This is a genomic window from Mesorhizobium monacense, assembly GCF_056781675.1.
Window position 1 is genome coordinate 5,469,571 of the sequence record NZ_CM165567.1, and the last position, 56,547, is coordinate 5,526,117.

At 64.2% G+C, this 56,547-nt stretch carries 53 protein-coding genes (1 of these 53 only partly in view); 29 read left to right on the forward strand and 24 right to left on the reverse strand.

The features are described from left to right. Window positions 1-45 precede the first annotated feature (45 nt). Both AC1RUK_RS26105 and AC1RUK_RS26110 read left to right on the forward strand, forming a co-directional pair. On the forward strand, window positions 46-549 hold the full coding sequence (locus AC1RUK_RS26105; RefSeq protein WP_481838341.1) for a heme-degrading domain-containing protein: 504 nt from the start codon (window positions 46-48) through the stop codon (window positions 547-549). Then, a complete protein-coding gene (locus AC1RUK_RS26110; RefSeq protein WP_481838340.1) occupies window positions 546-1,811 on the forward strand; it encodes a glycerate kinase type-2 family protein in 1,266 nt (421 codons plus the stop codon). Before AC1RUK_RS26105 ends, AC1RUK_RS26110 begins: the two co-directional genes overlap by 4 nt. Window positions 1,812-1,838: 27 nt before the next feature. On the opposite strand, the gene AC1RUK_RS26115 is transcribed toward AC1RUK_RS26110, so the two are convergent. Then, complete coding sequence (locus tag AC1RUK_RS26115) at window positions 1,839-3,260, reverse strand: glutamine synthetase family protein (protein WP_481838339.1); 1,422 nt, start codon at window positions 3,258-3,260, stop codon at window positions 1,839-1,841. Beyond that, window positions 3,257-4,639 carry an aspartate aminotransferase family protein gene (locus AC1RUK_RS26120; protein WP_481838338.1) on the reverse strand — a complete coding sequence of 461 codons (1,383 nt, stop codon included), beginning with the start codon at window positions 4,637-4,639 and terminating at the stop codon, window positions 3,257-3,259. The genes AC1RUK_RS26115 and AC1RUK_RS26120 overlap by 4 nt, the downstream gene beginning before the upstream one ends. A 158-nt stretch (window positions 4,640-4,797) precedes the next feature. On the opposite strand from AC1RUK_RS26120, the gene AC1RUK_RS26125 reads away from it, so the two are divergent. Then, a complete protein-coding gene (locus AC1RUK_RS26125) occupies window positions 4,798-5,250 on the forward strand; it encodes a hypothetical protein (RefSeq protein ID WP_481838337.1) in 453 nt (150 codons plus the stop codon). Between the two features lie 6 nt (window positions 5,251-5,256). Here AC1RUK_RS26125 and AC1RUK_RS26130 read toward each other — a convergent pair whose 3' ends face one another. Next, window positions 5,257-6,231, reverse strand: coding sequence for a WD40 repeat domain-containing protein (locus AC1RUK_RS26130; RefSeq protein ID WP_481838336.1), 975 nt, complete (start codon window positions 6,229-6,231; stop codon window positions 5,257-5,259). A gap of 124 nt (window positions 6,232-6,355) precedes the next feature. Next, window positions 6,356-7,402, reverse strand: a complete 1,047-nt coding sequence (locus AC1RUK_RS26135) for a CobW family GTP-binding protein (RefSeq protein ID WP_481838335.1) — start codon at window positions 7,400-7,402, stop codon at window positions 6,356-6,358. 149 nt (window positions 7,403-7,551) lie between these two features. Here AC1RUK_RS26135 and AC1RUK_RS26140 point away from each other — a divergent pair, with 149 nt between their 5' ends. Both AC1RUK_RS26140 and AC1RUK_RS26145 read left to right on the forward strand, forming a co-directional pair. Next, window positions 7,552-8,283, forward strand: a complete 732-nt coding sequence (locus tag AC1RUK_RS26140; RefSeq protein ID WP_481838334.1) for an intradiol ring-cleavage dioxygenase — start codon at window positions 7,552-7,554, stop codon at window positions 8,281-8,283. A 220-nt stretch (window positions 8,284-8,503) separates the two neighbouring features. Further along, on the forward strand, window positions 8,504-8,974 hold the full coding sequence (locus AC1RUK_RS26145) for a MarR family winged helix-turn-helix transcriptional regulator (protein WP_481838333.1): 471 nt from the start codon (window positions 8,504-8,506) through the stop codon (window positions 8,972-8,974). Window positions 8,975-9,050: 76 nt separating this feature from the next. Here the strand turns inward: AC1RUK_RS26145 and AC1RUK_RS26150 are convergent, their stop codons facing one another. Then, on the reverse strand, window positions 9,051-9,923 hold the full coding sequence (locus tag AC1RUK_RS26150; protein WP_481838332.1) for an AraC family transcriptional regulator: 873 nt from the start codon (window positions 9,921-9,923) through the stop codon (window positions 9,051-9,053). A 35-nt stretch (window positions 9,924-9,958) separates the two neighbouring features. Here AC1RUK_RS26150 and AC1RUK_RS26155 point away from each other — a divergent pair, with 35 nt between their 5' ends. The 5 genes from AC1RUK_RS26155 (at window position 9,959) to AC1RUK_RS26175 (ending at window position 14,107) form a co-directional block, all read left to right on the forward strand. Beyond that, window positions 9,959-10,366 (forward strand): DUF2000 family protein, encoded by a 408-nt coding sequence (locus tag AC1RUK_RS26155; protein WP_481838331.1) that lies wholly within the window; start codon window positions 9,959-9,961, stop codon window positions 10,364-10,366. Window positions 10,367-10,576: 210 nt separating this feature from the next. Further along, window positions 10,577-11,461 (forward strand): DMT family transporter, encoded by an 885-nt coding sequence (locus tag AC1RUK_RS26160; RefSeq protein WP_481838330.1) that lies wholly within the window; start codon window positions 10,577-10,579, stop codon window positions 11,459-11,461. 68 nt (window positions 11,462-11,529) lie between these two features. Next, on the forward strand, window positions 11,530-12,552 hold the full coding sequence (locus AC1RUK_RS26165) for a LacI family DNA-binding transcriptional regulator (protein WP_120011830.1): 1,023 nt from the start codon (window positions 11,530-11,532) through the stop codon (window positions 12,550-12,552). Next, window positions 12,549-13,532, forward strand: a complete 984-nt coding sequence (locus AC1RUK_RS26170) for a 2-hydroxyacid dehydrogenase (RefSeq protein WP_481838329.1) — start codon at window positions 12,549-12,551, stop codon at window positions 13,530-13,532. The genes AC1RUK_RS26165 and AC1RUK_RS26170 overlap by 4 nt, the downstream gene beginning before the upstream one ends. Before the next feature lie 161 nt (window positions 13,533-13,693). Then, on the forward strand, window positions 13,694-14,107 hold the full coding sequence (locus AC1RUK_RS26175) for a hypothetical protein (RefSeq protein ID WP_481838328.1): 414 nt from the start codon (window positions 13,694-13,696) through the stop codon (window positions 14,105-14,107). Window positions 14,108-14,116: 9 nt separating this feature from the next. Here AC1RUK_RS26175 and AC1RUK_RS26180 read toward each other — a convergent pair whose 3' ends face one another. Further along, a complete protein-coding gene (locus tag AC1RUK_RS26180) occupies window positions 14,117-14,890 on the reverse strand; it encodes a gamma-glutamyl-gamma-aminobutyrate hydrolase family protein (protein WP_481838327.1) in 774 nt (257 codons plus the stop codon). 304 nt (window positions 14,891-15,194) lie between these two features. Between AC1RUK_RS26180 and AC1RUK_RS26185 the strand changes: the two genes are divergently transcribed. Beyond that, entirely contained in the window at window positions 15,195-16,304 is a 1,110-nt protein-coding gene (locus AC1RUK_RS26185; protein ID WP_481838326.1) for a TRAP transporter substrate-binding protein, read from the forward strand. Window positions 16,305-16,411: 107 nt separating this feature from the next. Here AC1RUK_RS26185 and AC1RUK_RS26190 read toward each other — a convergent pair whose 3' ends face one another. The 4 genes from AC1RUK_RS26190 to AC1RUK_RS26205 all read right to left on the reverse strand — a co-directional run bounded on the left by AC1RUK_RS26190 (window position 16,412) and on the right by AC1RUK_RS26205 (window position 20,949). Continuing rightward, on the reverse strand, window positions 16,412-17,440 hold the full coding sequence (locus AC1RUK_RS26190; protein ID WP_481838325.1) for a zinc-dependent alcohol dehydrogenase family protein: 1,029 nt from the start codon (window positions 17,438-17,440) through the stop codon (window positions 16,412-16,414). A gap of 19 nt (window positions 17,441-17,459) precedes the next feature. Next, entirely contained in the window at window positions 17,460-19,250 is a 1,791-nt protein-coding gene (locus AC1RUK_RS26195; RefSeq protein ID WP_481838324.1) for a TRAP transporter large permease, read from the reverse strand. Further along, complete coding sequence (locus tag AC1RUK_RS26200) at window positions 19,247-19,852, reverse strand: TRAP transporter small permease subunit (protein WP_436170344.1); 606 nt, start codon at window positions 19,850-19,852, stop codon at window positions 19,247-19,249. Before AC1RUK_RS26200 ends, AC1RUK_RS26195 begins: the two co-directional genes overlap by 4 nt. Before the next feature lie 191 nt (window positions 19,853-20,043). Beyond that, window positions 20,044-20,949 (reverse strand): branched-chain amino acid ABC transporter permease, encoded by a 906-nt coding sequence (locus AC1RUK_RS26205; RefSeq protein ID WP_436170343.1) that lies wholly within the window; start codon window positions 20,947-20,949, stop codon window positions 20,044-20,046. Window positions 20,950-21,048: 99 nt separating this feature from the next. On the opposite strand from AC1RUK_RS26205, the gene AC1RUK_RS26210 reads away from it, so the two are divergent. The 10 genes from AC1RUK_RS26210 (at window position 21,049) to AC1RUK_RS26255 (ending at window position 33,110) form a co-directional block, all read left to right on the forward strand. Beyond that, complete coding sequence (locus tag AC1RUK_RS26210; RefSeq protein WP_481838323.1) at window positions 21,049-21,657, forward strand: CGNR zinc finger domain-containing protein; 609 nt, start codon at window positions 21,049-21,051, stop codon at window positions 21,655-21,657. Then, window positions 21,650-22,177 (forward strand): hypothetical protein, encoded by a 528-nt coding sequence (locus AC1RUK_RS26215; RefSeq protein WP_481838322.1) that lies wholly within the window; start codon window positions 21,650-21,652, stop codon window positions 22,175-22,177. Before AC1RUK_RS26210 ends, AC1RUK_RS26215 begins: the two co-directional genes overlap by 8 nt. A gap of 213 nt (window positions 22,178-22,390) precedes the next feature. After that, window positions 22,391-25,864, forward strand: a complete 3,474-nt coding sequence (locus tag AC1RUK_RS26220; RefSeq protein ID WP_481838321.1) for an indolepyruvate ferredoxin oxidoreductase family protein — start codon at window positions 22,391-22,393, stop codon at window positions 25,862-25,864. A 141-nt stretch (window positions 25,865-26,005) separates the two neighbouring features. Further along, window positions 26,006-28,318 (forward strand): putative bifunctional diguanylate cyclase/phosphodiesterase, encoded by a 2,313-nt coding sequence (locus AC1RUK_RS26225; RefSeq protein WP_481838320.1) that lies wholly within the window; start codon window positions 26,006-26,008, stop codon window positions 28,316-28,318. A gap of 179 nt (window positions 28,319-28,497) precedes the next feature. Further along, window positions 28,498-29,262, forward strand: coding sequence for an N-acyl amino acid synthase FeeM domain-containing protein (locus tag AC1RUK_RS26230; protein WP_481838319.1), 765 nt, complete (start codon window positions 28,498-28,500; stop codon window positions 29,260-29,262). Between the two features lie 127 nt (window positions 29,263-29,389). Next, window positions 29,390-29,539: a DUF3096 domain-containing protein gene (locus AC1RUK_RS26235; protein WP_006202401.1), complete on the forward strand. Its 150-nt coding sequence runs from the start codon at window positions 29,390-29,392 to the stop codon at window positions 29,537-29,539. Window positions 29,540-29,704: 165 nt separating this feature from the next. After that, a complete protein-coding gene (locus AC1RUK_RS26240) occupies window positions 29,705-29,929 on the forward strand; it encodes an aa3-type cytochrome c oxidase subunit IV (protein WP_436170337.1) in 225 nt (74 codons plus the stop codon). 85 nt (window positions 29,930-30,014) lie between these two features. Next, entirely contained in the window at window positions 30,015-31,292 is a 1,278-nt protein-coding gene (locus tag AC1RUK_RS26245; protein WP_481838318.1) for a Re/Si-specific NAD(P)(+) transhydrogenase subunit alpha, read from the forward strand. After that, a complete protein-coding gene (locus tag AC1RUK_RS26250; protein WP_481838317.1) occupies window positions 31,289-31,711 on the forward strand; it encodes an NAD(P) transhydrogenase subunit alpha part 2 in 423 nt (140 codons plus the stop codon). Before AC1RUK_RS26245 ends, AC1RUK_RS26250 begins: the two co-directional genes overlap by 4 nt. A gap of 1 nt (window position 31,712) precedes the next feature. Next, a complete protein-coding gene (locus tag AC1RUK_RS26255; protein ID WP_481838316.1) occupies window positions 31,713-33,110 on the forward strand; it encodes an NAD(P)(+) transhydrogenase (Re/Si-specific) subunit beta in 1,398 nt (465 codons plus the stop codon). A gap of 77 nt (window positions 33,111-33,187) precedes the next feature. Here the strand turns inward: AC1RUK_RS26255 and AC1RUK_RS26260 are convergent, their stop codons facing one another. From AC1RUK_RS26260 to AC1RUK_RS26285, 6 genes are read right to left on the reverse strand one after another with little or no spacing between them, the layout of a single operon-like run. Beyond that, entirely contained in the window at window positions 33,188-33,652 is a 465-nt protein-coding gene (locus AC1RUK_RS26260) for a MarR family winged helix-turn-helix transcriptional regulator (RefSeq protein ID WP_481838315.1), read from the reverse strand. Beyond that, window positions 33,649-34,233 carry an amino acid synthesis family protein gene (locus tag AC1RUK_RS26265; protein WP_481838314.1) on the reverse strand — a complete coding sequence of 195 codons (585 nt, stop codon included), beginning with the start codon at window positions 34,231-34,233 and terminating at the stop codon, window positions 33,649-33,651. Before AC1RUK_RS26265 ends, AC1RUK_RS26260 begins: the two co-directional genes overlap by 4 nt. Then, window positions 34,226-35,107: a UPF0280 family protein gene (locus tag AC1RUK_RS26270; protein WP_481838313.1), complete on the reverse strand. Its 882-nt coding sequence runs from the start codon at window positions 35,105-35,107 to the stop codon at window positions 34,226-34,228. The genes AC1RUK_RS26265 and AC1RUK_RS26270 overlap by 8 nt, the downstream gene beginning before the upstream one ends. Then, window positions 35,107-36,645 carry a 6-hydroxynicotinate reductase gene (locus tag AC1RUK_RS26275; protein ID WP_481838312.1) on the reverse strand — a complete coding sequence of 513 codons (1,539 nt, stop codon included), beginning with the start codon at window positions 36,643-36,645 and terminating at the stop codon, window positions 35,107-35,109. The genes AC1RUK_RS26270 and AC1RUK_RS26275 overlap by 1 nt, the downstream gene beginning before the upstream one ends. Then, window positions 36,642-39,395, reverse strand: coding sequence for a molybdopterin-dependent oxidoreductase (locus AC1RUK_RS26280; RefSeq protein WP_481838311.1), 2,754 nt, complete (start codon window positions 39,393-39,395; stop codon window positions 36,642-36,644). Before AC1RUK_RS26280 ends, AC1RUK_RS26275 begins: the two co-directional genes overlap by 4 nt. Continuing rightward, the gene (locus AC1RUK_RS26285; protein ID WP_481838310.1) at window positions 39,392-40,252 is read right to left on the reverse strand and encodes an FAD binding domain-containing protein; all 861 of its coding nucleotides are present in this window, start codon (window positions 40,250-40,252) and stop codon (window positions 39,392-39,394) included. Before AC1RUK_RS26285 ends, AC1RUK_RS26280 begins: the two co-directional genes overlap by 4 nt. A 287-nt stretch (window positions 40,253-40,539) precedes the next feature. On the opposite strand from AC1RUK_RS26285, the gene pncA reads away from it, so the two are divergent. Then, window positions 40,540-41,154 carry a bifunctional nicotinamidase/pyrazinamidase gene (gene pncA, locus AC1RUK_RS26290; protein WP_481838309.1) on the forward strand — a complete coding sequence of 205 codons (615 nt, stop codon included), beginning with the start codon at window positions 40,540-40,542 and terminating at the stop codon, window positions 41,152-41,154. A gap of 86 nt (window positions 41,155-41,240) precedes the next feature. Further along, window positions 41,241-42,608 (forward strand): sodium:proton antiporter, encoded by a 1,368-nt coding sequence (locus AC1RUK_RS26295; protein ID WP_481839386.1) that lies wholly within the window; start codon window positions 41,241-41,243, stop codon window positions 42,606-42,608. Here AC1RUK_RS26295 and AC1RUK_RS26300 read toward each other — a convergent pair whose 3' ends face one another. From AC1RUK_RS26300 to gcvA, 8 genes are all read right to left on the reverse strand, one after another. Beyond that, the gene (locus AC1RUK_RS26300) at window positions 42,609-43,328 is read right to left on the reverse strand and encodes an ABC transporter ATP-binding protein (protein ID WP_481838308.1); all 720 of its coding nucleotides are present in this window, start codon (window positions 43,326-43,328) and stop codon (window positions 42,609-42,611) included. Continuing rightward, window positions 43,325-44,050 carry an ABC transporter ATP-binding protein gene (locus tag AC1RUK_RS26305; RefSeq protein WP_481838307.1) on the reverse strand — a complete coding sequence of 242 codons (726 nt, stop codon included), beginning with the start codon at window positions 44,048-44,050 and terminating at the stop codon, window positions 43,325-43,327. The genes AC1RUK_RS26300 and AC1RUK_RS26305 overlap by 4 nt, the downstream gene beginning before the upstream one ends. After that, window positions 44,047-45,009 carry a branched-chain amino acid ABC transporter permease gene (locus AC1RUK_RS26310; protein WP_481838306.1) on the reverse strand — a complete coding sequence of 321 codons (963 nt, stop codon included), beginning with the start codon at window positions 45,007-45,009 and terminating at the stop codon, window positions 44,047-44,049. The genes AC1RUK_RS26305 and AC1RUK_RS26310 overlap by 4 nt, the downstream gene beginning before the upstream one ends. After that, complete coding sequence (locus AC1RUK_RS26315) at window positions 45,006-45,887, reverse strand: branched-chain amino acid ABC transporter permease (RefSeq protein ID WP_436170323.1); 882 nt, start codon at window positions 45,885-45,887, stop codon at window positions 45,006-45,008. Before AC1RUK_RS26315 ends, AC1RUK_RS26310 begins: the two co-directional genes overlap by 4 nt. Window positions 45,888-46,044: 157 nt before the next feature. Further along, entirely contained in the window at window positions 46,045-47,349 is a 1,305-nt protein-coding gene (locus AC1RUK_RS26320) for an ABC transporter substrate-binding protein (RefSeq protein ID WP_481838305.1), read from the reverse strand. 151 nt (window positions 47,350-47,500) lie between these two features. Further along, window positions 47,501-48,970 carry a hypothetical protein gene (locus tag AC1RUK_RS26325; protein WP_481838304.1) on the reverse strand — a complete coding sequence of 490 codons (1,470 nt, stop codon included), beginning with the start codon at window positions 48,968-48,970 and terminating at the stop codon, window positions 47,501-47,503. A 175-nt stretch (window positions 48,971-49,145) separates the two neighbouring features. Further along, window positions 49,146-50,450 (reverse strand): nicotinate phosphoribosyltransferase, encoded by a 1,305-nt coding sequence (gene pncB / locus AC1RUK_RS26330; protein WP_436170320.1) that lies wholly within the window; start codon window positions 50,448-50,450, stop codon window positions 49,146-49,148. Window positions 50,451-50,564: 114 nt separating this feature from the next. Continuing rightward, window positions 50,565-51,539, reverse strand: a complete 975-nt coding sequence (gene gcvA, locus AC1RUK_RS26335; RefSeq protein ID WP_481838303.1) for a transcriptional regulator GcvA — start codon at window positions 51,537-51,539, stop codon at window positions 50,565-50,567. 262 nt (window positions 51,540-51,801) lie between these two features. Here gcvA and speB point away from each other — a divergent pair, with 262 nt between their 5' ends. The 6 genes from speB to AC1RUK_RS26365 form a co-directional block, all read left to right on the forward strand. Next, complete coding sequence (gene speB, locus AC1RUK_RS26340) at window positions 51,802-52,863, forward strand: agmatinase (protein WP_481838302.1); 1,062 nt, start codon at window positions 51,802-51,804, stop codon at window positions 52,861-52,863. Window positions 52,864-52,945: 82 nt separating this feature from the next. Next, complete coding sequence (locus tag AC1RUK_RS26345; protein ID WP_481838301.1) at window positions 52,946-53,752, forward strand: transporter substrate-binding domain-containing protein; 807 nt, start codon at window positions 52,946-52,948, stop codon at window positions 53,750-53,752. Window positions 53,753-53,851: 99 nt separating this feature from the next. After that, on the forward strand, window positions 53,852-54,520 hold the full coding sequence (locus tag AC1RUK_RS26350; RefSeq protein WP_192178242.1) for an amino acid ABC transporter permease: 669 nt from the start codon (window positions 53,852-53,854) through the stop codon (window positions 54,518-54,520). Then, window positions 54,517-55,164, forward strand: coding sequence for an amino acid ABC transporter permease (locus AC1RUK_RS26355; RefSeq protein WP_481838300.1), 648 nt, complete (start codon window positions 54,517-54,519; stop codon window positions 55,162-55,164). Before AC1RUK_RS26350 ends, AC1RUK_RS26355 begins: the two co-directional genes overlap by 4 nt. Window positions 55,165-55,232: 68 nt before the next feature. Beyond that, on the forward strand, window positions 55,233-56,321 hold the full coding sequence (locus AC1RUK_RS26360) for an ABC transporter substrate-binding protein (protein ID WP_436170314.1): 1,089 nt from the start codon (window positions 55,233-55,235) through the stop codon (window positions 56,319-56,321). 78 nt (window positions 56,322-56,399) lie between these two features. Next, on the forward strand, window positions 56,400-56,547 hold the 5' end (the start) of the coding sequence (locus tag AC1RUK_RS26365) for an ABC transporter ATP-binding protein (RefSeq protein ID WP_481838299.1). Its footprint extends 890 nt past the window's final position; the window shows 148 of its 1,038 coding nt (coding positions 1-148); the start codon lies at window positions 56,400-56,402; its stop codon lies off the right edge, out of view.

The following is a 56,547-nucleotide window of genomic DNA, read 5'->3' on the forward strand; positions in this document are numbered from 1 at the left end:
GCAGCCATCGGTCAAAGCGTGCGGCGACATTGACAGGGGAACGACATGGCCATTGCCGACGACATCGCTCTGATCAAAAAACAGGAAGCCACGCTCGTCTTGCCCAGCTTCGACGAGGCCGTCGCGTTCAAGATCGGTTCGGCGATCCGCGACCGCGCGCTGGCCGAGAACATGCCCATAATCGTCGACATCAGGACTTTCGACCGGCCGCTCTTCTACGCGGCGATGCCGGGCTCGAACGCCTCCAATCCCGATTGGGCGCGGCGCAAGATCAACGTGGTGAAGCGGTTCCTGAAAAGCACCTACCGCATGGTGCTTGAGCAGCAGCGCCCCGACCGCACCTTCAAGGTCGGCGAAGGGCTGGATATCGCCGACTACGTGCTGGCCGGCGGCGGCTTTCCGGTGACGGTCAGGGGCGCTGGCGTCATCGGCGTGATCGCCGTCTCGGGCCTGCCGGAGCGCGAAGACCACGGCGTCGTGGTCGATGCGCTGTGCAACTATCTGCGCATTGACGCAGCCGAACTGGCATTGCCGCCGGAAGCAAAATGACAGAATTCGATCCGAAGACCTTCCTCACCGCGATCTTCAACGCCGCGGTGGCCGCCGCTGACCCGGAACGGACGATCCGGGATCATTTGCCGGCGAAGCCAAAGGGCCGCACCATCGTCATCGGCGCAGGCAAGGGCTCGGCGCAGATGGCGGCTGCCTTCGAAAAGGTGTGGGACGGTCCGATCGAAGGGCTGGTCGTCACCCGCTACGGCTATGGCGCCAAATGCGAGCGGATCGAGATCATCGAAGCAGCGCATCCGGTGCCGGATGCGGCCGGCCTAGCGGCCTCACGGCGATTGCTGGAGAAAGTCCAGGGACTGACCGCTGATGACCTGGTGGTGGCGCTGATTTCGGGCGGCGGTTCGGCGCTATTGCCTTCGCCGGCCGGCGGCCTGACACTGGCCGACGAGATCGCCGTCAACGAGGCACTGCTTGCCTCCGGCGCGCCGATCGCGGCGATGAACACCATCCGCAAGCATCTCTCGACCATCAAGGGCGGCCGGCTGGCCGCCGCCGCCTATCCGGCCAAGGTGGTGTCGCTGGTCGTCTCGGATATTCCCGGCGACAATCCGGCGCTGGTCGCCTCCGGGCCGACCGTTCCCGACACCGGCAGCCGCGAGGATGCACTGGCCTCGATCGCCGCCTATGGCATGAAACTGCCGGCTTCGGTCATGGCGCATATCAATTCGCCGGCAGCCGATGCGCCACGACCGGACGATCCGCGCTTTGCGGCCAATGAGGTGCACCTGATCGCCTCGGCTGGTGTGTCGCTGGAAGCGGCGGCCACCGAAGCGAAGCGGCAGGGCGTGGAGGCCGTCATTCTTTCCGATTCCATCGAGGGAGAAGCGCGCGAGGTTGGCGGCGTGCACGCGGCGATCGCGCGCGAGGTCGCGACGCGCAACCGGCCGTTCCAAAAGCCGGTGCTGATCCTGTCGGGCGGCGAGACCACGGTGACGCTCCGCGCCAAGGGCAAGGGCGGCCGCAACTCGGAATTCCTGCTCGCCTTCGCCATCGGCATCAGCGGCATGGAGGGCGTCCATGCACTCGCCGCCGATACCGACGGCATCGACGGTTCGGAAGACAATGCCGGCGCCTTTGCCGACGGCTCGACGGTGTCGCGCATGAGGACGGCGGGTGTCGACGCCAAGGCGATGTTGGCCGGCAACAATGCCTGGATGGCATTCAATGCAACAGGCGATCTTTTCGTGCCCGGCCCTACGGGCACGAATGTCAATGATCTGCGGGCGATCCTGATCCGCTGAAACGGTCAGTCGGCTATCAAGCCCTAATCACACCTCATGCAGATAGAGGTGGTAGTCCAGTTCGCTGACGGTGCGGGCGACGCGCAGATATTCCGATTGCTTGATCGCCACGAAGGTCCGGTGCAAATCCTCGCCGAGCGCGCCTTTCAGGAACGTTGAAACCCGTGCGGCCTCGATCGCGGCGCGCCAGTCCACCGGCATCGTTGTTCGCGTGACGGCCGATTCATAACCGTTGCCGGTTGTTTCCGGACCGGGGTCGAGGCCGTCGTCAAGTCCTTTGACGATGCCGGCGAGCACGGTTGCCGCCACCAGATAGGGATTGGCGTCGACGCCCGAGGGTCGGTGCTCGATGCGCCGGTTTTTGGCGTCGCCCGCCGGTACACGCAGCGCCACCGAACGGTTGTTGACGCCCCAGGTCGGCGCCACCGGCGCATAGGATTGCGAGACGAAACGCCGCCAGGAATTGGCGTGCGGCGCAAACACCAGCATCGATTCCGCCATGGTCTGGATCAGGCCGCCGAGGCCGCGCAGCAGCGGCAGCGACCATGTCTCTCCGGCGGCTTCGGCAAAGAGGTTCCTGCCGGCATCGTCCTGCAGCGAGACATGGAAATGCATGCCCGAGCCGGCATATTTCTCGATCGGCTTGGCCATAAAGCAGGCGGTGACGCCATGACGGCGCGCCTGCGCCCGCACCAGCCGTTTCAGCATGACGAGATCGTCGGCTGCCCGCATGACGTCCTTGCGGTAGTTCAGCGTCAGCTCGTACTGGCCGGGCGCATATTCGGAAATCACCGTCTCGGCCGGAATGCCTTGCGCCTTGGCCGCGGCATAGATGTCGGAAAACAGCGGCTCCATGCCGTGCAGATGGTCGACGGAATAGACCTCGGTCTTGGCGGAGCGACGACCGTCGAGCACGGCATTTGCCGGTTGCACATTGCCGCCGGCATCGCGCTCATTGGCAAGGAGAAAAAATTCGAGCTCGAAGGCGCCGGCGGGATGCAGGCCTTTGGCCGCCAATATGTCCACTTGCCTGGCCAGCGCCAGCCGCGGGTCGGACGACATCGGCTGGCCGTCGAGATGGTACATCGCCATCAGCACCTGGCCGCGCGGCGGACTTGTACCGAACAGCGGCACCAGCGTGCCGGGGATCGGCCATGCCCGGAGGTCGCCGTCACCGGTCGTCCAGATCAACCCGGTCTCGTGCACATCCTCGCCGGTGATGTCGAGGCCGAGGATGGAGATCGGCATGTGCCGGCCGCCCTCGAAAATACTCATCAGCTCATGCCGGCGCACGATCTTGCCGCGGCCGACGCCGTTGGCGTCGGTCAAGACGATGTCGAAGGCTTCGATCTCGGGATGGGCGTCGAGGAAAGCTTTCGCTTCGCTGGGCGTCGAGCCCGAAGGTGAGGTCGCTACGGCAGTTGGGGTTGGCATGCGCGCTTGTCTCATGCCGCAAGCCTTGCCGCAACCGCGCCAAAGGCGGTGATCAGCCGATTGACCTGGGCGGCAGTGGTGGCCGGCGAGATCAGCATCATGTTGTGGAAAGGCGCAATCAGCACGCCCTGGTTGACCAGCGCGACATGGATCGCGGCTTCGAGCTCCGGCGCATGCGCTGCTTCGGCCTCGCCGCCATTCCTCAAGGGGTCGGGCGCGCAGATGAATTCGACGCGGGCACCGACACGGGCAGCATGCCAAGGCAGGCGATAGCGGTCGATGACCCCGGTCAGCCCGGCGTGGAGCCGCAGCGCCAGATGGTCCATCCGGTCATAGTTCGCCTTGGTCATCACCTCTTCCAGCGTCGCGCGCATCGTCGCGAATTGCAGCGGGTTGCCGGACAGCGTCGTGCCCATGCCGGAATAGCCCGGCTGCTTGGTCCTGTCATAGGCGGCATAGCGCGTGGCGACATCCTCACTCATGCCCCAGATACTCGCCGGCACGCCGCCGGCGATCGGCTTGCCGAGCACAAACAAATCCGGCTCCAACCCGTATGTCCTGGTGTAGCCGCCGGGTCCGGTCGAAATGGTGTGGGTTTCGTCGATCAGGAGCAGCGTGCCGGCCGCGCGGGTCAGCTTTCGCAACGCGTCATGGAAGCCGGGGTCCGGCAACACCATGCAGGAGTTGGTCAGCACCGGTTCAGTGATAACGCAGGCAATATCCTTGCCGCGCAACGCGGCTTCCAGCGCCGGCAAATCATTGAACTCGACAACCCCGGTTTTCTGGGTGAGGTCGCGGAATTCGCCGGCCAGTCCCGGCCGGTTGGCCGGTGTGCCGTCGACCAGCCGCACCATCGTCTCGTCGACCGAGCCGTGATAGCAGCCGTTGAAGACCAGGATCTTTTCCCGACCGGTGACGGCGCGGGCGACGCGCAGCGCAAAGCGGTTGGCGTCGGTCGCCGTCGTCGCAATCTGCCAGAACGGCAGGCCGAAATGTTGCTGCAACAGGGGGCCGATGGCGAGCGCGTCTTCGGAAGGCAGCATGTAGGTCAGGCCGCGCCCGGCCTGGCGGCGGATGGCCCGCGCCACCGGCGGCGGCGAATGGCCGAACATCGAGCCGGTGTCGCCGAGGCAGAAATCGTCGAGCCGGTTGCCATCGATATCGGTAATGGTCGCGCCTTTGGCGCTGGCGACCAGGATCGGGAACGGTGTCGGCCAGTCGTTCATCCAATGCATCGGCACGCCGCCGAAGAAACCGGGCAGGCCGTTGCCAATTTTTGCCGCCGATTTCGGCCGCGCCTTGCGGAAAACCTCCGCCTCCGTCTCGCACAGCCTGGCGATGCGGTCGCGGCCGATGCCACCGATCGAAGTTCTTGAATGGTCGATTGAATGCATGAGGGCCCTCTCGCCGGGCACTGTAGACAATCGCGGTCTCAACCCGCAATTGGCCGCCTGGTTGCCCTGCATTGGCTCAGCGCCACTCGCCTGCCGCTTGACCTCGAGGCAAACCCCGGTGCCAATACGGCCGGGCTTGTGGTTTTGGGGGAGAAAAAATGCGGGCGATCATCTGCACTGCGACGTTGCTTATGTCGGCTGGCGCGGCCTTTGCGAGCGGCGGAATCTGGTGCTCCGCTGAAGATGCGGCGGCAATATTCCAGGTCGAAGCCGGCGTCACCAGGGGCATGGGCGGGCCGACCTTCAACTTTCGCGGCGATCTCGAAATTCTCAACAGGCCTGCCGGTGACAGCCTGCGCAAGACCGGGTTCGAGGATTCGAACCTGACGCAGTACTGGCTCGACGGCAAGGAATTGCGGCTGAACATCTATCGCGAGCACGAGGCCGCGCAAACGTACAACTCGGTCGAACTGACGATCCTGACCAAGACCAGCGACGAAGGCGTCTATGACGGCCGCTACACGCTCGCCATTTATGACGCCGCCGCGGATACGGACCAGGACGGCAAGCCGGTTGAAGTCACCGGCAAGGTATCGTGCGGTGCCGAGTAAGCGAGTTCAGGCTGTGATGTCGATGACGCCGCAGTCGCCGGCCGCGCTGCCGAAGGCGATGCGGCGCTCTTCCTTGTCCCACATCATCGAGGTGATGGCGCCTTTGCCCGGGCGTCGCAACAACACTTCCTTGGCGTCGGCAAAGCGCACCGCCATCACCATGCCGTCGTCATAGCCGACGGCCACGACATCCTGGCTCGGATGGCAGGCGACCGTGGTCACCATGGCATTGCCACGCGTGCCGAGCTCCAGCGGCGCCTTGCCCATCGGCCCGTCCTTGCCCGAAAACGGCCAGACGATCGCCGCCGGCGCGCCGGAACTGGCCAGCCATTTGCCCTTGGCGCTCCACGACAGGCTTTTGACCTTGCCGGGATAGCCGCTCATGCGCATGTGCTTGCCGTCGGCCAGCTTCCAGCCATGCAGCGCGTTTTCCTGCATGGTGGTGACGAGGAAGGCGCCATCCGGCGAAAAGGTGATGCCGGTATGGGCGCCGGCCCATTCGAGCTCGACCGGCTTGCCCTCGGCGGCCGGGAAATGCAGCGTCGCGCCATTGTAGCGGGCGACGCCGAAGCGCATGCCCTTTGGCGAAAAGGCCAACCCCTCGACCGAGCGCGGATGCGCGAATTCTTTGGTCTTGCCGTCGGCAAAGCGCACATAGGCGGTCTTGCCCGTGGCATAGGCGATGGCGCCTTGCGGCCCGGCGGCGACGCTGGTGATCCATTTCTTGCCGGCGCTCGCCAGTTCTACGGCATTGCCGCCGGCGGCAATGGCAAACACCTTGCCATCCTCGCCACCGGTGATCAGCCGGTCGTTCGCCTCGTCATGGAAGGTGGCGAGCAGCCCGTCATTGGCCTGCACGGTTTTGTGGCCATGGTCGAGCCGGTGGACCGCGCCATCGGCCAGCGCGAAATGCGGTACGTCGCCGAGGAAGACGGCGGCGACGCAATGGCCTTCAAGATCCAGCGGGGCGACGGTGGGCATACGAGCTGGTCCATTCGAGATTGTTGCCGGCCGTCTACGTCACAGCGCGACTAGGTGCGCTTCGCCTTCTCCCTTGTGGGAGAAGGATAGAAGGAGGCAGCGCTAGCGTTATAAGGCCTGGAAATCAAGCGGCCTGGCAGGCGTCAAAGCTCTTCTTCAGCCGCTCGGCGTCGAGTTCGCGGCCGATGAAGACCAGCCGGCTGTCGTGCTTTTCGCCGTCCTTCCAGGCGCGCTGGTGGTCGCCTTCGATGATCATGTGGACGCCCTGGATGACATAGCGCTCGCCGTCGCCCTTGAGCGCGATGATGCCTTTCAGACGAAGAATGTTGGGGCCTTCCATCTGGGTGATCTTTTCGATCCAGGGGAAAAACTTCTTCGGATCCATCTCGCCGCCGCGCAGCGACACCGACTGCACCGTCACGTCATGGATGTCGGACGGATGCGCGTGATGGTGATGGTCGTGCCCGTCATGGTCATGGTCATGATGATCGTGGTCGTGGTGATCGTAATCGTCATGCGCTTCGAGGAAATGCGGATCGTTCTCCAGCGCCCGCGAAAGATCGAAAGCACCGCGATCGAGCACCTCGGCCAGCGCCACGCCGGCGCGCGTCGTGCGATGTATCCTGGCCGCCGGGTTGATGGCGCGTATCGTCGCCTCGACCTTGGCGAGTTCGTCGGGCGTGACGAGATCAGTCTTGTTGAGAACGACGACGTCGGCGAAGGCGATCTGGTCCTCGGCTTCCTTGGAATCCTTCAGCCTGAGCGGCAGGTGCTTGGCGTCGACCAGCGCAACCACCGCGTCGAGCCTGGTCTTGGAGCGCACGTCGTCGTCCATGAAGAAGGTCTGCGCCACCGGCACCGGGTCGGCCAGGCCGGTGGTCTCGACGACGATGGCGTCGAAACGGCCGGGCCGGCGCATTAGGCCCTCGACGACACGGATCAGGTCGCCGCGCACGGTGCAGCAGACGCAGCCATTGTTCATCTCGTAGATTTCCTCGTCGGACTCCACGATCAAATCATTGTCGATGCCGATCTCGCCGAATTCATTGACGATGACGGCATAGCGCTTGCCGTGGCTTTCCGAGAGGATGCGGTTGAGCAGCGTCGTCTTGCCGGCGCCGAGATAGCCGGTGAGGACGGTTACGGGGATCTGCGTCTGTGCATCGCTCATGTCTTGCCTCGAATTATCTGGCCCCGAAAATCCGGATCTCGAAAACTCCGGGCCTCGTAAAGGATGTTGTCGGCTCCATATAGGATGTGCGCTATGCTTTTGCACGAGGCAAACCACTGGGCCAAACAGGCCGGCGCGAGAGGGGCCAGATGTCCAACAAACCGCCCAAAATGCCATTGGACAGGCGTCAGGCGCTCGGCCTCATCGCCGTGACAGCCGGCGGCGGCGCCTTCCTGCCGGCTGCCGCAAGGGCCGCGCAGGCTTCGCCCTATGCCGGGCTTGCCCTGTTCGACGCCGGCGCCGGCGTCTGCACCATCACGCCTGAGGTGACGGAGGGGCCGTTCTATTTCGACCCGAAACTCGAGCGTGCCGATGTCACCGAAGGCAAAAAGGGCGTCGGTCTCAATGTGCGGCTGCAGATCGTCGATGCCGCCTGCCAACCGCTTGCCGGTGCCCGCGTCGATATCTGGCATTGCGATGCGCAAGGGCACTATTCCGGCTACCCGGGACAGGGCGACGGCCAGGATGTCGATACCTCCGGCCAGACATTCCTGCGCGGCTGGCAGAAGACGGACGCAAGCGGCATCGTCTCCTTCGCCACCATCTACCCTGGCTGGTATCGCGGCCGCACCACCCATATCCACTTCAAGGTCTTCCCCGACGAACGATCGGTGATGACCGGCCAATTGTTCTTCCCCGACGGCTTGAGCGATCAGATCTTTGCGACCGTCTCGCCCTACAACGACCGTCGCGGCAAACGCGACACCTCGAATGCGCGGGACGGCATAGCGCAACGGGCCGGACCCTTGTCGCAGGCCGCCTTGCGCGAGACGGCGGATGCCTATCAGGCCTTGCTGGTCGTCGCTGTGAAGGCCGGCTGAGTTCGGTTTCGAGCTCCTCCCATGCCCACGGGAAAAGTCCTCCGGCCCAAAAAGTCGTTTGTCATCTAACTGAAATAAACATCTGGCATTCACCACGGCGGACATCGCAATGCTTGCCGGCAAAGCTGTTTTCGCAAGCCGGATTCTTTTTGATCGTCGATTGCCAACCGGGCGGCTGCGTCTATGCTGCCGGTACCGGTTCGGCCGAAGAAGGATAACCATGGCCAAGGCGGACAAAACTGCAACAATGAGCCGGCTGTATTCGGCGGCGCGGCTGGCCCGTACGGCTCTTGCCGCGCGGCTTCTGGCGCATGGCTTCTATGCCGGACAGGACCAGATCATGCTGTCGCTCGACCGCGAGGACGGCCAGACACCGGGCACCCTCGCCGGCCGCCTCGGCGTGCGCCCGCCGACCATCACCAAGACCATCAACCGGCTGCAGGCGCAGGGTTTCCTGGAAAAGCGTGCTTCGGTGAACGATGCCCGTCAGGCCCACATCTTCCTCACCGACACCGGCCGCGAGATCATCCACGCCATCGAGAAATCGGTGAAGAAGACCGAGAAGCAGGCGCTGAAGGGCCTCGACAAGAAGGACCAGAAGGCGCTGTTCAAGCTGCTCGCCCGTATCGAAGCAAACCTTTCGAACGAGGATCTGGTGCTGATCGACGACGACGCCGATCTCGACGACTAACCGGCGACGCATTCCGCGTCGTCCGGTAGGCAACGCATTCCGCATCGTCCAGCCTCCTCTATCAATGTCTTCGACCCTACGCCGCCGCCGTCGATGGGCCGCGCACCAGCGCCGACCAGCGTCCCGGCGTCAGGCCGAACGCCTTCTTGAAATGACGGTTGAAATGGCTCTGGTCGCTGAAGCCGGCGGCAATGGCGATCTCGGCCAGCGCCTCTCCTGCCTCGATCATGCGCCGTGCCCGCTGCAGCCGGCGCATCAAAAGGAAACGGTGCGGGCTCGTGGAATAGGTCGCGCGGAAATGGCGCGAAAGCGCATAGCGGTCGAGGCCGGTGACGGCTTCCAGTTCATTGGACCGCACCGCCCGCTCGGCATTCTCTTCCAGATAGTCGCGCGCCAGTGCTGCGGCGCGCCACGCCGTCCTTTCCATCGGCTTTGCCGGCTGCCCGGCATGGCGTCCCAGGTTCTGCGCCAGCTGCGCAATGAAATCGGCAACAAACAGTTCGTCCAGTTCCTCATCGAGCGGCACCAGTGCGGAAAGCAGCGTGCCACGCAAAGCCGGATCGCTCATCACGGCATCCTCGACGAAAGGCAATGGCGCGCCGCCCAGGCAGTCGAGCAGCAGCGACGGCTCCAGATAGAGTATCCGGTAATGCAAGCCTTCCTCGGTACCGGCGCCGCCGTCGTGCAATTCGTCGGGATGCAGGATGATGATCTGGCCGGGCAGGCTGTGATGCGCCGCGCCGCGATAGCGGAAGCTCTGTACGCCGTGCAGCGTCACCCCGATCGCGTAGGTATCGTGGCGGTGGAGATCGAAGGCGTTGCCATGAAACCGCGCCTCGATGCGCTCGATGCCGGCCGTGCCAGGCGCCGAGACGATGCCGTCCTCGGCAGTATCCCAGCACAAACGTTCAAGACCCTGGAGGGCCTGCCGGCCTAGATCGTGCGTCATCGCTTCAACAATACTCTGGAACTGGCGACTGTCTCATGCTCGATACAAAATTTGCAATCGTGCTCAGGCAAGATCTTCCCGTCTGGCAGAAGCTCAACGTCACCGCCTTCCTGACCAGCGGCATCGTCGCGCAATTTGCCGATATCATCGGCCAACCCTATCGCGACCGTGCCGGCAACATCTACAACCCGCTGTCGATCCAGCCGGTCATCGTCCTCTCGGCGGATAGCGAAACGCTCTCCAGCATCCACCGGCGCGCGCTGGAGCGCGGCGTGACGACGTCGCTCTATGTCGAGGAGATGTTCTCGACCGGCTTTGACGCCGCCAACCGCGCCGTTTTCGCCGAATTCGCCCCAGATGACGCCAAGGTCGTCGGGATCGCGCTGCGCGCCGAGAAGAAACTGGTCGACAAGATCACCAAGGGCGCCCGCATGCACGCCTGAAGCAGGATCGGGTGGGTCAAGCGCTTTGCCGACGATGGTTCCAGCCGCGCTCTAAGCCTGTCGACAGCGCTTGTTGTGCCAGTCGCTTTTGACTTGCCGGCAGGGGGCGATTGCCGCAAAGGTGACCTATCTACCTTTCCTTCCGGCCCGAAATTGAGCGTTCCCAGAAAACCAGACGAAAGCGCAACGCCGCCAACGGCGATGCTGTTCATGCTTTCCACCTATGTCTGCTTCACCTTTCTCGACACCAGCAGCAAGTATCTCGTGCTGGCCGGCATCTCGGCGCTGATCGTCGCCTGGGCCCGCTTCGTCGTCCACGTGCTGCTGGTCGGCATCTTTCTGCGTGGCTGGCAAGAGCCGTCGCGGTTCCGCGCCAACAATTTACCGGCCCACATCCTGCGCGGCGTCCTGCTGTTCGGCTCGACCATGTTCAACATCATGGCGCTCAGAACCCTGCAGCTGGCCGAGACCACCTCGATCTACTTCTTCGGTCCGATGGTGATCACCGCCCTTGCCGGCCCGCTGCTCGGCGAATGGGCCGGCTGGCGCCGCTGGCTGGCGATCCTGACAGGCTTCGTCGGCGTGCTGATCATCACCCGGCCGGGCGTCGGCGTTTTCGGCGTCGGCCACCTGTTTGCGCTCGGCTCGATGCTGTCGAACTCTTTCTATGTCATCATGACCCGCCGCATGTCGGCGAGCGAAAGCTCGGAGAGCCTCATCCTGTTTTCGGCGCTGGCGCCGGCGGTGCTGCTCCTGCCCACACTGCCGTTCTCGCTGTCGCTGCCGCAGGACGGCTGGCACTGGTTCATCCTCTTGATGCTCGGCGTGTTCGGCGCCACCGGTCATTGGCTGCTGGTGCAGGCCTATCGTCTGGCGACGACCACGGCACTCGCCCCCTACCCCTATTCGCAGATGGTGTGGATGATCCTGTCCGGCTGGATCATCTTCCACCAGTTTCCCGACCGCTGGACGCTTGTGGGTGCGGCCATCATCGTCACCAGCGGCCTTTACATCATTCATCGCGAACACCGGCTTCGCCTGCGCAATCACGCGGCGCTGGACGCGGAGGCGGAAACGCTGGCAAAAAAACTTTGATTTGCTCCCGATCGATGGCATAAGAGCCGCCTTTAAACAGTTTAAATCGCTTCGGGGAGCGCAAGGCGCTGGCACAGAAGATCAAGCTTTCGACGATCGCGGATGCCCTTGGCGTGTCCACGGCCACGGTATCGCTTGCGCTGCGCGACAGCCCGCTGGTCGCCGGCAGCACGCGCGACCGCATCAAGGAACATGCCCGCGCCATCGGCTATATTTACAACCGCCGCGCCGCCAGCCTACGCACCTCGCGCTCGGGCATTGTCGGCGTCGTCGTGCACGACATCATGAACCCCTTCTTCGCCGAAATCCTGCGCTCGATTGAAAGCGAACTCGACCGCAGCCGGCAGACCTTCATCCTGTCGAACCATTACGACCAGCTCGAAAAGCAGCGCACCTTCATCGACACGCTGCTGCAGCTTGGCGCCGACGGCGTCATCATGTCGCCGGCCATCGGCACACCTGCCGAAGACATCATCATGGCCGAGGAAAACGGCCTGCCGGCGGTGCTGATCGCGCGCTCTGTCGCCGGGGCCGACGTGCCGGTCTTCCGCGGCGACGATGCCTATGGCACTGGGCTTGCCACCAACCACCTGATCTCGCTCGGCCACAAGCGCATCGCCATGATCGGCGGCACCGACCAGACTTCGACCGGCCGCGACCGCTACCAGGGCTATGTCAACGCCATGGAAGCGGCGGGGCTGGAGGTCAGGCCGTCCTGGCGCATCGCCGGTCCGCGCACCAAGCAGGCCGGCTTCGAGGCCGCTGGACAGTTTTTGGCGCTGAAAGACAAGCCAACCGCCGCCTGCTGCTGGAATGATCTCGTCGCCATCGGGCTGATGAACGGCATCGCGCGCGCTGGCCTGGTGCCGGGCGTCGACATCTCCGTCACCGGCTATGACGATCTCGAGGAGGCTGCGATCGCAACGCCGGCGCTGACCACGGTCTGGAACGGCCAGCGCGAGGTCGGCCGTCGCGCCGCCAGTGCGCTGCTCGACAAGCTGAACGGACAGACGGTGCGGCCGTCGCAGGAACTGATCAAGCCGGAACTGCATGTGCGTCAGTCGACCGGCAAGCCGGTGGAGCGTGCATGACAAAGCCTGAACTTGGAGAGCCGGTCGCCATCCTGGTGCCCGGCCATTTCAACGAGCACGCCATCGGCCGCATCGACCAGGCATTCCAGCGGGTGACGATCGAACAGGCCGATCCGGCTCTTGTCACCGAAGAGATGCGGCGCACGGTACGCGGCATCGCTTCGTTCGGCGGGATAAATGCCGCCTTGATGGACGCGCTGCCCAATCTCGAGATCATCGCCAATTTCGGCGTCGGCTACGATTCGGTCGACGCCAACCACGCCGCGCAAAGCGGCATCATGGTCACCAATACGCCCGACGTGCTGACCGAGGAGGTCGCCGACACGGCGATCGGCCTTTTGATCAACACCGTGCGCGAAATGTATGCCGCCGAGAAATGGCTCCGCGACGGCAACTGGGTGAAGAACGGCGCCTATCGCCTGAGCCGGCTTACCTTGCGCGGCCGCAGCGTCGGTATCTTCGGCATGGGCCGCATCGGGCTGGCCATTGCCCGGCGGCTGGAAGCCTTCGGCCTGCCGGTCGCCTATCACAACCGCCGCCAGGTCGAGGGCCTGGCCTATCAATATCATCCGACGCTGAAGGGGCTTGCCGAAGCGGTCGACACGCTGATCTCGGTCGCGCCGGGCGGCACTTCGACGGAAAATGCCGTCAATGCCGAGATCCTGTCGGCGCTCGGGCCGAACGGCGTCTTCGTCAACATCGGCCGCGGCAGCACGGTCGACGAGGCTGCCCTTGCCGCAGCGCTTGCCAGCGGCACCATCGCCGCCGCCGGGCTCGATGTCTTTGCCGACGAACCAAACGTGCCGCAGGCACTGCTGGCCGCCCCCAACACCTCGCTGCTGCCGCATGTCGGCTCGGCTTCGGAGCATACCCGCTGGGGCATGGCGGACCTCTGCGTCGACAATCTGGTGTCCTGGTTCGCCGAGCGCCGGCCGCTGACCCCCGTGTCGGAGACGGTGCAGGTCAAGCCGCGCAGCTGAACTGCAGGCCGCCACACTTATTAACGTCGGCTTAACGCTTTGAAATCATTCTGCATACTTCGTTATGCATATTCTCAAAAACCCGCAGGGGTTTTGGGCTCATGCATCAGGGCAAAATTTTGAAGCGCGCTGCCGCGCCTTCGAACGTGCGGAGAAACAGAGTGAAGACGCTTTCAGCATTGATTGCGGTTGCCGCACTGGCCGGCGGCATTCAGCTTTTCCACGGCGGCAGTGGCGCAAGTGTCGCTAGGGAAGCTCAGCCATCCAGCACCTACCGGCTGACAGCCAATGGCGACGAGGCGGCCTGCGCAGTGAAACGCGGTGCTGAAGTCTCGGAGGGTCTGTCGTTGTTGACGATCGCCTCAACCTGCCGCCGGCTTTTGCCCGGCATCGAGCGCGCGAAATTCTGGCGCGAGCAGGAGGACGGCACGGTTGCCTTCAGCGCCAACGGCACCGATCCGATCGTCACCTTCGCCGTTGCCGATGGCGACGGCTACGAATCCTACGCACCGGCGTTGCCGCTGCTGTCGCTGGCGGCAGCCGACAACCGAGATCAATCGGCTGCCGGCAACTGATAATCGGGATTATTCCGCTGCGGCGCGCGCGCCGGACTTCGTCGCCGCGTGCAGGCGCACGGCGTCGCCGAAGGCGCGGAATATCTTGGCCGAGTTGCTGTCCGACTTGACCCAATATTCAGGGTGCCATTGCACGCCAACAGCGAAGGCGCGTGAGTCTCGCACGGAGACCGCCTCGACCGTGCCGTCGTCGGCGATCGCCTCGATCTGCAGCTTCGGACCGAGCTGGTCTACCGCCTGGCGGTGCACGGAGTTGACTATGATCTCGCCAGCGCCGAACACGCCTGCCAGGCAACTGCCGGGCTTGATCGTCACTTTCTGGTGGATAGCGAAGCGCTCGTCCTGATTGTCGCTCACCGGCGCGCGGTGGTCGAGCGTGCCTTCGCGCTCCTGGATCTCGGTGGCTAAAGTGCCGCCCAGCGCCACGTTCATTTCCTGGATGCCACGGCAGATGGCGAGCAGCGGCACGCCGCGCTCCACCGCCCGGCGGATCAGCGGCAGCGTCGTGGCGTCGCGCGCCGGATCGTATGGGCCGTTCTTTTCGCTGGCGTCGCCGCCATAGAGAGAGGGATGCACATTCGACTTCGAGCCGGTGACCATGACGCCGTCGACCGACGACAGCAATTCATCGAAGTCGAGCCGATCGCCGAAGGACGGCACCAGCACCGGGAACACGCCGGCGCCCGAAATCGCCGCCTCCAGATATTGCTGCGGGGCGGCATGCCAGGTGTAGTTGTCGAACTGGCGGACGTCGGTCGAGATGGCGACGAGCGGCTGCTGCATTTTGGGTCCGGTATCCATTGGGAGCTAAGGAACTATTCTGCCTACAAAATAGGCGATCCGAAGGCACTTTTCCATGACAAGTTTCATCGCGTCGTATGGGCCACGGAATCAGGTCGGGATTTGGCATTAGACTATAGTTGCAGGCCGTGCGCCGATGCTGCGAATTCCGCGAAAGCGCCGTCGTCAAAACCGGCTGCCGTGCTGGACTCGACCTTTTGCCTGTGTATTGTTTCGCCCCAGGCCGAGCCGGGATATCGAGGATGTTCCCGAATATAGGTCTGTTGATCCAAAAGGGAGGAACTGCATGGATCGTCGTTCATTCATCCGCAAGGCTGGCGTAACCGGTGTGGGGGCCGCGGCGGCGGCCGCGACGCTTGCCGCGCCCGCTATCGCCCAATCCAATCCGAAAGTAACGTGGCGGCTGGCTTCGTCCTTCCCGAAGTCGCTCGATACGATCTATGGCGGCGCCGAGGTCTTCTCCAAGATGCTGTCGGAAGCGACCGACGGCAACTTCCAGGTCCAGGTTTTTGCAGCCGGCGAGCTCGTCCCCGGTCTGCAGGCCGCCGACGCCACCACCGCCGGTACCGTCGAGGCCTGCCACACGGTGGCATACTATTACTGGGGCAAGGACCCGACCTGGGCGCTGGGCGCGGCGGTGCCGTTCTCGCTCAACGCGCGCGGTATCAATGCCTGGCACTATCATGGCGGCGGCATCGACCTGTTCAACGAGTTCCTTGCCACGCAGGGGCTGTTCGGCCTGCCGGGCGGCAACACCGGCGTGCAGATGGGCGGCTGGTTCCGCAAGGAGATCAGCACGGTCGCCGACCTTTCCGGCCTCAAGATGCGCATCGGCGGCTTTGCCGGCAAGGTGGTCGCCAAGCTAGGCGTCGTGCCACAGCAGATCGCCGGCGGCGACATCTATCCAGCGCTGGAAAAGGGCACCATCGACGCCGCCGAATGGGTCGGCCCCTATGACGACGAGAAGCTCGGCTTCTACAAGGTCGCGCCCTATTACTACTACCCCGGCTGGTGGGAAGGCGGACCGACGGTCCATTTGATGTTCAACAAGGCGAAATATGAAGAGCTTTCGCCCGCCTACAAGTCGCTGGTGCACACCGCCGCCCAGGCGGCCGACGCCAACATGCTGCAGAAATACGACTCTCTCAATCCGGCGGCGGTGAAGCGTCTGGTGGCCGGCGGCGCCAAGCTGAAGCCGTTCAGCCAGGAGATCATGGCCGCCTGCTTCGAAAAGGCGAACGAGGTCTATGCCGAAATGGAAGCCTCGAACGCGCCGTTCAAGAAGATATGGGATTCGATCAAGGCGTTCCGCAAGGAGCACTATCTCTGGGCCCAGGTGGCCGAATACAATTACGACACCTTCATGATGGTCCAGCAGCGCAACGGCAAGCTGTAGGCGCTTCGACTTTCCTGCTCAAGAAAGACCCCGGGCTCCTTCGCCCGGGGTTTTTCTTTCAGCCAAAGCAGTGTTGGCCTCGACCGGTATCCTCCTGGCCGGGCATTTCAACTGCTGCGCGGCACTACCAGCACCTTGACCTCTCCCGGAGCCGGCGGGTTGGCGATTACCGCCGGCGCTTCTTCGAGAGTGACCTGCCTGGAGATCAGCCTGTCGATCTCGATCGCACCCGAGGCGATGAGTTGGGCCGCGCGGCCGTGGGTATAGGGATTGAGGAAAGAGCCCAGCACCTTCAGCTCGCGGAACAACAGGTCGAAGGGCTCGAACGCCACCTTCATGCCTTGTGGCACCACGCCGACGATGATGACCGTGCCGCCGGCTCTGGCCAGCCGCAACGATTGCTCGACGGTGTCGCGCACGCCGGCGCATTCGAACACCACGTCGACGCCGCCGGGGACTAGCCCCGCCGATCCGGCAACGGCATCGATGACGTCGACCGCACCCGGATCGACCGTTGCTGTGGCGCCGATATCCTCGGCAAGGGAGCGCCGCGAAGCCTGGCGCGTCGACAGGATGATGGTCGTTGCCCCCGCGAGCTTCGCCAGTTGCACGGTGAGCAGACCGATCACACCGCCGCCGAGCACCACGACCGAAGCGCCCGGCTTGATTGCGGCCAGATCGACGCCGTGCAGGCAGCAGGCAAGCGGCTCGCAGAAGGCACCATGCGTCGGCTTGAGATCAGCCGGGAGAAGAAACGCCTGCTTTTGCGGCAGCACGACATAGTCGGCAAAGCCGCCGTCACGGTGGATGCCGATAGCGTTGAGATTGCTGCAGAGATTGACCCGGCCGGAGTGACAATGCTTGCAGCGGCCACAGGCGATATTGGGATCGCCGGTGACCCGGTCGCCGACGGAAAAGCCCAGTACGGCCGCCCCAACCGCTTCGACGATTCCGGAAAATTCATGCCCCGGTGTCACCGGCGGCTTGCAGGGGAACTCGCCGTGGAACAGATGCCGGTCGGTGCCACAGACGCCGCAGGCCTCTATGCGCACTAGCAAGTCGTCCGGCTCGGCTGACGGCTTGCCGACCTCGCGCAGCGCGATACTGCCCACTGCCTCCAGGCGGACCGCTTTCATGGCTGTCGGCGCTCCAACATCAGTTGAAGTTCGGTGGCTGCGAGAGGTCAGTTGCCGGCGCCGCCGGCTTGGCGGGCGGAGCATCGCCGAAATTCGGTGGTTGCGACAGGTCGTTGGCAGGTGCTGCCGGTGCAGCGCCGCCATTGGCCGGCGCACCGCCATCCGCCGGCGCCGTGCCCAGCGGTGACAGGCCAGGCATGTCCGGCAGCTGAATGTCGATCGTACCGGGATCCACCGTCGCGCCCTTGTAGTGCATCACCATTTGCGGGAAGGTGATGGTCAGCCCGATCATGATCACCTGGATGCAGACGAAGGGTACCGCGCCCCAGTAGATCTGGCCGGTGGTCACCGGCGCGATCTGCTTGCCGGTTAGGCGGTCGAGATAGGGCACGCGCGCGGCGACCGAGCGCAAGTAGAACAGCGCGAAGCCGAAGGGCGGGTGCATGAAGGAGGTCTGCATGTTGACGCCGAGCAGCACGCCGAACCAGATCAGGTCGATGCCGAGCTTGTCGGCGGCCGGCGCCAGCAGCGGCACGATGATGAAGGCGAGCTCGAAGAAATCGAGGAAGAAGGCGAGCAGGAAGACCAGGATGTTGACGCCGATGAGGAAGCCGACCTCGCCGCCCGGCAGCGACGTCAGCAGATGCTCGACCCAGATATGACCGTTGACGCCGTAGAAGGTCAGCGAGAACACGCGCGCGCCGATCAGGATGAACAGCACGAAGGACGACAGCCTGGTCGTCGAGGCCAGCGCCTGCTTGATCACGTCGAGCGACAGCCGCCCCTTTGCCGCCGCCATGATCAATGCGCCGACGGAGCCCATGGCGCCGCCCTCGGTCGGGGTGGCGATGCCGAGGAAGATGGTGCCCAGCACCAGGAAGATCAGCGCCAGCGGCGGGATCAGCACGATGATCACCTGCTGCGCCAGCCTGGACATCATGTTGAAGTTCAGCCGCTGGTCGGCAATCGCGACGATGTAGATGAAGAGCACACCAACGCTGGCGCCGAGAATGTCGGCATTGTCGCCATGTGTTGGCGCAAGATAGCGGTAGGCCGCATAGGAAGCCGCGACTGCGACTAGCAGTGCCGCGAGCAGCGACAGCACGCCATGGCCGAGCGTACGGGCCTCCAGCGGCAGCGCCGGCATGGAATTCGGCCGGATGATCGACATGAGCAGGATGTAGGCCATGTAGATGCCGGTCAGCACGAGGCCGGGGATCAGCGCGCCAGCATACATGTCGCCGACGGAGCGGCCGAGCTGGTCGGCCAGCACGATCAGCACCAGTGAGGGCGGGATGATCTGGGCGAGCGTGCCGGAAGCAGCGATGACGCCTGATGCCAGCCGCCGGTCATAGCCGTAGCGCAGCATGATCGGCAGCGAGATCAGGCCCATGGCGATGACGGACGCCGCCACCACGCCCGTCGTGGCTGCCAGCAGCGCGCCGACGAAAATCACCGCATAGGCAAGGCCGCCACGGATCGGCCCGAACAGCTGGCCGATCGTGTCGAGCAGGTCCTCGGCCATGCCGGATCGTTCGAGCACTATGCCCATGAAGGTGAAGAACGGGATCGCCAGCAGCGTGTCGTTGGACATCACCCGGCTGCCGTAGAAATTGTCGGGCAGCGCGTGCAGCAGCGGCCAGGCGAGGTTGATCGACCCGCCCGAATAAGGCGACAGCACGACGCCTATGAAGAAGAACATCAGGCCGTTGGCTGCGAGCGAGAAAGCGACTGGATAGCCGATCAAAAGGAAGATGACCAGCGAGGCGAACATGATCGGCGCCATGTTCTGGGCGATGAACTCGATCATGGGCGCACCTCCTGGGCAAGCGCCTTGGCTTCTTCGGCGAGTGCCTTGGCCTCGAGTTCTGCCTGTTCATGCGCCGATATGAATGGATTGGGATCGTCCATGTCGCCGCGCATGATGGCGATCTTCTTGATGATCTCGGAGATGCCTTGCAGCGCCAGCAGGAAGAAGCCGGCCAGCAGGATGGCTTTTGCCGGCCAGATGATCAGGCCGCCGGAATTGTTCGACATTTCGCCGCTGCGGAACGACAGCGACACATAGGGAACGAAATAGATCACCATCAGCGTCACGAACGGCATCAGGAACAGGAGGTGGCCGAGCAGGTCGATCCAGTGCTGCACGCGGCGCGAGAACATGCCGTAGACGATGTCGATGCGGATATGGTCGTTCTGCTTCAGCGTATAGGCGGCCGCCAGCATGAAGGCAGCGCCGAACAGGTACCACTGCAGCTCCAGCCAGGCGTTCGACGATATGTCGAACGCCTTGCGGATGACGGCGTTGCCGGCGCTGACCAGAATTGCCAGCAGGATCAGCCACGATACCCATTTGCCGATGAACTCGTTCACACGGTCGATCGTTCTGGATAGAGCGAGAAGCCCTGCCATGCATTCCTCCCTGATGTCGGAGGCGCGCCGGCTCCCCTTATTTTCCGCCGCGCCATTGTGGCCTAACGGTATGCCGTGCGTGGCCGGGCTGGTCAACACGGCATGGGCAGGCTAAACGCTGTTGTGAGGTGGTGAGCGGTGCAAAACCGCCAACTCACCACGCGGCATCCGACCAAAGTCGCAGACTCGGCTCAGGCGATCTTCTGCTGATCGCGGCCGGCGCCGATCAGCACCAGCATGGCGACGAGGAAGAGGTACATCCAGGCATCGCGCCATTCGAGCGGGAAATAGCCGGCCCACAGCGATTCGGCCATGCCGAAGGCGGCCGCGCCAAGCGCTGCCTTGAGCGGCGAGAGATAACCGCCGACCGCCGTCACGAACAGGATCTTCAGCCCGTAGACCAGGCCGGTGCCGAAGCTGATGTTGCCGTAGTAGATGCCGGCAAGGATGCCGGCCAGCGCAGCGCACAGACCGCCGAACAGCACCGCCAGCCGAAACACCGCGCGCACGTTTACGCCGCACATAGCCGCCGCTCTGGGATCGTCCGACACCGCCCGCCAGGAGCGGCCGAAGCTCGAGCGGGCGAATGCCCAGGCGGCCAGCGCCAGCACGCCTATCACGGCTGCGCAGTCGAGCAGCTGGATCAGTGTCAGCGTCGCCTTGAAGCCGGCGTTCTCAGCAAAGATCACCGGCTGGGCCAGCATCGGCGGCAGCCAGAGATCATGGGTGTCGGCGGCGATGCGGCTGGCCTCCGACAGCACCAGCAAGATGCCCAGCGTCGTCACGACGATCGCGTTCGGCGAGCGGTCGGCCAAGGGTTCGAAGACGCTGCGCGACAAGACATGGCTGATCAGCGCCGCGTAGAGGAGCGCCGCGACGATGCCGAGCGCGACCGCTGCGTAGAGCGTCAGCCACAGCGCCTGGTAGCCGAAAGCAGCCGCGAGGATCATCGCGTGCCCGCAAAAGGCGAACATGGCGCCATAGGCGAGGTTGGTCCGGTGCAGCAGCCCGTTGGTCAGCACATAGCCGAAGGCGAGCAAGGCATAGAGCGCGCCCGAATGCAGCCCGTTCAGAACCTGCTGGAAGAAATACAGCATGCAGCACCCTTGGGTGACGGTGGCGGACCACATCCCCAAAGGGACGTTTGCATTCGGAATCTAACTTGTCAAATGCGATTTATCGGTTAGATTTTCGGCATGACAGTCTCCTGGACTCCGCATCGCTTCACCGGCGGCATCCTCGCGCTCGACGCGGCGAACACGGTCGTTTTGCGGTTCGATCCGGAAAAGACCTTCGACCGCTTCGACAATCCGGCCGAGATCGCCCGCTTTGCCGACGCGGCAAGCGGTTTTCGCGCCACGGAGCTTGGTGGGCGTCGCGTGGAGGCGCCATCCCCGGTGGAAATCGCACCGGTCGTGCTGTCGATCCGTGAGACGACCGACCGCCTGTTTCGCCATGCGGTGTCGAAAGGCGCTCTGGCCACCGGCGATCTGCCCGGGTTCCTGCAAGCCTGCGCCGACGGCCTGGCCGGCAGCCGGACCGAAATCGGCGCCCGCGGCCGGCCGTTCGGCGATCCTGCGACACCGATCGCTTTCGAGGCAGCACTTGCCGTCTCGGCGCTGTCGCTGCTGCGCGACGATACCCTCGCCAGGCTCAGGATCTGTCCCAACTGCAGTTGGCTGTTCGTCGACCGCAGCCGCAACTCCAGCCGGCTCTGGTGCGACATGGCGGTCTGCGGCAACCGCCAGAAGGCAAACCGCCACTATCGCCGCCGCACGGCGGCCAGGGAGGTCACCAATGTCTAGGACATATTCGCGTTCGATGGTTCTCGGCGCCGCCTTGCTGGCGGCAGCAGTGCTTGGCGCCTGCCGCGACTCCGGCAAGGAGCAGCTGTTCGCCATTTCCGGCAAGTTGTTCGAGTTCAACTACCGGCTGGGCATCGCCACCTATGTCATCACGCTTAACCCGCTGCGGCCGATGGGCGAAGGACAGGTTGCCGTGGTCAGTTTCCAGAACCCGGCCGGTGGCGATCCGATCATCGTCAATCAGAAGATCTGGCCGAAGCTGCCGTATATAACGCTGACCAGCCCGCCGCTGACCTGCGTGGTCAAGGACAAGCCCTATGCGGTGTCGATCCGCATCGAAGATTCCAGCGGCACGCTTCTGCAGAGCTTCGAGACGACGCTGACCTCGTCGCTGGATCAGTCGATCCTGCCCGACCGTCCCCTGGTGGTCGGCCCGGTCTACGAGCTCAACAAGGACATGGTCGGCCATGTCGACGGCAAGCTGCCGGGCGAGCCGAAGCCGGATTGCTCGAAGGCCTGACACGCCAGCAGCGGTTCGGCCGCCGGAACTTTCTTCGCGGACCGCCACGGCGCAATTTTCATACGCTCAAGCGTGCACCCCGGATCGTTCGTTGCGCACTGCCTGGCACCTTCGATTTTGTTTGACCTCCCCTCCAAAGGGGAGAAAGACTGCGGCATCCGACTCCTACGTTGGCTGCGCGCTCCTGCGCGGCCACCGCAGAGGAAATGCCTGATGACGCTGCACGACGTCGCGCTCGACGACAAGTTCGATCTTGGAAAGGAGCGCATCTTCCTCTCCGGCGCGCAGGCCGTCATCCGCATGCTGTTGATGCAGCGCGAGCGCGACCGGCGCGCCGGCCTCAACACAGCCGGCTTCGTCTCGGGCTATCGCGGCTCGCCGCTCGGCGGCCTGGACATGCAGCTGTGGAAGGCCAAGAAGCAGCTCGCCCAATCCGACATCGTCTTCCAGCCCGGCCTCAACGAAGAGCTTGCCGCCACCGCCTGCTGGGGCACGCAGCAGGCCGAACTCCTGGGCGAAGGCACGCATGACGGCGTGTTTTCGGTCTGGTACGGCAAGGGGCCGGGCGTCGACCGCTCCGGCGACGTGTTCCGCCACGCCAACCTCGCCGGCTCCTCGAAGCATGGCGGCGTGCTTGCCCTGATGGGCGACGACCACATGGCCGAATCCTCGACCAACGCGCATGCCACCGAGTTCCTGTTCGTCGACACCATGGTGCCGATCCTCAATCCCGCCGGCGTCCAGGAGATCATCGATTACGGGCTCTACGGCTTTGCCATGTCACGCTTCGCCGGCACATGGGCGGCGATCAAATGCGTCAAGGACAATATCGAATCGACGGCTTCCGTCGACGCCTCGCTAGAGCGGCTGAACATCGTCGTGCCGGAGTTCGAGATGCCGCCCGGCGGCCTCAACATCCGCCACGAGATCGACATGCTCGGCCAGGAAGAGCGGCTGCACGAATACAAGCGCACTGCTGCGTCCGCCTTCATCCACGCCAACGGGCTGAACCGGATCGTCTATTCAGGCGGCCGCAAGCCAAAGCTTGGCGTCATCACCATCGGCAAGAGCTATCTCGACGTCCGCCAGGCGCTGGAGGATATCGGTATCGACGAGGCGGCGGCCAACCGCATCGGCATCAGGCTGTTCAAGGTCGGCTGCCCATGGCCGATCGACCTGGAGCATATCGCCGAGTTTGCCCGCGGCCTCGACACCATCGTCGTCGTCGAGGAGAAGCGCTCGCTGATCGAGGTGCAGCTGCGCGAAAACCTCTACGGCACCGCCACCCAGCCGGTCATCGTCGGCAAGAAGGACGAGCGCGGCGACTGGCTGTTCCCGGCCAAGGGCGCGCTCGATCCCAACGAGATCGCGATTACGCTCGGCGAGCGGATCCTGCGCACGATCGGTCCGTCGGAAGAGATCGCCGCGCGGGTGGCTAAATTGCGCCAGTTCCAGGCGATGCTCGCCGACACGTCGGACATCGCCTCGCGCACGCCGTTCTTCTGTTCCGGCTGCCCGCACAATTCCTCAACCAAGGTGCCAGACGGCTCGCTGGCCGCCGCCGGCATCGGCTGCCACTTCATGGCGCTGTGGATGGACCGCAACACTGTCGGCTTCACCGCGATGGGTGGCGAGGGCGCGCAATGGGTCGGCCAGGCGCCGTTCTCCAAGCGCGACCATATCTTCCAGAACCTCGGCGACGGGACCTACAACCACTCCGGCGTGCTGGCGATCCGCTTCGCGCTGTCGACCGACGCCAACATCACCTACAAGATTCTCTACAACGACGCCGTCGCCATGACCGGCGGCCAGCCGCATGAAGGCGGCCTGACCGTCGACATGATCGCCAGGCAGGTGCGGGCCGAGGGCATCGAGCGCATCGCCGTCGTTACCGACGAGCCGGACAAATATGCCGGCAAAGCCGAGTTTCCGGCCGGCGTCACCATCCATCACCGCGACGACCTCGACCTCGTCCAGCGCGAATTGCGCGCGGTCAAGGGCATCTCCGTGCTGCTCTACGACCAGACCTGCGCCGCCGAAAAGCGCCGCCGCCGCAAGCGCGGCACCTTCCCCGATCCCGACAAGCGCGTGTTCATCAACGAACTGGTCTGCGAGGGCTGCGGTGATTGCGGCGTGCAGTCCAACTGCGTCTCGATCCAGCCGGTCGAGACCGAATTCGGTCGCAAGCGCAGGATCGACCAGTCGAGCTGCAACAAGGATTTCTCCTGCGTCAATGGCTTCTGCCCATCCTTCGTCACCGTACATGGCGCCAGGATCAGGAAGGCCGAGGGCACCGCCGGCAAATCCGATCCGCTCGACGGCGTGCCGGCGCCGGCCGAATTCCCGCTCGGCGAGCAAGGCTGGGCGGCGATCATCGACGGTGTCGGCGGCACCGGCGTCGTCACCATCGGCGCCGTGCTCGGCATGGCTGCTCATCTCGAGGACAAGGGCTGCGGCATGATCGACATGGCCGGGCTCGCCCAGAAGGGCGGCTCGGTGTTCACCCATGTGCGCATCGCGCGCACGCCCGACGATATCCACGCAATCCGGGTTTCGGCCGGCAAGGCCGATCTCGTGCTGGGCTGCGACCTCGTCGTCTCCGGCGCCCAGAAGGTGCTGGCAGCGGTGCGCGAGGGCCACACGATCTTCCTCGCCAACACCGCCGAGATCATGCCGGGCGAATTCGCGCGATCGGCTGACTTCTCGCTGCCCGTCGAACGTCTGAAGAAAGCTATCCGCACGGCTGCGGGCGACGACAGGGCGCACTTCTTCGATGCCACCCGCACCGCAACCGCTTTGTTCGGCAACTCGCTCGGCGCTAACATGTTCATGCTCGGGTTCGCCTTCCAGCATGGCGGGCTGCCGCTGTCAGCCGAGGCAGTCGAGAAGGCGATCGACCTCAACGGCGAAGCCGTGGCGATGAACATCGCCGCCTTCCGCTGGGGCCGCCGCGCCGCCCACCAGCCGGATTTCGTACGCGGTCTCATCGCCCAGCCGGGCAAGGCGGCCAGCGCGATCGCCGAGACTGTGGACGACATCATTGCCCGCCGCGTCGCCTTCCTGAGCGCCTATCAGAACGCCGCCTATGGCAAGCGCTATGCAGACAGGATCGCCACGCTGCGTGCGGCCGAAGCCAAGGCCGTGCCGGGTTCGACCGCGGTCACCGAGGCTGCCGCAAGGAACCTGTTCAAGCTGATGGCGATCAAGGACGAATACGAGGTGGCGCGGCTCTACACCGACGGCTCCTTCGCCGCCGAACTGTCAAAACAGTTCCAGAGCTACGAAAAACTCGAATTCCACCTGGCGCCGCCGATCATGGGCCGGCGCGGCAATGACGGAAAGCCGCGCAAATCGAGCTTCGGCCCGTGGATGATGAAGGGATTCCGCCTGCTGGCGGCGATGAAAGGCCTGCGCGGCACCGCTTTCGACCCGTTCGGCTATGGCGCGGAAAGGCGCATGGAGCGGCAGCTTCTTGCCCAGTACGAGGCCGACCTCGCGCTTGTCGCCGCGTCGCTGGCGCCGGGCCGGATCGAGGCTGCCGCCGCGCTCGCCTCGGTGCCGGCGCTCATTCGCGGTTACGGCCATGTCAGGCAGGCGAGCGCCGAAAAGGCCGCCGGAGAACGCTCGCGGCTGCTCGAACGCCTGGCAAAAGTCCCCGCAAAGCCCGAACTTCAGGCCGCCGAGTAAGCCGATACGCCTTGTTTATCTGAAGACCAGTTTCCCGGGCTTGCTCCGGGGAAGAACTTGACGGCAGGGTCTGAAACGGCCTCTCTAAACCTTTCTTAAGGCGAATATGACATGACTGCGGTTCGTGCGACACCGCGGGCCATGCAAGAACACAAAACCGGAGAAATAGGTGAGGACGTCTATGCTGGGTTCGTGCGATCGTTGTTCAACGATCCCGGAATCCTGCTGATCGGCGCTTTTTGCCACGGACTCATCGGTGTTCTTGTCTATTTCACCTCAAAGCATCCGGCCTACCTCGCTTTGGCGGCAGTCATGCTCGCCGCCGGCCTTTACCGCTATTACGGCATCCGCAAGGGCCAGCGCGAAGGCAATTTCGACAGCTATGAAGCGGCTAAGACTTGGGAACGCTACTATCTGGTCGGCGGCACCATCCAGGCTTTCTTCATGGGGCTTTTCTGCCTCACGACCATCTACCTCATCCCGGATATGTTCGGAGAAAGTGCTGCGATCGCCGTCATAATGGGCTCGACGGTGACGATCGTCGGTCGCAATTACGGCTCCAAGACCATGGTCGCGGTGCAGGCTTTCACGGTCGTGCTGCCGATCGCGATCGGGCTGATGCTCAAGGGCGACGTGCCTACCTTCATCCTCGGCCTCTACATCGTGCCGTTCATCTTCATCATCACCCGAATGGCCGCTCACGTCCGCACGGTGCTTTTCGACGCCATTTCGGAGCGCAAGACCGCGGCCAAGCTGGCCGAACGCTTCAACCGGGCGCTGAACACAATGTCGCATGGCCTGGTGATGCTTGGCCCCGACGGCAAGGTGGTGGTCGGCAACGCCGAGGCCGCGCATCTGATGTCGCTCAAATCGCCGAACCAGCTGCTCGGGCGATCGATCCATTCGCTGCTCCTGCGCGGCGTTGCCGGCGGCATGCTGGCGCCGAAGGATTGCCGCTATGTCGAGGCGCAGCTGACGCGGGCGCTGCGCGAAGGGCGCGACCGCAAGGTGCTGGTTTCCTTCTCCACCGGCCAGCACTACGAGTTTTCGGCCCGCGAAGGCAGCCAGGATCTGGGCGTCATCACTTTCGAGGATGTCACGGCCCGCGTCGAGGCCGAGGAAAAGATCCGCTTCATGGCGCGCTATGACAGCCTAACCGGGCTGCCGAACCGCGCCTATTTCCACGAGCTGGTCGGGGAATCGATGGCCTCCGGCGACCGCGACCGTCTCTGCGGCCTGGCCGTGCTCGACCTCGACGATTTCAAGAGCGTCAACGACACGCTGGGCCACCCGGTCGGCGACGGGCTGATCTATGCCGTCGCGGAGCGCCTGGCGGCGGTTGCCGGACAAGGCATAACCGTCAGCCGCTTCGGCGGCGACGAGTTCATGGTCTTCTTCGACCGCGTCGAGGACGAAAGCCACCTGACCAGCCTGCTCGACCAGATTTTCGGCGACCTGCAGGGCGAAGTCGACGTCGCCGGACATGGGCTGCGCATCCAGGCCAGCGCCGGCGCGGTGCTGTCCAAGGTCGAGGACACCGACGTCGACGCCATGATCGTCAAGGCGGACCTGGCACTCTACAAGGCCAAGGAGCTCGGCAAGAACAACTGGCGGCTGTTCGAGGCCGCGATGGACGCCGCCTTCCGCAACCGTCAGCTGATGAAGGCGGACCTACGCAGCGCCGTGGAGGCCAAGGGCCTGCGCGTGGTCTATCAGCCGATCGTGTCGATGAGCACGATGCGCATCGCCAGCTGCGAGGCACTGTGCCGCTGGGACCATCCCGATCTTGGGCCGGTTTCGCCCAGCATCTTCATTCCACTGGCCGAGGAGATGGGCATCATTTCCGAGATCAGCACCTTCGTGCTTCAGGCGGCCTGCGCGGAATGCGCCAAATGGCCCGACCAGACCAGCGTTTCGGTGAACCTTTCCGCCAAGGATTTCCGCAACAGCGACGTCATCCAGAAGGTCCGCGACGCGCTGGTCACGTCCGGGCTCGCGGCCGCCCGCCTGGAGATCGAAGTCACCGAAACCGCGCTGCTCGACGACAAGTCGCTGACGCGGCAGTACATCGAGGAGCTGAAGCAGCTTGGCGTGCAGATCGCGCTCGACGATTTCGGCACCGGCTATTCGAGCCTGAGCTACCTCCACAAGCTGCCGCTCGACAAGATCAAGATCGACCGTTCGTTCCTGATGGACGTCACCCAGAACCCGCGCTCGCTCGACCTCTTGAAGGGCGTCGTCGACCTGACGCGGATTCTCGGCCTGACTGTCACCGTCGAAGGCGTGGAGACCTTCGAACAGCTCAAGATCCTGCTGCATTCGGTGAAGCCGGACCTGGTCCAGGGCTTCCTCTTCGGCGCCGCGCTCAGCGCATCGGGCATCGAGACCATGTCCAACGTGACCTGGCCCTTTGCCGCGGAATTGCGCCCGGTCGCAAAGCGCGCCACCACCTGATTCACCCAGATCCACGATCACGCTTGAAAAGCCGGCTCAAGAGGAGTTGAATTGTCAATGGCGTTAACCAATTGTTAAGGTTAACCTTCGGTAAACGCAGACGATCGTAATTTTATCTTCTTGTTCATTCTGTCGTCCGATATTGTTCTCCTGCGGTGGTACGAGGGAAGAATATGGACATGCGTGAGTCAGGTCTGCCTGCGGCGGCTTCGGCGGCCAGGCCTCAGCCTCCTTCGCTCTTCGCGCGCAACGTGCTCGAACTTCTGGAGCGGGTCGAGTATCGGCGCTGCGAGAGTGGCGAGGATTTCGAAGCGATCTCGCGGCTGCGCTACAAGGCGTTCCATTCACACGGCCTGCTTGACACTATTGTCGAGCAGAAGCTTTCCGATCATCTGGACGAAGTCCCGAACTGCTATTGTTTCGGCGTTTTCATGGACGGCGAGCTTGTCAGCACCGTCAGGCTTCATCACCTGACCCGCGAGACCCCCGAAGCGCCAATCATGACGGTGTTCGGCGACAGGCTGCTCCTGCGCCTGGCGCGGGGCGAAACCTTCATCGATCCCAGCCGGCTGGCGGTCGACCCGCAACTGTCGTCGACTCACCGGGCCCTGCCCTACGTCACGCTGCGGCTCGCGGTCATCGCCAACACGTTCTTCAATGCGACGAGTTGCATTTCGATGATCCGCGAAGAGCACACGGCCTTCTATCATCGTATCTTCGGCTCGGTGCAGGTCGGCGAGCCGCGCATCTATCCGCCTTTCACCATGCCGATCTTCTTCTATGAATCGCTGTGCGAGCAGAACATGGCGCCGACGCTGCAGCGCTACCCGTTCTTCCACTCGACGGCGCTGGAACGGCGCATGCTGTTCGCGAAGGCGCGGACCGGCGAGCTTGCACCGCTGACCATCCTGCCGACGGCCAAGTATTTCCCCGAAGCCGCCTGAGCCTTCACGGTCTTTGTGACAGCACCGGCAAGGAGCTTTCCGGCCGTGCCGGCGTTGTCGTGGCGACAGATACCGTCGCTGCATCGGCTGAGGACGGCGGACAGCAACTCGAGAAAGGACCAAGAACATGACCATTTCCGCGATCGCGCTCACCCCTTTGATCTCGCTGATTGCAGGCGTGCTGATCCTGGTGATGCCGCGGCTTCTGAACTACATCGTCGCGATCTATCTGATCATCGCCGGCCTGCTCGGACTGTTCCCGCACCTGGCGGGCTGAGATCTGGACCCGTCACTCCCCACGAAAGCCAGGGACCCCGCCAGGGCGGGACGGCTTTCAACTTTCCTTTGAGGCTGTTGTCTCCGGCGATGCGGCAATAGCGCCATTGCTCTCCGCCCGGCTTTTCGCTATGTGCCTCAAAGATGTCTTCGAAGGGGTATTCCTATGGCTGAGCACACGCCGTCCGGTCCTGTCGAACTGGGCGCGAAGATGGACTATGCCGAGCACGACCGCACCTATACGGGCTTCTTGGCGCTGGCCAAGTACGGTTCGCTCTTTTGCCTCGCCATAGTTATCGCGATGGCGTTCGGCTTCTTCGTTGGCGGTTTCTTCTCGGCGACCATCCTCTGCGCCCTGATCCTGGCTGCCGGCGCCTTCATTCTCCGATAGACTTTCCGAAATCCTTCGCCAGGGACGCTGCCGGAGGGTCCGGCCGGCGTCTTGCGCAACAGGCTCCAGCCGAAAGGATCATGCGGTGGGACAGACGGTTTTCATCCCTCGTGAACTCGACGCGAACGAGCCGCGCGTCGCGGCCTCACCCGATACGGTGAAGCGGCTGGCAGGGCTGGGTCTCGACGTGGTCGTCGAAGCCGGCGCCGGCACGGCCTCGCGCATTCCGGACGAAGAGTTCGCCAAGGCGGGCGCCGCGATCGGCAAGGCCGGCGATGCGGCCAAGGCCGATGTGGTGCTGAAAGTGCGCCGGCCGACGGATGCGGAGCTGAAGGGCTACAAATCCGGTGCGGCGGTCATCGCCATCATGGACCCCTATGGCAATGATGCGGCCGTCGCCGCTCTGGCCAAGGCAGGCGTCACCGCCTTCTCGATGGAATTCATGCCGCGCATCACCCGCGCGCAGTCGATGGACGTCTTGTCCTCGCAGGCCAATCTCGCCGGCTACCAGGCGGTGGTCGACGCGGCCGCCGAATATGACCGGGCGCTGCCGATGATGATGACCGCGGCCGGCACGGTGCCGGCGGCGAAAGCCTTCATCATGGGCGTCGGCGTCGCCGGCCTGCAGGCGATCGCCACGGCGCGCCGGCTTGGCGCCGTCGTCACCGCCACCGACGTGCGTCCGGCGGTGAAGGAACAGGTGCAGTCGCTCGGCGCAAAGTTCCTGGCGGTCGAGGACGAGGAATTCAAGGCGGCCGAGACGGCTGGCGGCTACGCCAAGGAAATGTCGAAGGAATACCAGGCCAAGCAGGCGGCACTGACCGCCGAGCACATCGCCAAGCAGGACATCGTCATCACCACGGCGCTGATCCCCGGCCGTCCGGCGCCGAAGCTGGTGTCGGCGGCGATGGTCGCCTCGATGAAGCCAGGGTCGGTGATCGTCGACCTCGCCGTCGAACGCGGCGGCAATGTCGAGGGCGCCGTGCCTGGCAAGGTCGTGACGACCGCCAACGGCGTCAAGATCGTCGGCCATCTCAACGTGCCGGGCCGCGTCGCCGCTTCGGCCTCGCTGCTCTATGCCAGGAACCTCTTTGCCTTCCTGGAGACGCTGGTCGACAAGACGACGAAGACGCTCGCCATCAAGCGCGATGACGAGCTGGTCAAGGCAACCATGCTGACCGATGCTGGCCGAGTGGTGCATCCGGCCTTCGCCAAGGCGGCCGAGCCGCATGTCGAGCCGGCGGCAGTCCCGGCGAAGACCATGGTCGCCGACGCGTCGGTGAAGAAAGCCGCGCCGAAAAAGGCAGCCGACAAGAAAGCCGCCACGGGCAAGTCCGCTGCCAAGCCGAAGGGGATCGCATGATGGACGCCTTGCAGAAAGCTCTCGACCAGCTCGACCAGGCGACCGCCGCCGTGCGGCTCGCCGTACAGGATCTGGCCACGGCGCCCGGCACCGAGGCGGCGCGTGACGCCGCGCATGCTCTCTCCGGCGGCGCCATCGACCCGTTCGTCTTCCGTTTCGCCATCTTCGTACTGGCGATCTTCGTCGGCTACTACGTCGTGTGGTCGGTCACGCCGGCGCTGCACACGCCGCTGATGGCCGTCACCAACGCCATCTCCTCGGTGATCGTCGTCGGCGCGCTGCTTGCCGTCGGCATTTCGGCGTCCGGCATTGCCACCGGCTTCGGCTTCGTTGCGCTGATGCTGGTGTCGGTCAACATCTTCGGTGGCTTCCTCGTCACCCAGCGGATGCTGGCCATGTACAAGAAGAAGGACAAGTGACGTGAACGCCAACTTCGCTTCCTTCCTGTATCTGGTCTCCGGCATCCTGTTCATCCTGGCGCTGCGCGGCCTGTCGCACCCGACCACCAGCCGCCAGGGCAACATGTACGGCATGATCGGCATGGGCATCGCCATAGCCACGACGCTGGCGCTGGCCACCCCTACGGCCGGTGGCTTCGGCCTGATCGTGCTCGGGCTGCTGATCGGCGGTTCGGTCGGCGCCGTCACCGCGCGCCGCATCGCCATGACCTCGATGCCGCAGCTGGTCGCCGCCTTCCACTCGCTCGTCGGCCTTGCCGCCGTGATGGTGGCGGCCGCCGCGATCTATGCGCCGGAAAGTTTCGGCATCGGCACGGTCGCCGACATCCATGCCCAGGCGCTGATCGAAATGAGCCTTGGCGTGGCCATCGGTGCCATCACCTTCACCGGCTCGGTGATCGCCTTCCTCAAGCTCGACGGCCGCATGTCGGGCAAGCCGATCATGATCGGCGGCCGCCATTTCATCAACATCGCGCTCGGCATCGCCCTCGTCGTGCTGATCGTGCTTTTGGTCACGACCGAATCCAAGCTGGTGTTCTGGCTGATCGTGGCGGCTTCGCTGGTGCTCGGCGTGCTGCTCATCATCCCGATCGGCGGCGCCGACATGCCGGTGGTCGTCTCAATGCTGAATTCCTACTCGGGCTGGGCGGCGGCGGCACTCGGCTTCACGCTCGGCAATCTGGCGCTGATCATCACCGGCGCGCTGGTCGGCTCGTCGGGTGCGATCCTGTCCTACATCATGTGCAAGGGCATGAACCGCTCGTTCATCTCCGTCATCCTCGGCGGCTTCGGCGGCGAGACGGCTGCAGCGACGGACGACGGCATCGAGCGTACCGTCAAGCAGGGCTCGGCCGATGACGCCGCCTATCTGATGATGAATGCGCAGAAGGTCATCATCGTGCCCGGCTACGGCATGGCGGTCGCCCAGGCGCAGCACGCGCTGCGCGAGATGGCCGACAAGCTCAAGGCCAATGGCGTCGACGTCAAATACGCAATCCACCCCGTGGCCGGCCGCATGCCCGGCCACATGAACGTGCTGCTCGCCGAAGCCAACGTGCCCTATGACGAGGTGTTCGAGCTCGAGGACATCAACTCGGAATTCGCGCAGGCCGATGTCGCCTATGTCATCGGCGCCAACGACGTCACCAACCCGTCCGCGCGCGACGACAAGTCCTCGCCCATCTTTGGCATGCCGATCCTCGACGTCGACAAGGCCCGCACCTGCCTGTTCGTCAAGCGCTCGCTCGGCTCAGGCTATGCCGGCATCGACAACACGCTGTTCTACAAGGACGGCACCATGATGCTGCTCGGCGACGCCAAGAAGATGACGGAAGAGATCGTCAAGGCCATGGATCACTGAGTCGACCAGACGCCTCGCTGAAACGAAAAAGCCCGGCTTAGCGCCGGGCTATTTCGTGGTCCTTCAGGAAGTGCGTCCTACGCCAGCTTGGCCAGCAGCCGCATGAAGGTGGCGGCCTCCTTGGCGGAAAGCGGCGCCAGCGTTTCCTCGGTGATGTCGCGGGCAAGCGGGATCAGCCGCTCGATCGCATCGCGGCCCTCAGCGGTCAGATTGACCAGCAGGCGCCTTTTGTCGACCTCGTGCTTGGAAAGCTCGACCAGGCCGCGCGCCTTCAGCCGGTCGATGACGCCCTTCACCGTCGCCGCGTCCATGGCGATGAGAGTGCCGAGCTGGTTTTGCGAGGTCTCGCCGACGTCGTGCAATTTGGCCAGAGCAGCGAATTGCGGCGGCGTCAGATCGGCGATATGGGCGGCGAAGATCGCAACATGGCGCTGATGTGCCTTGCGCAGGATGAAGCCGACCTGCTCCTGCAGATGGTAGTCGTTCTCCTCGGGCTCTTCGGCCTCGACCAGCTTCAGCCTGACTTCCTCTCCGGCGCTCACCGCAGCCCATCCCAGGTCTTGATGTCCTTGGCCGCCAGACCGCCCATGCGATCGTGGATGCGCGGGCCGCAGGTCATCGCCAGACAGAACAGGATCTCATCGGGACGCGGCCCGTCGCTGACGCCGACTTCCATGGCGTCGAAATGGCTGCGCACATAGGCGGCGTTGATGTGGCCGAGCGGCACGTCAAGCTTCGAGCCGAAGGCGCCGACCTTCTTTGCCGACGGTACGATCGCCTTGGCGTCGCCGAGCCGCTCGCGCATCGCGTAACCGCCCGGTACGTGCCACAGCGCGCCATGCTCCAGTTCACCGGCGGAGCCGACGATGGCGCCCTTGCCGTAACCGTCGATCTGCTTCACGTCGCCGCCAAGTGCTGCGATCAGCCGGTCGGCGAGCATCAGCCCGAGCGGCTTCAGATCGTCCATGGCGCTCTGCAGATCCTCGACATAGCGGCCGGCGAAGGGGTTCTTCACCAGCGCCAGGGCCGCGGCGCGGCGGCGCGGCTCTTTTGGCGCAGGCCCGCCGTCGTGAAAGATTTCTTCCGTCAGAACCGCGATCTTGCGGATCGGAAACTCAGGCATGGGCAACTTCCTTCCCTGGGATTTTTGTAGGCGCGGCAAGCGCCATGGAACCGCTGATGCGGGTTTGGCCGGCAAGGAAAAGCGCCGAAGCTGATATCAGGCCATTTCGGCGAAAATCATCGGCGACAGCGAGCCCGCTGTCCAGTGCGGTGGCGATTTCTGCCGGTGAAAGCGGGCCGACAGCCGTCGTCACCAAGCGGTCGCCCAGATCGTTGTCGGGCGCCAGATCGCGTGCAGGCTCGCGCTTGATGGCGGGGTGATCGGGCAGATCGATTGCATTGGCGATCAATGTCGCGGCCGCATCGGCCTCGGCGCCGGTCCGTGCCAGCACGGTGACGGCATCGGCGATACCTAGCGAAAAGGAGCGGCCACGCCAGCCGCTGGTTGCGACACCGCGAATTCCGTCCTCGGCGCGGATGGTGATGCTGTCCGCGAGGCCGTGGCCGGTACCGGCAATGGCGAGGGTGATCGACTGGCCGGCGCCGAGATGAATGGCGCTGTCGCCGCCATTGTTGACATAGGCGCGGTCGAGCTTTCGGCCGGCAAGCAGAGCGGCAAGCACTTCGTCGGCTACCGAGCCGGCGACGGCGGCCATCGGCGTGATGAAGTTTTTTGACAGCGGCGCGACCGCCGCTTCCATCCGGTGTGCCGTCGGACCCGAAAACACGCGCGGACCAAGTCCCGCTGGTTTACGCAGTTCCGGCAGTTCATCGACCAACTCGGTCAGGATGGTCTGGAAACGTGCCACCGCCTGACCATAGGCGGCCCTGCATTCTTCGGCAGGGCCAAAAACCTCGATGATCAGATCGATCGGGCCGTGGTTGAGATGCAGCCGCCTTCCGTCATCAAGCCAATGCGCCTGCGGGCCGTTCATCAGCCGGCCCCGTTCGCCGCGCGCCGCAGCTGCGCCAGCGGTGGCCAGGGATTGCTTACCGGCGCACCGGTGCCGCGACGCGGATTGAGATATTCGCCGCCCTTGGCAAGGATGTCCTCGACACTGCGGATCTCGGCCTCGTAGCCGCCCAGCCTGACATAGTCGTCGCGGCGCAGCGTGAATTCGATCGGTGCCACCAGCGCCGGGGTCGGCACATAGCCGAAGGCGCCTTCCGGCACACGGGTGACGTCGACCATCAGTGTGATGCCACCGCCCGGCCAGACATAGACAGGCGCGCCGCCGACCGTGACGTAGGTCTTCAGGCCCTGCACCGAGCGGGTGAGATTGACCGGGTTTTCCGTGACGCCGGCGCGTAGCGAGCCGCCGGCGCCGCCGATGAACAGCACGGTGCAGAGCGCCGGCTCGCAATTCTCCTCGATCAGGCCGACCGACTTCTGCAGCCGTTCCGGGAACGGCTTTTCGACCGGCTTCAAATCGTCGTCGAGTTCGTAATAGGCGAACTGCTCGCCGGTGGTCGACACCATCAGCAGCGAAAGGCCGGGACGCGCCCCCTTCTTGGCATTCCACTCGCCGAGGATCGACAGCGGGTCGGAAATGCTCGTGCCGCCCCAACCGAGACCGGGCTCCGACACCTTGAAATAGCGGCCGGGCGTCGAACGGCGCCCGATGATTTTTATGCCGGTATCCTGCCAGCCCAGCACCTTGCCGGCCTGATGCTCGGAGACGACGCCGGTGATGTGGTCGTCGACCACCACCACTTCGTCGACCAGGCCGCGCCACTGCGTGGCGAACATGCCGATGGTGGCCGAGCCGCAGCCGACGCGCATGCGGTGCTCGACCTTGCCGTCGATGACGGGTGGTTTGCCGGCTTCGACGATGATTGTGGCACCGCCGTCGATGGTGAGTGCGACAGGCTTGCGGCTGCACAAATTGAGCAGTGCATCGCAAGTGGCGCGCCCCTCGGCCTTGGAGCCGCCGGTCAGGTGATGCACGCCGCCCAGCGACAGCATCTGCGAGCCGTATTCACCCGTCGTGACATGGCCGATGGCCTCGCCTTCCGCGCGCACGGTCGCCGTTTCGGGTCCGATATGGCGGTCGGTGTCGATCTTCACCTTGACGCCGCAATAGGAGAAGATGCCCTCCGTCACCACGGTGACGAGATCGACGCCCTCGACCTGCTGGCTGACGATGAACGGGGCCGGCTTGTAGTCGGGATAGGTGGTACCGGCGCCAATCGCGGTGACGAAACGGCGCCCGGTGTTGACCAGTTCGCCGTTCCACGCCTCGCCCTCGGCAACGAAAGGCACGACCGCGCCGCCGGTCTCGGCCGCATGGTCGAGGATGGTCAGCGGATCCATGCGCACGATGCGGCCGCCGACATTGCCGTAGCGGTCGCAGGCGCCGGTGCGGCCATCGGCGATGTAGCACATGACCGGACAGGCATCGCAGCGGATCTTCTCCGCCACCTGCTTTTCGCCGGGGTCGTGGGTTTCGAAACGTTCGGCAAGCTCGCTCATTGGCGTGCCTCCTTGTCGCGGATCGCCGCGCGGATGCGGCTCGGCGTCGCCGGCACCTTGGTGACCAGCACGCCCGTGGCGTGTCTGATAGCGTTGAGGATCGCCGGCGCCGTCGGGATCAGCACATGCTCGCCCAGCCCCTTGGCGCCGAACGGTCCTTCAGGATCGGGAACCTCTATCAAGATGGTCTCGATCGGCGGCACGTCGCCGATGGTCGGGATCAGATAGTCGTGCAGATTCTCGGTACGGCCGGGGATATATTCCTCCATCAGCGCCATGCCGATGCCTTGCGCGATACCGCCCTCGATCTGGCCTTCGACGAGCAAAGGATTGATCGCCTTGCCGACATCGTGTGCCGCGGTGATCTTGATCAGTTTGACCGTGCCGAGCTTGAGGTCGACCTCGAGTTCGGCGATCTGCGCGCCATAACCGTAGAGCGCATAGGGCTTGCCCTGGCCCTTGGCATCGAGCGGCAGCGTCGGCGGGTCGTAAGTTTCCTCGGCGACGAAGACGAGGCCATCGTTGTCGGCTTGCAGCGTCGAGAGATCGACCCGCCGCGTCGCTTCGCCCTCGCGGATGGCGAGACTCGATCCGTCAAGCGCGATCGCCGCCCTCTCAGAGACATTGGCGAAGCGCAGGATCGCTTCGCGCAGGGCACGGCCGGCCTTTTCGGCGGCCTTGCCGGTGACAAAGGTCTGGCGCGAGGCGGATGTTTTGCCGGCGTCAGGGGTGATGGCGGTATCGGCGCTCTTTAGCCGGAATTTTTCCAGTGGCAGGCCGAGCGCGTCGGCGCAGATCTGGGTGATGACCGTGTTCGATCCCTGGCCGATGTCGACGGCGCCCTGATGCAGGACGACCTCGCCCTGGGCCGAAATGCCGACCTTGATGGTCGAGGGGTTGGGCAGCGAAGTGTTGCCGCAGCCATACCAGCAGGAGGCGACGCCGACGCCACGTTTTTTTGTGCTGCTGCCGGCGTTGAACAGTTCCGTTTCGGCCAGGGCGCGCGTCCAATGCGGCTGCAGCGCCTCGAGGCATTCGGCGATGCCGACGCCGGAGTCCAGCTTTTGCCCAGTAACCGTTTCGGACCCGTTCCGAAGGCAGTTCTTCAAGCGGAAATCGAGCCTGTCCAACCCAAGCTTGCCAGCCAATTCATCGTAGAGCGTCTCCTGCATGATCGTCGCCTGCGGCACGCCGAAGCCGCGGAAGGCGCCGGAGATCGGGCCGTTGGTGTGTATGGCGCGGCCTTCGGCGCGGTAGTTCGGCGTGGCATAGGGGCCGGACGCGTGCACCGGCACGCGGTTGGCGACCGTCGGGCCCCAGCTGGCATAGGCGCCGGTGTTGAAATCACCCGAGAAAACCATGCCGGCGATGCGGCCGTCGGCATCGGCGCCGATGGTCGCCTGCATCTCGGCCGGATGGCGCTTGGTGGTCGAGATCATCGATTCATTGCGGGTATAGGCAAGTGCCGCCGGCCGTCCCGTCTTCATTGCCACAAGGCCGATGAGAGGCTGCAGCGAAACATCGAGTTTCGAGCCAAAACCGCCGCCGGTGGCGGTCGGCACGATGCGCACCTTGTCGACGGCAAGGCCAAGCACCTTGGCGGTGTCGTCGCGGTCCATGTACGGCGCCTGCGTGCAGGCGACGACGACCAGCGTGTCGCCGTCCATATAGGCATAGCCGGCTTCCGGCTCGATATAGGCGTGTTCGACATAGGAGGTGTCGATGGTGCCAGACACGATGGCTGCGGCGCCGGAGAGCGCCGCGTCTGCGTCGCCGCGCTCTACAAAACCGGAGGTGAGCAGGTTCGCCGGCCTGCGCTGGTGGATCAGTTCGGCGCCGTCGGCCTGCGCCTCACAGGGCTGCAGCAAATGGGGCAGTTCGGTCCAGGCGATCGGAAAATCCGCAAGGTCGAGATCGAGGATGGCCTCACGCTCGCCGGCAACCAGCGCCACCGCCTCGCCGCGAAAACGCGAAAACACTTCCGCCAGGGCGGGCTGGTCGGCGAAGGGGCCGATGACGCCGAAGCAGTTCCTTCCCGGAATGTCGGCGGCGGTGAAGACGCCGGCAACGCCGGGACGGGCCCTCGCCCAGGAATCCAGGTCGCCGAAGGTGAACCGGGCGTGATAGTGCGGCGAGCGGACCACCAGCACGGCAAGCGCATCGGCCGGGAAGGAATCGCCGCCAAATTTTTCGCCGCCGGTGACTTTGGGCAAGCCATCGAGGCGGACCGGCGAGGCGCCGACGGCATGGCCGGAACCGGGCATACGGTGATCGAGCCCATTGGCATGGCGTGAGGCATCCATCACCGCCGCGACGATCTTTCGGTAGCCGGTGCAGCGGCAGAGCACGCCTCCCAGCGCATCCTGTGTCTCGATCTCGTTCGGGAAAGGATTGTTTTCGAGAAGCGCGGTTGCTGCGACCAGCAGGCCGGGCGTGCAGATGCCGCATTGCGCAGCGCCATGATCGAGGAACGAGGCCTGCAGCGCCGACAGTTTTCCGTTGGCCAGGCCTTCGACCGTGGTTATCGCCGCGCCGGCTGCCGAGGCCGCCGGCATCAGGCAGGCGCAGACCGGCTCGCCGTCGACCAGCACCGTGCAGGCGCCGCAGTCACCGGCGTCGCAGCCGACCTTGGTGCCGGTCAGCCGCAAATCGTCGCGCAGAACCTGCGAGAGCCGCCGCACCGGCGGCACGGAGACGCTGACGGCGGCGCCGTTGACCTCGAAAGCGATGTCGGCGCGTTCGATACTCATGCCGCCACCTTGCCGCCGGCTGAATGGTCGATGGCGCCAAGCACGGCGCGGGCGACGATCTCGCGCGCCGCGTCCTGCCGGTATTCGGCGCTGCCGCGGACATCGCCAATTGGAGACAATTCATTCATCGGCGCGGATTGAACCGCAGCCGCGAGGGCATGGTTCGCGGGTTGGGCACGCAAGGCGGCTTCGACGCCGGCGAGACGTTTGGCTACCGCCGAGCAGGAACCGACGGCGATGGCGGCTTCGCTGACGATGCCGCCCTCGATGGTCAGGCGCGCTGCCACCATGGCGATGGAGATGACGAGATAGCGCCTCGCGCCAAGCTTTACGAAGGCGGATGTGCCGTCAGCAGCGGGTTTCGGGACGCGAATGGCGGTGACCATCTCGCCCGGCAGCAAGGCGGTGCGGCGATTGCCGAGGATAAATTCTTGCAGCGGCAGATGACGTGTCGTTTGTGCCGAGCGCAGTTCGACCTCGGCATCGAGCACCAGCAATCCCGGCACGCCGTCGGCAGCGGGCGAGGCGTTGCAAAGATTGCCGGCAATGGAGGCGACGTTCTGGATCTGGACAGACCCGACTTCGCGCGCGGCCTGCTTCAGAGCATCGAATGCGGCCGGCAGCGGATGGCGGATGAGATCGGTCCAAGTGGTGCGCGCGCCGACCAGCCAGTGGTTGTCGGTCTCGACAATGCCGCGCAACGCGGCGAGACCGTTAATGTCGAGGACATTGTCGCGAAAAGGCTTGCTGCCTTGTACCGGATAGAAATCGGTGCCGCCGGCAAGAATGCGCCAGCGATCCTCGCCAAGCAAAGCGAGCGCCTCGTCGACCGTGGTGGGTTTCGCGTAACGGATCACGCCCTACCTTCCAAAACAAAAGGGACCTTCCCAGAAAAGGGCCGCCTCGAAGGTGCCTCCCGACGGATCCTGCCGGCGTCCGGACCGGTCAAATTCATTCGTATGCAAATGATATCAAGCTGGCAGGAATTGTCAAAGCCAGAGTTTGCGCCGCGGCTTGCGTCGGTTGGGTCGGCACGCATTTGTTATGGCACTGGAGGTTGACGCCGCCGGCCATCTGGTCAAGTTTCTGCGTCCGGTCGCGTCGGCGGTGGAGCCTGAGCCGAGACAGAGAAGAAGGAGGCCCCATGGCCGACGAAGCGCTTGTTGTCATCGACCTGCAAAACGACTTCTGTCCGGGCGGCGCGCTGGCCGTGGCCGGCGGCGACGAAATCGTGCCTTTGGTCAACGATCTGATCCGGCGAACCGAGCATGTCGTGCTGACCCAGGACTGGCACCCGGCCGGCCATTCGAGCTTTGCCTCCAGCCATCCGGGCTCGCAGCCCTTCACGATGATCGATATGCCCTATGGGCCGCAGACATTGTGGCCGGACCATTGCATCCAGGGCAGTCTCGGTTCGGATTTCCACTCGGGTCTGGCCTGGACCAAGGCCGAGCTGGTGATCCGCAAGGGGTACCGCCCGGCAATCGACAGCTATTCGGCCTTTTTCGAGAACGACCATGAGACACCGACGGGTCTCGCCGGCTATCTGCGCGAGCGCGGCATCGACACCGTGACCCTGGTTGGCCTGGCGACCGACTTCTGCGTCGCCTTTTCGGCGCTCGATGCGGTCAAGCAAGGGTTCAAGACGACGGTGCGGCTCGACGCCTGCCGCGGCATCGACCTCAACGGCTCCGTCGAGGCGATGCTGAAGCGGATGCGCGAGGCCGGCGTGACGCTCGAAGACCAGGCTTCGGACTAGATCGTGAGGCACCGGGGGGCTTCAAACAATTGCCTACGGTTTTGGCGGCGGGCACCTTGACCGTCGCCATTCTCCTGTTTCCGGGAATGGCCGTCGCGGCGGAAGCCCACGAATTGCCCGGCGCGACGATGTCGCTGTGGTGGGCGCTGCCCTTTGCCGGCCTGCTGCTGTCGATCGCCACCGGCCCTTTGCTCTTCCACCATGTCTGGGAGCACCATTACGGCAAGATCACCGCGCTGTGGGCAGCGCTGGTGGTGGTGCCGCTGGCGATCGTATTCGGTATCCCTTCGGCGAGCGAAGCGGTGCTGCACACGCTGCTCAGCGAATACATGTCCTTCATCATCCTTTTGTTTGCGCTGTTCACGATTTCGGGCGGCATTCTCGTTGCCGGCAATATCCACGGCACGCCACTGGTCAATACCGGGCTGCTGCTGATCGGTACGATCCTCGCCTCGGTCATCGGCACGACCGGTGCCTCGATGATCCTGATCCGGCCGATCCTGCGCGCCAATGACAACCGGCCGTTCAACGCCCATGTCGTCATCTTCTTCATCTTCCTGGTTTCCAACATCGGCGGCTCGCTGACGCCGCTTGGCGATCCGCCATTGTTCGTCGGCTTCCTGCGCGGCGTCGATTTCTTCTGGACGACCACGAATCTCTGGCGCGAGACCCTGTTTGTCGGCGGCCTGGTGCTGATCGTCTTCCTGGCGATCGACCTCGCCCTGCACCGCCGCGAAGGCGGCGCGCCGAAGATCAAGGATCCGACGCCGGATACGACAGTGCGGCTGCGCGGCCTGGCCAATCTGCCGCTGCTGGCAGGCGTGATCGGCGCGATCCTGCTTTCCGCCAGTTGGAAGCCGGGTATCAGTCTTTCCATCCTTGGCATCGGGCTCGAGCTGCAAAACCTGGTGCGCGACGCCATCATCCTGGCGCTGGCCTTCCTGTCGCTTCGTGTCTCATACAAGAGCCATCGCGAGGCGAACGGCTTCACCTGGGGGCCGATCGCCGAAGTCGCAAAACTGTTTGCCGGCATCTTCATCTGCATCGTGCCGGTCATCGCCATACTCAGGGTCGGCCACGAAGGCGCTTTGGCGCCGCTGGTCGCGCTCGTCACCTCGCCCACGGGCCAGCCGAACGACCTCGCCTATTTTTGGCTGACCGGAGCGCTGTCGTCCTTCCTCGACAATGCGCCGACCTATCTGGTGTTCTTCGAACTCGCCGGGGGCGATCCTCAGCATCTGATGACGGAGGCTGCCTCCACGCTGGCGGCGATCTCGGTCGGCGCGGTGTTCATGGGCGCCAACACCTATATCGGCAATGCGCCGAACTTCATGGTCTTTGCCATCGCCAGACATCGTGGTGTCAAGATGCCGGGCTTCTTCGGCTATATGGCGTGGTCGGGGTTGGTGCTGATCCCGACATTTTTGATCGCCGGCTTCCTGTTCTTCGGCTGATCAGCCGACGCCAACATAGCGGCGCACGGCGGAAGGGTCCGCGCGCAGCTCCTCGACATCGACGGTCTCGCGGTTGCGGCCGTTCTCGATGAAGCAGACGCGGTCGGCGACCGACAGCACGGCATCGACCCTCTGCTCGACGAGGATGGTCGACACCCCGCGTTCACGCAGTTTCGCCACCGTCTCGCGGATCTTTGCGATCATCGACGGCATCAGCCCTTCGGTTGGCTCGTCGAGCAACAGCACCTGCGGTTCGAGACAGAGCGCGCGGGCCATGGCCAGCATTTGCTGCTCGCCGCCCGACAGAGTGCCGGAGCGTTGTCTCAACCGCTGGCGCAGCAGCGGGAAGAGGTCAAGCACGTTCTCGCGCGTCGCCTTGCCCTTGGCGCGCGCCATCAGGCCGATCTCGATGTTTTCAGCTACAGTCATCTCGGCAAACAGCCGTCTGCCTTGCGGCACATAGGCTACGCCGGCCTTCGGCACCTCATGCGCCGGCAGGCCGGTCAATTCCTTGCCGTCGAGCCTGATCGAACCGGCGCTCGCCGGAACCAGGCCCATGATCGCCTTCAGCGTCGTCGTCTTGCCGGCGCCGTTGCGGCCGAACAGACACAGCACCTCGCCCTTGTTCAGCACAAGATCGAGGCCGTAGAGCACCTGGACTTCGCCGTAGAAGCAGTCGAGCCGGGAGATTGTTAAGGCCTCAGGCGGTGTTTCGATCATGGGGTCGTCCCCAGATAAGCTTCCTGTACCTCGACGTTTTCGCGGATCGCCTCGGGCGAGCCCTCGGCGAGAATCCTGCCGGCGTTGAAGACGGTGATGCGGTCGGCAAGCTGCATGACGACCGGCATGTTGTGCTCGATCAGCAGCACGGTGGCGCTCTTGGCGATCTCGCGCACGAGTTCGATGAAATTGTCGATCTCGCTGTCGGCCAGGCCTTGCGTCGGCTCATCGAGGATCAGCAGGCGCGGCTTCAGCGCCAGGCCCATCGCGACTTCGAGCAGGCGCTGATGGCCATATGAGAGCTGCCCGGCCGGCATGTGGGCGCGGTCGGCGAGGCCGGTGCGCTCGAGCGCCGCCATGACGCCGGTGCGGACAGCGCCCTTCGAGCGGCCATCAGTCAGCGTGCGCTGCACCGGCAGCGCGACATTGTCGTAGGCGGAGAGGTTGGCAAAGACGCTGGTGATCTGAAAGGTGTAGGCGACGCCGAGCCGAACCCTGGCGTAGGCCGGCAGGTTGGTGATGTCGGCGCCATCGAAGACGATCATGCCTGACGAGGGCTGGATGCGGCCGCTGACCAGGCTGACGAAGGTGGTCTTGCCGGCGCCGTTGGGACCGATGACGGCGCGGATCTCGCCCGGCATCAGCGCGAAGTCGACGCCATCGACCGCGCGCAGGCCACCGAAACTGCGCGACAGGCCCTTGGTCGTCAGCAGCGGCATCATGGCAGCCACCCAAGCCAGCGCTGGCGGATAGAGCCCAGAATGCCTTTCGGGAAGAACAGAACCAGCAGGATGAGCGCGATGCCGACGATCAGCAGATAGGCCGAGGTGAAGCCGCTGGCGATGTCGATGATATAGTACATGAACAGCGTGCCGATCAACGGACCAAGAGTGGTGGCGGCGCCACCGAGCAGCACCCAGAGCAGCGGCAGGATGGAATACTGCACCGAAGCGACGCTCGAGCCGACATAGCCGAACAGCAGCGCATAGGCCGCACCCGAGGCCGCGCAGATGGTGCCGGAGACGACGACGGCGATGAGCTTGTTGGAGAAGGTGTCGTAGCCCAGCATCTTCGTCCGCTCCTCGTTCTCGCGGATGGCGACCAGCACGCGGCCGTATCTGGAGCGAACGATGGCAAGCGTGACGAGCAGCACGATCGAAAACAATGCCAGAGCGCTCATGTAGCGCACGGTCGGGTGGGTCAGGTCGAACGACGCTGAGCCGAGGACAAGGACACGCGCCGCTTGCTGAACGACCAGACCCTGGTCGCCGCCGGTCCATGACGCGAAATAGAGGATGACGAGATAGAACACCTGCGCGAACATCATGGTGACGATCATGAAGGCGACGCCCGTGGTGCGCAGCGCCAGCACACCGATCACCAGCGCCAGCAGCGCGCCGCAGGCAAGGCCGGCGGCGAAGGCGGCCGGCACGTTCCATCCGAGATGATAGACGGTTAGCCCGGCGCCATAGAGCCCGGCGGAAAAGAACATGGCGTGGCCGAGGCTGAGCAGCCCGACATAGCCGAACAGCATGTTGTAGCCCATGGCGAAGACCGCCAGCACCATGATACGGGCGAGCAGGCCGTGGTGATAGTCCGGCAGGACGAAGCTGAACGCAAAGAGCAGGGCGATGGCGCCGAGATGCAGCGCATAGGGCTTTGCCGGCGAAGCTTCGGTCATCGCGACGCCGTCCCGAACAGGCCGTGCGGCCGGAACACCAGCACCATGGCGACCAGGAAAGTGGCGATGATCTTGGCCAGCGTCGGCGAGAAGAACACCGAGATGATGCCGTCCGACAGGCCGATCAGCACGGCGGCGACGACGGTGCCGCGCAGCGAGCCAAGGCCGCCGATGATGACGACGATGAAGGATAGCAGCAGCGGGTCCTGCCCCATCAGGTAGTGCGCCTGGCTGATCGGCACGATCAGCACCGCGGCGATGGCCGCCAGCATGGCGCCGAGCGCGAAGACGCCGCCATAGACGCGGTCGACCGGGATGCCGAAGGCTTGCGCCGTCTCGCTGTCATACTGGGTGGCGCGCATGACAAGGCCGATCTTCGTGCGTGTCAGCACCAGCCACGTTGCGACGAGCAGAAGCGCCGAGGCCGCGATGACCGACAGCTTGTAGCCGGAATAGCCGAACCACGGCAGAAGGATGCGGTAGCTGAAAGGCGGCTCCACCGGGCGCGCTTCCGGACCGTAGAAGGTCAGTGCCAGCTGCTGGATGATGTAGAGCATGCCGATGGTGGCGACGATGGTGGCTTCGGGATTGTAATTGAGCCGGCGCAGCACCAGCCGCTCGGCGACGAGCGCAATGGCGCCAACGATCAATGGCGCCAGCACAAGAGCTGCCAGGAAGCCGAGCGCCGGGTGACCCGAAATCGCCGTCGAAATCGCCCAGGCCAGCACCGCGCCCAGCATGAAGAACTCGCCATGGGCGACGTTGACGACGCGCATGACGCCGAAAACCAGCGACAGGCCAAGCGCCGTCAACGCCAGCACGGCGGAGGTGACGAGGCCTTCGAGGGCGGCGAGTAGGAGATGGGGTCCAAAGTGCATGCAGGGCGCCCTTTACCCTCCCCTTGTGGGGAGGGTGACCGCGCAGCGGTCGGGTGGGGGGTGGGGCACGGGCCGTCGCGACCCCCACCCGTCTCACGAGGTCCGCGACCGCGAAGCTCGTGTGCCGACCTCCCCACAAGGGGGAGGGTGAGGCGCCTCACAGCGCCTGCGTCGTATAATCCCCTTCCGGTTCGTAGAGGCCGTCCTCGATCTTGGTCTTGTGGACGACCTTGAGCTTGCCGCCTTCGACCTTGGAGATGTTCTGGATGCCAAAGCACTGGTGGATCTTGCCGTTGAAGGTTTTTGGCCCCTGCGGGTGCTCCGGGCCCTCGGCGAACTCGGTCAGCGCCTCGGTCGCCTCGACCAGCTTGGCGCGGTCTTCCGGCCCTTTGTAGCCGGCATCTTCCATCGCCTTCTTGACGACGTAGAGCGTTTCCCAGCAGCCGAACATGTGCGAGGCGGTGGAGACATCCTTGGGGTCGCCGACAGCCGCACCATTGTCGTCGATGCCGACGGCGGCGCGGTAGGCCTTCTGCGCGGCGGAATCATCCGGCTGCGCATAGCGCGGCGAGCCTTCCCAGAAATGGCTGCCGTCGAGGAATTCCAGCCCGGGGCTGTTGATGTCGGTGGCTTCCAGCGAATCCATGAAGCCAAACAGTTGCGGCCGGTTGGAGCCGTAGAACTCGCCGAGCTCCTTGACGAAGGTGAGCACCGCCGGGCCGACCATGACGTGATAGATCACCTCGGTTTCGGCCGGAATCTGCGGAAAATATTTGGTGAAGGAGGATTCCGTCGGCGGGATGGCGATCTGGGCGATGACATCCGCGCCTTGAGCCTTCAGCGCCGGCGGCAGGTAGTCGCGGTGGTCGTAGCCGAAGGCGAAATCCGGGAATATCTGCGTCACCTTCTTGCCGGCATTGGCGGCGATCCACGGCGCCATCGACTGGATCTGGCTCTTCACATCGGTGATGCCCGGCTGGAAGACGTAGCGGTTGAGCTTGGTCGAAGCGACGTGATGGCCTTCGCTGACGACGAAATACGGGATCTTGGCCTCGCCGGCGGCCGGTGCCGAGCCGATGACGACATGCGAGAACAGCGTGCCAAAGACGATGTCGGTCTTGTGCTGGGTGGCGAACTTGCCGACCACCTCGGCGCCACGGGCGGGGTCGGTGCCGTCGTCCTCGATAATGACTTCGACAGGACGGCCATTGATGCCACCGGCATCGTTGATGGCCTTGACCGCGGCTGCGGTGGTCTTCTCATACCAGCGGCCATAGGCGGCGCCGATGCCGGTGCGGTGCGACTGGAAGCCGATCTTGACCGGTGCCGAGCTCTGCGCTTGGCTGTAGCGTACGAAGCCCGGTGCAACAGCAAGGCCGGCGCCGGCGGCAAGGCCCTTCAGCGCGGTGCGGCGAGAAAGAGTGGTCTTGGAGAGGTCGAAAAATCCGTTCTTGTCAGCCATGTCCGTTCCCCTGTTTTTCAGTCTTGACCAGCGATAAGGCGGCGCATCCATCCTCCGTCAGAGGACGAAAAATTGCATGTGTACAAACTAAATCACCAAAGCCCCGGCGTGGCAAGCGAGCTTTCCCCAAAGGGATGTTGGTCGCCTTGTCTCATCCCGCGGTCGGCGTGGCAAGCAACCAAAGGCCGAAGACGGTATAGGCGATCATCAGCACGGTGAGCGGCAATTGGCTGAGTGCGGCACGCGACGGAACCGGGTGCAGCCGCCAGGCGAGACCGTGAGCAACGAGCACGGCCAGCATATGGCCGGCGATGATAATGCCGGCCTGCAGATTCCACAGCCACCAGGCCGAGTCGGCGCCGGCAACGACGCCGGCTTCAATCTGCATGTCGGCGGTGCCGAACAGGTTCCAGCCAAGCGCGAAAGGGTCGGAAAGGGCGGCAATCGCATACTGGCCGTCGACCAGCAGTGCCGTCAGATAATGCGCGATATGATAGGCGAGCGCGATCGGCACGATCGACCAGACCAACAGACCCGCCGCCTCGCCGAGGGAATGCCGGCTGCCGGCGAGGTATCGGCCGAGGATGACGGCCAGCATGAATGCCGCTGCCAGCAGCACGAATGTCAGCACGAGGCCGAAACTGCCGATGCCGATCAGCGCCGTGCGGCCCGGATATTCGAGCGGATTGATGCCGAACAGGCCGAGCCAGAAGAAGGTTTTGGACAGGCCGTCGAAAGAGACCGATGACAGCGCCAACAGCAGGAAGGCGACGCCGCTGGGTGGCAGCGGTTCGGCCGCCAGCAGCTTGGCGCCTGGCCAGCAGAGATTGAGCAGCCCGTCTTCATCGCCCCCATCTCCATCGTGCTCGACTTCATTGCGCTCAAGGAGGGCGAAACGCGCCACCATGGCGAAGAAGACCGTGAGGAACTCGCCGCGTTGGCTCCAGCCGCGATAGCCGAAGACCAGCATGGCGATGAAGGTCAGCAGCCAGTAGAGGCCGGCGGCAAAGGCCAGGCGTGCCGGATCGTCTGGCGCCGGGTCGATCAATTCGAACCAGGCGAAGGCGCAGAACAGGATGACGGCCGGCCAGCTGCCGAGCCATGTTAGCAGCCGCGCCTCTTGCGCCTCGTCTTCGCGCCCGATCAGGCGACTGATGATGCGCAATGGCCCATACCAGGGATTGAGCCACGACCAGAGATCGCCGAGCAGCCCCTGCAACATGGCCAAGCCCACCCACGTCAGTGTCCAGATGACGAGGGGCAGAGGGTTGGAGAGAGGGTCGCGGCTGCCGAACAGGCCTGCGATGATGAGGCTTGCGAAGCCGGCAAAGGAGATCAGGCTGACGATGGTGCGGGCGGTATCACTTGGCGTGAAAAGCGGCAAGCGTTGGAGCCAGAAGCGGTCGAGGGCGGCGGGCGGCAGTAGCGCCAGGACGAGGAAGCTTGCGGCGACAGCCAAGGCACCGCCGGCGATATAGTAGCCGGTCGGGAGAAGGAGGACGTGGCCGAGATCGGAGGCGTGCGCGAGGGCGGGGGTGGGAAGCATTGCCAGGGCAGGCGTGAGAAGGGCTAACTTGCGACGACGGCGTTCTACGGCGCCCCCCTCTGTCCTGCCGGACATCTCCCCCACTTGGGGGGAGATTGGCGGTTTCGCCGCCGGCTCTTCCCTTGCAGCGCCGAAGATTGGCGAAGGCGGAGATGCGAGCGCAATCTCCCCCCTTGTGGGGGCGATGTCCGGCAGGACAGAGGGGGGCGCGACGGAACTCATGCTTTCCAAGAGCGCCTTCTTGTCACCCTCACACCTTGACCAGCTGCTCCACGCGATCCTTCGCCCCGAAAATCCTGAGATACCGCTCGATCTCCTTCAGATCGCCGGTCGCCTTGGCCGGATTGTCCGACAGCTTGACCGCCGGGCGGCCATTCGCCTCGGTGACCTTGCAGACAAGCGATATCGCATCGAGGCTGTTGGTCTCCGTTGGCGCGCAGCCTTCGAAATCATTGGTCAAATTGGTGCCCCAGCCGAAGGACATGCGCACCTTGCCCTTGAAGTGGCGGTAGGTCTCCTCGATGGTCTCGACCTCGAGCCCGTCGGAGAAGATCAGCAGCTTCTGCCTCGGATCCTTGCCCCTTTCGCGCCACCAGGAAATGATCTTCTCGCCGCCTTCGATCGGCGGCGCGCTGTCGGGGCGGAAGCCGGTCCAGTCGGCGACCCAATCCGGCGCATCGCGCAGGAAGGATGCGGTGCCGAAGGCGTCGGGCAGCACGATCAACAGATTGCCGCCATAATAGCGCTGCCAGTCCTGCAGCACCTTGTAGGGCGACTGTTTCAATTCCTTTTCCGAATTGGCAAGCGCTGCAAACACCATCGGCAGTTCGTGCGCGTTGGTACCCAGCGCCTCGAGGTCGTTGTCCATGGCTAAAAGCACGTTGGAGGTGCCGGTGAAGGCCTCGCCGATGCCTTCCTTGAGTGCCTCGACGCACCAGCGCTGCCACAAGAAGGAATGGCGGCGGCGCGTGCCGAAGTCGGAGATGCGGATGCCCGGCAAGGCCTTCAGCCGCTCGGTCTTGGCCCACATCTTGGCCTTGGCGCGGGCATAAAGCACGTCGAGCGCGAAGGGGCCGAAAGCGCGCATGGCGGCGCGCGAGCGCATTTCGTTGATGATGGCGAGCGCCGGGATCTCCCACAGCGTCGTGTACATCCAAGGGCCGCTGAAGCTCAGCTCATACTGGCCGTCGCGCCTGGACAGCTCGTATTCGGGCAGCTGGAAGTCTTCCAGCCAGGCGAGGAATTCCGGTTCGAAGATCTGCTTGCGGCCATAGAAATTGTTGCCGCCCAGCCAGATCATCTCCTTCTTGGAGAAGCGCAAGGTGCGGGCATGGTCGAGCTGGTCGCGTAGTTCACCTTCGTCGATCTCCTCGGCAAGACGCACCGAGGTGGTGCGATTGATCAGCGAGAAGGTGGTGTCGACCTTGGGATACATGCCCCAGATCATCTGCAGCATCAAAAGCTTGTAGAAATCGGTGTCGAGCAGGCTGCGGACGATCGGGTCGAGCTTCCAGGTGTGGTTGTAGACACGCCGCGCAATATCGGTCTTTGCCATGTCTTGCCGTCGCCTCGCTGCTCGCTCCCTGCAATTGCCTCTTAGCATTGAATTTTTGAAAGCGCTGCCCGCTTTCCAGGCTGGTCCGACAAAAAGAACCGGCTCGAGTCCAGCTCAGGAGGCGGTCTTGGCGCCGATAACGCGCAGTGCCGGGCGCTTCCTGCGGATGCCGATGCGGCCGGCCACCGGCGCGTCGGCGCGGCCGTCAGCCTGCTCCTTCTCGGCAAACAGCCAGTCGATGAACAGCTGCACGATCGGCGCCGAGCGCATCTCGTTGCGGCAGACGACGTAGAAATCATCAACCGCCGGCACCGACAGGCTGAACGGCGCGACCAGCAGGCCCCTGGCGAGCAGCGTGCTTGCCGTCACGGAATCGCCTAGCGCCACGCCATGGCCGTGCACCGCCGCCTCAGTCGCGGTGCGGGCATCGCCGAGATGGTGGCGGCGGCCGCGCTCCAGATCGAGCCCATCGGCGGCGGCCAGCCAGGTGTGCCATTCGCGGCCGTCATCGCCGTGCAGGAAGACATGGTCGGCGAGATCGCGGACGGTGCGGATCGGACGGTTGTTGATCAGCGTCGGGCTGACCACCGGGAACAGCTCCAGGCCCGACCATTTGCGCATCCAGCAGTCGCTCCAGCTGCCGTCGCCATAATGCACGCAGACATCGATGTGCGGCGCGCGGATGTCCCTGGGGTCGTTGGACGGGACGAGCGTCAGCCTGATATCGGGATATTGCGACATGAAGCTGCCGAGCCGGGGCGCCATCCACAAGAGCAGCAGCGCCGGCACGCAGGAGACCGAGAGCGTGCCGGCGCTGGCCGGCCTGGTCATGCGCTGGGTGGCGGCGGCGATGCCGTCGAAGGCGGTCGACACCGCCGGCAAGAGTTCGGCACCATGCGGCGTGAGCTTCACCCGCTGGCCGGCGCGCTCGAACAGCTTGACGCCGAGCGATTGCTCGAGCGCCTTGATCTGGTGGCTGATGGCGCCGTGGGTGACATTAAGCTCGGTCGCCGCCTTGGTCAGCGAGGCGTGGCGCGCCGTCGCCTCGAAGGCGCGCAGCGGATTCAACGGGGGCAGACGCTTGGCCATCGGCACTCGCTAAGCACGATCCCGAGGCCGGTTTTCGGACAAGATCGCGCGCCAAATTGATTGTGAGATTTTCTCACAGTAATCACACTAACAATATCAATTGATTTTTCAATCCAGCTGCCGGACACTTTGAACCAGAGCAGCATCAAGACGTGAAATTCGAAGGCAGCCAGAGCGGGACAGCGGTCCGGCCGGATGGTGGTCAGTTCGCCAAGCGTCGCCAAGGCCTTTCGAGTCATCATTCAGACAGGAGGAGACCGACATGGGTTATGATCGCGGCAAGCTCGAAGCGTTGCGTCGCAAATATGGCGAGGGCCATGGCGGCGAGATGTTCGACCCGAAATTCCGCAAGGTCGCCGACAAGATCTTCTCCAAGAGCGGCACAAGGCTGGCGCCCTATTCCGGCATCCCGACCTTCCTTGCAGCACCCTATCGCGAAATTGCCGCCGACAATCCGGACTTCGGCGACTTGCAGGTGGCGATCATCGGCGTGCCGATGGATCTCGGCGTCACCAACCGGCCGGGCTCACGCTTCGGGCCAAGGGCGCTGCGCGCCATCGAACGCATCGGCCCTTACAACCATGTACTGGAATGCGCGCCGACGCATGAGCTTCGGGTCGCCGACATCGGCGACGTACCGTTCCAGAGCCGCTACCGGCTGGAGGCCAGCCATGACGACATCGAGCGCCGCACCAACCAGATCGTCGATGCCGGCGTGATCCCGCTTTCAGTCGGCGGCGACCATTCGATCAGCCATCCGATCCTGAAGGCGGTCGGCAAGAAGGCGCCGGTCGGCATGATCCATATCGACGCCCACTGCGACACCAGCGGCCTGTTCGACCTGACCAAGTTCCATCATGGCGGGCCGTTCCGCAACGCAGTGCTGTACGGTGTGCTCGACCCGTCGCGCACCATCCAGATCGGCATCCGCGGCGCGGCCGAGTATCTGTGGGAGTTCAGCTACGAATCCGGCATGACCGTGGTGCATGCCGAAGAGGTGACCGGCCTCGGCATCCCCGCCATCATCGAGAAGGCGCGCAAGATTGTCGGCGACGGTCCGACCTACATCTCCTTCGACGTCGACAGCGTCGATCCGGCCTTCGCGCCGGGCACCGGCACGCCGGAGATCGGCGGACTGACAACGCGCGAGGTGCTCGAACTGCTGCGCGGCCTCAAGGGTCTCAACATCGTCGGCGGCGACGTCGTCGAGGTGGCGCCGCAATATGACGCGACCACCAACACCGCTCATGTCGGCGCTCAGATTCTGTTCGAGATACTGAGCCTGATGGTGTTCAGCCCGGCGATCACCAGCAAGGGATCCTGACGAACTGACAAATCGAAGGCGGCCGCCGCGCTGGAGCCGGCGGCCGACCTCAAACAAACAAGCTTCCAGCAGGGGAACGACAATGACTTTTCACATGAAGCTCAAATCATCCATTGCCGCCGCGCTGATGCTCGGCGCGACCGGCTTTGGTTTCACCACGCAGGCCAATGCTGATGCGGTCGACGACATCGCCAAGGCCGGCGCGATCAATGTCGGCATCTTCTCCGACTTCCCGCCCTTCTCCTCGGCCAGCGCCGACATGAGCATCAAGGGCTATGACATCGACGTGGCGCAGGCCATCGCCGATTCCCTGAAGGTGAAGCTCAACCTGGTCAGCGTCACCGGCCAGAACCGCATCCCGTATCTGACCGACAAGCGCGTCGATATTTTGATGAGTGTCGGCTACTCCAAGGAGCGCGAGCAGGTGATCGATTTCGCCGCTGCCTACGCGCCATACTACATCGCCGTCATCGGCCCGGCAGCCCTTGCGGTCAAAGGCAAGGAAGATCTCGCCGACAAGTCGATCGCCGTCAATCGCGGCACGCTGGAGGACACCTCGCTGACCGAGGCGGCGCCCGCTTCGTCCGACATCCGCCGCTTCGACAACTACAACGCCGTCATCCAGGCCTTCATCTCCGGCCAGACCCAGCTGATGGTGGTCGGCAACGACGTCGGCGCCCAGGTGCTGGCCAAGCAGGACGCGCTGCAGCCGGAGCAGAAGTTCCAATTGCTGACCTCGCCCTCGCATATCGGCCTCAACAAGAACGAGGACCGGCTGAAGCAGGCGGTCAACGACGCGGTCGCCAAGATGCTGGCCAACGGCAAGCTGGATGAGAGCTCGAAGGCCTGGCTGAAGACGCCGCTCAATCCCGACAACCTCAAGGATTGAACCCCGAGTCGTTGATACCTAGAGCGGTTCAGCTTCTGATGAATCGCCGACCCGCTCTAAGTATTTGTTTTTACGCAATTCCGGACGGGACCTATCGTCATGGGCTACAGCCTCGACTTCGGCTGGCTTGCGGGTGCTGTGGGCGCGATCGCGCGCGGCGCGGCCACGACGATCCTGTTGATCGTCGTGACCACGTTCGTGGGAACGCTGCTCAGCATCCTGGGCGCGGCCGGCCGGCGAAACGGCCCGCTGCTGCTGAAGCGGGCGATCGGCGTCTATGTCGAGGTGATGCGCAACACGCCGTTCCTGGTGCAGCTCTTCTTCATCTTCTTCGGCCTGCCCAGCCTCGGCATCAGGCTCGATCCGATCCTGGCCGCCATGCTAGCGATGACGCTCAACATGGCGGCCTACACGATCGAAATCGTCGGCGCCGGGCTCGACGCGGTGCCGCGCGGACAGACGGAAGCAGCGCTGGCGCTCGGGCTCAGGCCGCGCCAGGTGTTCGTCAAGATCGTGCTGCCGCAGGCGCTCAAGGTGATCTACCCGGCGCTGACCAGCCAGGTCGTCATCATGATGCTGGAATCCGCCGTCGTGTCGCAGATCGCCGTGCGGGAATTGACCTACGAGGCAGACATGCTGCAGGCCCGCACCTTCCGCGCCTTCGAAACCTATTTCGTGGTGACGATGGTCTATCTGGCGCTGTCGATGGGCCTGCGCCGGCTGCTGGTGTCAGGCGGACGCCGCGTTCTGGGAGCCGGTGTGTCATGATCGAATTCACCTTCTGGGATATTCTGCGCAACCTGGTGCTCGCCGCCCGCTGGACAGTGCTTTTGTCGCTGGCGGCCTTCGTCGGCGGTGGGCTGGTTGGCCTAATCGTGCTGTTCTTCAGGATCGCCAAGAACAAATGGAGCCGGCGGATTGCTTCCGGCTACATCGCGCTGTTCCAGGGAACGCCGCTCCTGATGCAGCTGTTCCTGATGTTCTTCGGCCTGCCGATGCTCGGCCTGCGCATCGAGCCGTGGACGGCGGCGGTGCTCGGCCTCACCTTCTTCGCCAGCGCCTATCTGGCCGAGATCTGGCGCAGCGGCGTCGCTGCGCTGCCGCAGGGACAGTGGGATGCCGGCGCCAGCCTGGGCCTGCACTATTTGCAGGAGCTGAGGTTGATCATCCTGCCGCAGGCGTTCTCGATCACCCGCGCGCCGACCGTCGGCTTCCTGGTGCAATTGATCAAATCGACGGCGCTGACCTCGATCATCGGCTTCGAGGAACTGGTCAGGACGTCGAACGCCATCAACAACGCCACCTTCGAGCCGTTCAAGGTCTACGGGCTAGTGGCGCTGATCTTCTTCGTCATGTGCTTTCCACTGACGCAATATGCCCGCACACTCGAACAACGAGCGGCGGCCCACTGACGCCAGGCGGCGAAACAGTGTGTGAAGGGAACCCGCCGGTTAGCCGGCATCAACCGAGGAGAAACGAGATGAACAGACTGATTGGAAAATCCCTGACACGACGCGGCGTGCTTGGCGCCGGCCTCGCAACGGCCGGCATGCTCGCCATGCCGTCGATCCTGCGGGCGCAGGACAAGTCGCTGAAGGTCGGCGTCTATGGCGGCTACTTCAAGAAATCCTTCGACGAGCACGTCTTTCCCGACTTCACCAAGGCAACCGGCATCGTGGTGGAGTCGGTCGCCGAGCCGACCGGCGAGGCCTGGTTGGTGCAGCTCGAACAGGCGGCCAAGGCCGGCCAGGCACCGGCCGACCTTTCGATGATGTCGCAGGCCTCAACGATAAAGGGCCAGTCGACCGAATTGTGGACGCCGCTCGATACGTCGAAGTTCAAGCACTATAACGACCTGCTGCCCCGCTTCGTCAGCAAGTATCCGGATGGCCGCGTCGCCGGCATCGGCGCCGTTGCCTGGTGGATCACGCTGGTCACCAACACCGACGTCTACAAGGACGCGCCGACATCGTGGGCCGCACTGTGGGACAAGGCCAACGAAGACAAGCTCGGGCTGCTGGCGCTTGCCTCCAACTCGTTCCTGCTCGAAGTGACCGCCAAGACCTTCATGGGCGGCACCAACGCGCTCGACACCGAGGACGGACTGAACAAGGCGTTCGAGAAGCTCGCCGAGGTCAAGCCGAATGTCCGCCTCTGGTACCGCGACGAGGCGCAGTTCGAGCAGGCCTTGAAGTCGGGCGAGATCCCGATGGGCCAGTATTATCACGATGTCACCGGGCTCGCGGCCGCCGACGGCTTCCATGTCCGCTCGACCTTCCCGAAGGAAGGCGGCATCCAGGATTCCGGCAACTGGGTGCTGTCGCGGGCCTCGACCAAGGTCGATGAGGCGCATGCCTTCATCGACTATATGAGCCAACCCTCGATGCAGGGCCTCATGTCGCGCAAGGTCGGCACGACGCCGACGCTCAAGAAGGAGGTGCTCGACCTCAAGCCGGAAGAGTTCGCCGCGGTGTCGTCGGACATCGAGCCGATCATCCCGCGCTACGACCTCTATACGTCGAAGGCCGACTGGATCAACCAGAAGTGGACCGAGCTGATCGTCGGCTAAGCCGACCTGCATTAACCTGACCGGCCGCCGGATAGCCTCCGGCGGCCCTTGCAGTGCAATGCCTGAGAGGGGTGAGTCATGTCCGGATTGAACATCAACGCCATCACCAAGAAATTCGGCAGCTTCGCCGCCGTCGACAACGTCCAGCTCAACGTGCCGCACGGCACTTTCGTCTGCCTGCTCGGGCCATCGGGTTGCGGCAAGACCACGCTGCTGCGCATGATTG

Coding starts and splice junctions, on each gene's coding strand:
- AC1RUK_RS26235 (WP_006202401.1), top strand. CDS start 29,390: ATGACCATTTCCGCGATCGCGCTCACCCCTTTGATCTCGCTGATTGCA.
- AC1RUK_RS26280 (WP_481838311.1), bottom strand. CDS start 39,395: ATGAGTATCGAACGCGCCGACATCGCTTTCGAGGTCAACGGCGCCGCC.
- AC1RUK_RS26135 (WP_481838335.1), bottom strand. CDS start 7,402: ATGAGCGATGCACAGACGCAGATCCCCGTAACCGTCCTCACCGGCTAT.
- AC1RUK_RS26220 (WP_481838321.1), top strand. CDS start 22,391: ATGACGCTGCACGACGTCGCGCTCGACGACAAGTTCGATCTTGGAAAG.
- AC1RUK_RS26230 (WP_481838319.1), top strand. CDS start 28,498: ATGCGTGAGTCAGGTCTGCCTGCGGCGGCTTCGGCGGCCAGGCCTCAG.
- AC1RUK_RS26250 (WP_481838317.1), top strand. CDS start 31,289: ATGATGGACGCCTTGCAGAAAGCTCTCGACCAGCTCGACCAGGCGACC.
- AC1RUK_RS26225 (WP_481838320.1), top strand. CDS start 26,006: ATGCAAGAACACAAAACCGGAGAAATAGGTGAGGACGTCTATGCTGGG.
- AC1RUK_RS26150 (WP_481838332.1), bottom strand. CDS start 9,923: ATGACGCACGATCTAGGCCGGCAGGCCCTCCAGGGTCTTGAACGTTTG.
- AC1RUK_RS26265 (WP_481838314.1), bottom strand. CDS start 34,233: ATGCCTGAGTTTCCGATCCGCAAGATCGCGGTTCTGACGGAAGAAATC.
- AC1RUK_RS26215 (WP_481838322.1), top strand. CDS start 21,650: ATGTCTAGGACATATTCGCGTTCGATGGTTCTCGGCGCCGCCTTGCTG.
- AC1RUK_RS26325 (WP_481838304.1), bottom strand. CDS start 48,970: ATGTCCGGCAGGACAGAGGGGGGCGCCGTAGAACGCCGTCGTCGCAAG.
- AC1RUK_RS26105 (WP_481838341.1), top strand. CDS start 46: ATGGCCATTGCCGACGACATCGCTCTGATCAAAAAACAGGAAGCCACG.
- AC1RUK_RS26125 (WP_481838337.1), top strand. CDS start 4,798: ATGCGGGCGATCATCTGCACTGCGACGTTGCTTATGTCGGCTGGCGCG.
- AC1RUK_RS26295 (WP_481839386.1), top strand. CDS start 41,241: ATGGCCGTCGCGGCGGAAGCCCACGAATTGCCCGGCGCGACGATGTCG.
- AC1RUK_RS26240 (WP_436170337.1), top strand. CDS start 29,705: ATGGCTGAGCACACGCCGTCCGGTCCTGTCGAACTGGGCGCGAAGATG.
- AC1RUK_RS26345 (WP_481838301.1), top strand. CDS start 52,946: ATGACTTTTCACATGAAGCTCAAATCATCCATTGCCGCCGCGCTGATG.
- AC1RUK_RS26155 (WP_481838331.1), top strand. CDS start 9,959: ATGCTCGATACAAAATTTGCAATCGTGCTCAGGCAAGATCTTCCCGTC.
- AC1RUK_RS26360 (WP_436170314.1), top strand. CDS start 55,233: ATGAACAGACTGATTGGAAAATCCCTGACACGACGCGGCGTGCTTGGC.
- AC1RUK_RS26140 (WP_481838334.1), top strand. CDS start 7,552: ATGTCCAACAAACCGCCCAAAATGCCATTGGACAGGCGTCAGGCGCTC.
- AC1RUK_RS26110 (WP_481838340.1), top strand. CDS start 546: ATGACAGAATTCGATCCGAAGACCTTCCTCACCGCGATCTTCAACGCC.
- speB (WP_481838302.1), top strand. CDS start 51,802: ATGGGTTATGATCGCGGCAAGCTCGAAGCGTTGCGTCGCAAATATGGC.
- AC1RUK_RS26275 (WP_481838312.1), bottom strand. CDS start 36,645: ATGAGCGAGCTTGCCGAACGTTTCGAAACCCACGACCCCGGCGAAAAG.
- AC1RUK_RS26315 (WP_436170323.1), bottom strand. CDS start 45,887: ATGCACTTTGGACCCCATCTCCTACTCGCCGCCCTCGAAGGCCTCGTC.
- AC1RUK_RS26350 (WP_192178242.1), top strand. CDS start 53,852: ATGGGCTACAGCCTCGACTTCGGCTGGCTTGCGGGTGCTGTGGGCGCG.
- AC1RUK_RS26210 (WP_481838323.1), top strand. CDS start 21,049: ATGACAGTCTCCTGGACTCCGCATCGCTTCACCGGCGGCATCCTCGCG.
- AC1RUK_RS26160 (WP_481838330.1), top strand. CDS start 10,577: ATGCTTTCCACCTATGTCTGCTTCACCTTTCTCGACACCAGCAGCAAG.
- AC1RUK_RS26130 (WP_481838336.1), bottom strand. CDS start 6,231: ATGCCCACCGTCGCCCCGCTGGATCTTGAAGGCCATTGCGTCGCCGCC.
- AC1RUK_RS26170 (WP_481838329.1), top strand. CDS start 12,549: ATGACAAAGCCTGAACTTGGAGAGCCGGTCGCCATCCTGGTGCCCGGC.
- pncA (WP_481838309.1), top strand. CDS start 40,540: ATGGCCGACGAAGCGCTTGTTGTCATCGACCTGCAAAACGACTTCTGT.
- AC1RUK_RS26180 (WP_481838327.1), bottom strand. CDS start 14,890: ATGCAGCAGCCGCTCGTCGCCATCTCGACCGACGTCCGCCAGTTCGAC.
- AC1RUK_RS26190 (WP_481838325.1), bottom strand. CDS start 17,440: ATGAAAGCGGTCCGCCTGGAGGCAGTGGGCAGTATCGCGCTGCGCGAG.
- AC1RUK_RS26300 (WP_481838308.1), bottom strand. CDS start 43,328: ATGATCGAAACACCGCCTGAGGCCTTAACAATCTCCCGGCTCGACTGC.
- AC1RUK_RS26120 (WP_481838338.1), bottom strand. CDS start 4,639: ATGCATTCAATCGACCATTCAAGAACTTCGATCGGTGGCATCGGCCGC.
- AC1RUK_RS26305 (WP_481838307.1), bottom strand. CDS start 44,050: ATGATGCCGCTGCTGACGACCAAGGGCCTGTCGCGCAGTTTCGGTGGC.
- AC1RUK_RS26185 (WP_481838326.1), top strand. CDS start 15,195: ATGGATCGTCGTTCATTCATCCGCAAGGCTGGCGTAACCGGTGTGGGG.
- AC1RUK_RS26195 (WP_481838324.1), bottom strand. CDS start 19,250: ATGATCGAGTTCATCGCCCAGAACATGGCGCCGATCATGTTCGCCTCG.
- AC1RUK_RS26145 (WP_481838333.1), top strand. CDS start 8,504: ATGGCCAAGGCGGACAAAACTGCAACAATGAGCCGGCTGTATTCGGCG.
- AC1RUK_RS26310 (WP_481838306.1), bottom strand. CDS start 45,009: ATGACCGAAGCTTCGCCGGCAAAGCCCTATGCGCTGCATCTCGGCGCC.
- AC1RUK_RS26200 (WP_436170344.1), bottom strand. CDS start 19,852: ATGGCAGGGCTTCTCGCTCTATCCAGAACGATCGACCGTGTGAACGAG.
- AC1RUK_RS26320 (WP_481838305.1), bottom strand. CDS start 47,349: ATGGCTGACAAGAACGGATTTTTCGACCTCTCCAAGACCACTCTTTCT.
- gcvA (WP_481838303.1), bottom strand. CDS start 51,539: ATGGCCAAGCGTCTGCCCCCGTTGAATCCGCTGCGCGCCTTCGAGGCG.
- AC1RUK_RS26270 (WP_481838313.1), bottom strand. CDS start 35,107: ATGAACGGCCCGCAGGCGCATTGGCTTGATGACGGAAGGCGGCTGCAT.
- AC1RUK_RS26115 (WP_481838339.1), bottom strand. CDS start 3,260: ATGAGACAAGCGCGCATGCCAACCCCAACTGCCGTAGCGACCTCACCT.
- AC1RUK_RS26355 (WP_481838300.1), top strand. CDS start 54,517: ATGATCGAATTCACCTTCTGGGATATTCTGCGCAACCTGGTGCTCGCC.
- pncB (WP_436170320.1), bottom strand. CDS start 50,450: ATGGCAAAGACCGATATTGCGCGGCGTGTCTACAACCACACCTGGAAG.
- AC1RUK_RS26205 (WP_436170343.1), bottom strand. CDS start 20,949: ATGCTGTATTTCTTCCAGCAGGTTCTGAACGGGCTGCATTCGGGCGCG.